General features: G+C 38.2%; 54 protein-coding genes (1 of these 54 cut by a window edge). 16 read left to right on the plus strand and 38 right to left on the minus strand.

Annotation, left to right across the window (positions count from 1 at the left end; all coding sequences use genetic code 11):
- Positions 1-85: 85 nt before the first annotated feature.
- The 3 genes from AN944_RS03925 to AN944_RS03935 all read left to right on the plus strand — a co-directional run bounded on the left by AN944_RS03925 (position 86) and on the right by AN944_RS03935 (position 2,191).
- Entirely contained in the window at positions 86-634 is a 549-nt protein-coding gene (locus tag AN944_RS03925) for an LON peptidase substrate-binding domain-containing protein (protein ID WP_055023290.1), read from the plus strand.
- 188 nt (positions 635-822) lie between these two features.
- Positions 823-1,503, plus strand: a complete 681-nt coding sequence (locus AN944_RS03930) for a sigma-70 family RNA polymerase sigma factor (protein ID WP_055023291.1) — start codon at positions 823-825, stop codon at positions 1,501-1,503.
- Positions 1,496-2,191, plus strand: coding sequence for a ChrR family anti-sigma-E factor (locus tag AN944_RS03935; RefSeq protein ID WP_055023292.1), 696 nt, complete (start codon positions 1,496-1,498; stop codon positions 2,189-2,191). The genes AN944_RS03930 and AN944_RS03935 overlap by 8 nt, the downstream gene beginning before the upstream one ends.
- 1,027 nt (positions 2,192-3,218) lie before the next feature.
- On the opposite strand, the gene AN944_RS03940 is transcribed toward AN944_RS03935, so the two are convergent.
- The gene (locus tag AN944_RS03940; protein WP_055023293.1) at positions 3,219-4,202 is read right to left on the minus strand and encodes a 1-aminocyclopropane-1-carboxylate deaminase; all 984 of its coding nucleotides are present in this window, start codon (positions 4,200-4,202) and stop codon (positions 3,219-3,221) included.
- A 279-nt stretch (positions 4,203-4,481) separates the two neighbouring features.
- Here AN944_RS03940 and AN944_RS03945 point away from each other — a divergent pair, with 279 nt between their 5' ends.
- The gene (locus AN944_RS03945; protein ID WP_055023294.1) at positions 4,482-4,895 is read left to right on the plus strand and encodes a YccF domain-containing protein; all 414 of its coding nucleotides are present in this window, start codon (positions 4,482-4,484) and stop codon (positions 4,893-4,895) included.
- Between the two features lie 118 nt (positions 4,896-5,013).
- Here the strand turns inward: AN944_RS03945 and AN944_RS03950 are convergent, their stop codons facing one another.
- The 4 genes from AN944_RS03950 to AN944_RS03965 form a co-directional block, all read right to left on the minus strand.
- Positions 5,014-5,328, minus strand: coding sequence for a hypothetical protein (locus tag AN944_RS03950; protein WP_055023295.1), 315 nt, complete (start codon positions 5,326-5,328; stop codon positions 5,014-5,016).
- Positions 5,329-5,338: 10 nt separating this feature from the next.
- Positions 5,339-5,803, minus strand: coding sequence for an EVE domain-containing protein (locus AN944_RS03955; RefSeq protein ID WP_055023296.1), 465 nt, complete (start codon positions 5,801-5,803; stop codon positions 5,339-5,341).
- Positions 5,804-5,859: 56 nt separating this feature from the next.
- Positions 5,860-6,771: a sulfurtransferase gene (locus AN944_RS03960; RefSeq protein ID WP_055023297.1), complete on the minus strand. Its 912-nt coding sequence runs from the start codon at positions 6,769-6,771 to the stop codon at positions 5,860-5,862.
- A 269-nt stretch (positions 6,772-7,040) separates the two neighbouring features.
- Positions 7,041-7,955: a LysR family transcriptional regulator gene (locus tag AN944_RS03965; protein ID WP_055023298.1), complete on the minus strand. Its 915-nt coding sequence runs from the start codon at positions 7,953-7,955 to the stop codon at positions 7,041-7,043.
- 276 nt (positions 7,956-8,231) lie between these two features.
- Between AN944_RS03965 and AN944_RS03970 the strand changes: the two genes are divergently transcribed.
- Both AN944_RS03970 and hppD read left to right on the plus strand, forming a co-directional pair.
- Positions 8,232-9,392 (plus strand): homogentisate 1,2-dioxygenase, encoded by a 1,161-nt coding sequence (locus AN944_RS03970; RefSeq protein ID WP_055023299.1) that lies wholly within the window; start codon positions 8,232-8,234, stop codon positions 9,390-9,392.
- Between the two features lie 75 nt (positions 9,393-9,467).
- The gene (hppD, locus tag AN944_RS03975) at positions 9,468-10,508 is read left to right on the plus strand and encodes a 4-hydroxyphenylpyruvate dioxygenase (protein ID WP_055023300.1); all 1,041 of its coding nucleotides are present in this window, start codon (positions 9,468-9,470) and stop codon (positions 10,506-10,508) included.
- Positions 10,509-10,618: 110 nt separating this feature from the next.
- Here the strand turns inward: hppD and AN944_RS03980 are convergent, their stop codons facing one another.
- The 20 genes from AN944_RS03980 to AN944_RS04075 form a co-directional block, all read right to left on the minus strand.
- Complete coding sequence (locus tag AN944_RS03980) at positions 10,619-11,317, minus strand: RluA family pseudouridine synthase (RefSeq protein ID WP_055023301.1); 699 nt, start codon at positions 11,315-11,317, stop codon at positions 10,619-10,621.
- Positions 11,318-11,468: 151 nt separating this feature from the next.
- On the minus strand, positions 11,469-14,378 hold the full coding sequence (locus AN944_RS03985) for an ExeM/NucH family extracellular endonuclease (protein WP_055023302.1): 2,910 nt from the start codon (positions 14,376-14,378) through the stop codon (positions 11,469-11,471).
- 304 nt (positions 14,379-14,682) lie between these two features.
- Positions 14,683-15,570, minus strand: coding sequence for a UTP--glucose-1-phosphate uridylyltransferase GalU (galU, locus tag AN944_RS03990; RefSeq protein WP_055023303.1), 888 nt, complete (start codon positions 15,568-15,570; stop codon positions 14,683-14,685).
- 20 nt (positions 15,571-15,590) lie between these two features.
- Positions 15,591-16,931: an O-antigen ligase gene (locus tag AN944_RS03995; protein WP_082419885.1), complete on the minus strand. Its 1,341-nt coding sequence runs from the start codon at positions 16,929-16,931 to the stop codon at positions 15,591-15,593.
- Positions 16,932-16,933: 2 nt separating this feature from the next.
- The gene (locus tag AN944_RS04000; protein WP_144430133.1) at positions 16,934-17,563 is read right to left on the minus strand and encodes a hypothetical protein; all 630 of its coding nucleotides are present in this window, start codon (positions 17,561-17,563) and stop codon (positions 16,934-16,936) included.
- Positions 17,564-17,652: 89 nt separating this feature from the next.
- Complete coding sequence (locus tag AN944_RS04005; protein WP_055023305.1) at positions 17,653-18,384, minus strand: tyrosine-protein phosphatase; 732 nt, start codon at positions 18,382-18,384, stop codon at positions 17,653-17,655.
- Positions 18,381-20,597 carry a polysaccharide biosynthesis tyrosine autokinase gene (locus tag AN944_RS04010; RefSeq protein WP_055023306.1) on the minus strand — a complete coding sequence of 739 codons (2,217 nt, stop codon included), beginning with the start codon at positions 20,595-20,597 and terminating at the stop codon, positions 18,381-18,383. The genes AN944_RS04005 and AN944_RS04010 overlap by 4 nt, the downstream gene beginning before the upstream one ends.
- The gene (locus AN944_RS04015) at positions 20,597-21,118 is read right to left on the minus strand and encodes a polysaccharide biosynthesis/export family protein (protein WP_055023307.1); all 522 of its coding nucleotides are present in this window, start codon (positions 21,116-21,118) and stop codon (positions 20,597-20,599) included. The genes AN944_RS04010 and AN944_RS04015 overlap by 1 nt, the downstream gene beginning before the upstream one ends.
- An 11-nt stretch (positions 21,119-21,129) precedes the next feature.
- Positions 21,130-22,329, minus strand: coding sequence for an outer membrane beta-barrel protein (locus AN944_RS04020; protein WP_055023308.1), 1,200 nt, complete (start codon positions 22,327-22,329; stop codon positions 21,130-21,132).
- Positions 22,330-22,370: 41 nt separating this feature from the next.
- The gene (locus AN944_RS04025) at positions 22,371-23,771 is read right to left on the minus strand and encodes an undecaprenyl-phosphate glucose phosphotransferase (protein WP_055023309.1); all 1,401 of its coding nucleotides are present in this window, start codon (positions 23,769-23,771) and stop codon (positions 22,371-22,373) included.
- Positions 23,772-23,781: 10 nt separating this feature from the next.
- The gene (locus tag AN944_RS04030; RefSeq protein WP_144430134.1) at positions 23,782-25,026 is read right to left on the minus strand and encodes an O-antigen ligase; all 1,245 of its coding nucleotides are present in this window, start codon (positions 25,024-25,026) and stop codon (positions 23,782-23,784) included.
- Positions 25,017-25,703, minus strand: a complete 687-nt coding sequence (locus AN944_RS04035; RefSeq protein ID WP_160319075.1) for a heparin lyase I family protein — start codon at positions 25,701-25,703, stop codon at positions 25,017-25,019. The genes AN944_RS04030 and AN944_RS04035 overlap by 10 nt, the downstream gene beginning before the upstream one ends.
- Positions 25,704-25,740: 37 nt before the next feature.
- Positions 25,741-26,472 carry a WecB/TagA/CpsF family glycosyltransferase gene (locus tag AN944_RS04040; RefSeq protein WP_055023312.1) on the minus strand — a complete coding sequence of 244 codons (732 nt, stop codon included), beginning with the start codon at positions 26,470-26,472 and terminating at the stop codon, positions 25,741-25,743.
- On the minus strand, positions 26,469-27,578 hold the full coding sequence (locus AN944_RS04045; RefSeq protein WP_055023313.1) for a glycosyltransferase: 1,110 nt from the start codon (positions 27,576-27,578) through the stop codon (positions 26,469-26,471). Before AN944_RS04045 ends, AN944_RS04040 begins: the two co-directional genes overlap by 4 nt.
- A gap of 1 nt (position 27,579) precedes the next feature.
- On the minus strand, positions 27,580-28,473 hold the full coding sequence (locus tag AN944_RS04050) for a glycosyltransferase family 2 protein (protein WP_055023314.1): 894 nt from the start codon (positions 28,471-28,473) through the stop codon (positions 27,580-27,582).
- A complete protein-coding gene (locus tag AN944_RS04055) occupies positions 28,470-29,615 on the minus strand; it encodes a glycosyltransferase (RefSeq protein ID WP_055023315.1) in 1,146 nt (381 codons plus the stop codon). The genes AN944_RS04050 and AN944_RS04055 overlap by 4 nt, the downstream gene beginning before the upstream one ends.
- Positions 29,602-31,017, minus strand: coding sequence for an oligosaccharide flippase family protein (locus AN944_RS04060; protein ID WP_144430135.1), 1,416 nt, complete (start codon positions 31,015-31,017; stop codon positions 29,602-29,604). Before AN944_RS04060 ends, AN944_RS04055 begins: the two co-directional genes overlap by 14 nt.
- A gap of 17 nt (positions 31,018-31,034) precedes the next feature.
- A complete protein-coding gene (locus AN944_RS04065) occupies positions 31,035-31,949 on the minus strand; it encodes a polysaccharide pyruvyl transferase family protein (protein WP_055023317.1) in 915 nt (304 codons plus the stop codon).
- Positions 31,946-32,911, minus strand: a complete 966-nt coding sequence (locus tag AN944_RS04070; RefSeq protein WP_055023318.1) for a glycosyltransferase family 2 protein — start codon at positions 32,909-32,911, stop codon at positions 31,946-31,948. The genes AN944_RS04065 and AN944_RS04070 overlap by 4 nt, the downstream gene beginning before the upstream one ends.
- 28 nt (positions 32,912-32,939) lie before the next feature.
- Positions 32,940-33,935, minus strand: a complete 996-nt coding sequence (locus AN944_RS04075) for an acyltransferase (protein ID WP_055023319.1) — start codon at positions 33,933-33,935, stop codon at positions 32,940-32,942.
- 1,216 nt (positions 33,936-35,151) lie between these two features.
- Between AN944_RS04075 and AN944_RS04080 the strand changes: the two genes are divergently transcribed.
- The 3 genes from AN944_RS04080 to AN944_RS04090 all read left to right on the plus strand — a co-directional run bounded on the left by AN944_RS04080 (position 35,152) and on the right by AN944_RS04090 (position 38,284).
- Positions 35,152-35,748: a transglutaminase-like cysteine peptidase gene (locus AN944_RS04080; RefSeq protein WP_055023320.1), complete on the plus strand. Its 597-nt coding sequence runs from the start codon at positions 35,152-35,154 to the stop codon at positions 35,746-35,748.
- 106 nt (positions 35,749-35,854) lie between these two features.
- Positions 35,855-37,819 carry an EAL domain-containing protein gene (locus tag AN944_RS04085; RefSeq protein ID WP_268788263.1) on the plus strand — a complete coding sequence of 655 codons (1,965 nt, stop codon included), beginning with the start codon at positions 35,855-35,857 and terminating at the stop codon, positions 37,817-37,819.
- Positions 37,820-37,840: 21 nt separating this feature from the next.
- The gene (locus AN944_RS04090; RefSeq protein ID WP_055023322.1) at positions 37,841-38,284 is read left to right on the plus strand and encodes a hypothetical protein; all 444 of its coding nucleotides are present in this window, start codon (positions 37,841-37,843) and stop codon (positions 38,282-38,284) included.
- A gap of 78 nt (positions 38,285-38,362) precedes the next feature.
- On the opposite strand, the gene AN944_RS04095 is transcribed toward AN944_RS04090, so the two are convergent.
- From AN944_RS04095 to speE, 9 genes are all read right to left on the minus strand, one after another.
- Positions 38,363-39,241: a RimK/LysX family protein gene (locus AN944_RS04095; RefSeq protein WP_055023323.1), complete on the minus strand. Its 879-nt coding sequence runs from the start codon at positions 39,239-39,241 to the stop codon at positions 38,363-38,365.
- A gap of 40 nt (positions 39,242-39,281) precedes the next feature.
- Complete coding sequence (locus tag AN944_RS04100) at positions 39,282-39,632, minus strand: DUF3802 family protein (protein ID WP_055023324.1); 351 nt, start codon at positions 39,630-39,632, stop codon at positions 39,282-39,284.
- Between the two features lie 53 nt (positions 39,633-39,685).
- Positions 39,686-40,276 (minus strand): YceI family protein, encoded by a 591-nt coding sequence (locus AN944_RS04105; protein WP_055023325.1) that lies wholly within the window; start codon positions 40,274-40,276, stop codon positions 39,686-39,688.
- Between the two features lie 90 nt (positions 40,277-40,366).
- The gene (locus AN944_RS04110) at positions 40,367-40,816 is read right to left on the minus strand and encodes a YaiI/YqxD family protein (protein WP_055023326.1); all 450 of its coding nucleotides are present in this window, start codon (positions 40,814-40,816) and stop codon (positions 40,367-40,369) included.
- A gap of 53 nt (positions 40,817-40,869) precedes the next feature.
- Positions 40,870-41,508: a pyridoxamine 5'-phosphate oxidase gene (pdxH, locus tag AN944_RS04115; protein WP_055023327.1), complete on the minus strand. Its 639-nt coding sequence runs from the start codon at positions 41,506-41,508 to the stop codon at positions 40,870-40,872.
- Between the two features lie 235 nt (positions 41,509-41,743).
- Complete coding sequence (gene speB / locus AN944_RS04120) at positions 41,744-42,676, minus strand: agmatinase (protein ID WP_055023328.1); 933 nt, start codon at positions 42,674-42,676, stop codon at positions 41,744-41,746.
- A 31-nt stretch (positions 42,677-42,707) separates the two neighbouring features.
- Complete coding sequence (locus AN944_RS04125) at positions 42,708-43,637, minus strand: adenosylmethionine decarboxylase (protein ID WP_055023329.1); 930 nt, start codon at positions 43,635-43,637, stop codon at positions 42,708-42,710.
- A gap of 51 nt (positions 43,638-43,688) precedes the next feature.
- A complete protein-coding gene (speA, locus tag AN944_RS04130) occupies positions 43,689-45,602 on the minus strand; it encodes a biosynthetic arginine decarboxylase (RefSeq protein WP_055023330.1) in 1,914 nt (637 codons plus the stop codon).
- A 27-nt stretch (positions 45,603-45,629) separates the two neighbouring features.
- The gene (speE, locus tag AN944_RS04135; RefSeq protein WP_055023331.1) at positions 45,630-46,508 is read right to left on the minus strand and encodes a polyamine aminopropyltransferase; all 879 of its coding nucleotides are present in this window, start codon (positions 46,506-46,508) and stop codon (positions 45,630-45,632) included.
- A gap of 489 nt (positions 46,509-46,997) precedes the next feature.
- On the opposite strand from speE, the gene AN944_RS04140 reads away from it, so the two are divergent.
- The 4 genes from AN944_RS04140 to AN944_RS04155 all read left to right on the plus strand — a co-directional run bounded on the left by AN944_RS04140 (position 46,998) and on the right by AN944_RS04155 (position 50,415).
- Complete coding sequence (locus tag AN944_RS04140) at positions 46,998-47,831, plus strand: S1 RNA-binding domain-containing protein (RefSeq protein ID WP_055023332.1); 834 nt, start codon at positions 46,998-47,000, stop codon at positions 47,829-47,831.
- Positions 47,832-47,909: 78 nt separating this feature from the next.
- Positions 47,910-48,569, plus strand: a complete 660-nt coding sequence (locus AN944_RS04145; protein ID WP_055023333.1) for a YceH family protein — start codon at positions 47,910-47,912, stop codon at positions 48,567-48,569.
- 113 nt (positions 48,570-48,682) lie between these two features.
- Positions 48,683-49,516, plus strand: a complete 834-nt coding sequence (locus AN944_RS04150; RefSeq protein ID WP_055023334.1) for an ABC transporter permease subunit — start codon at positions 48,683-48,685, stop codon at positions 49,514-49,516.
- On the plus strand, positions 49,513-50,415 hold the full coding sequence (locus tag AN944_RS04155) for an ABC transporter ATP-binding protein (protein WP_055023335.1): 903 nt from the start codon (positions 49,513-49,515) through the stop codon (positions 50,413-50,415). The genes AN944_RS04150 and AN944_RS04155 overlap by 4 nt, the downstream gene beginning before the upstream one ends.
- Before the next feature lie 567 nt (positions 50,416-50,982).
- Here the strand turns inward: AN944_RS04155 and AN944_RS04160 are convergent.
- The 3 genes from AN944_RS04160 to AN944_RS04170 all read right to left on the minus strand — a co-directional run bounded on the left by AN944_RS04160 (position 50,983) and on the right by AN944_RS04170 (position 53,365).
- The gene (locus tag AN944_RS04160) at positions 50,983-51,189 is read right to left on the minus strand and encodes a cold-shock protein (protein ID WP_012155714.1); all 207 of its coding nucleotides are present in this window, start codon (positions 51,187-51,189) and stop codon (positions 50,983-50,985) included.
- A gap of 278 nt (positions 51,190-51,467) precedes the next feature.
- Positions 51,468-52,286 (minus strand): 23S rRNA (guanine(745)-N(1))-methyltransferase, encoded by an 819-nt coding sequence (gene rlmA / locus AN944_RS04165; RefSeq protein ID WP_055023336.1) that lies wholly within the window; start codon positions 52,284-52,286, stop codon positions 51,468-51,470.
- 98 nt (positions 52,287-52,384) lie between these two features.
- A complete protein-coding gene (locus AN944_RS04170; protein ID WP_055023337.1) occupies positions 52,385-53,365 on the minus strand; it encodes a hypothetical protein in 981 nt (326 codons plus the stop codon).
- A 150-nt stretch (positions 53,366-53,515) separates the two neighbouring features.
- Between AN944_RS04170 and sbcB the strand changes: the two genes are divergently transcribed.
- The 3 genes from sbcB to AN944_RS04185 all read left to right on the plus strand — a co-directional run bounded on the left by sbcB (position 53,516) and on the right by AN944_RS04185 (position 56,692).
- The gene (sbcB, locus tag AN944_RS04175; RefSeq protein WP_055023338.1) at positions 53,516-54,928 is read left to right on the plus strand and encodes an exodeoxyribonuclease I; all 1,413 of its coding nucleotides are present in this window, start codon (positions 53,516-53,518) and stop codon (positions 54,926-54,928) included.
- 53 nt (positions 54,929-54,981) lie between these two features.
- Positions 54,982-55,872, plus strand: a complete 891-nt coding sequence (gene cdd / locus AN944_RS04180) for a cytidine deaminase (protein ID WP_055023339.1) — start codon at positions 54,982-54,984, stop codon at positions 55,870-55,872.
- Positions 55,873-56,068: 196 nt separating this feature from the next.
- Positions 56,069-56,692, plus strand: coding sequence for a LysE family translocator (locus AN944_RS04185; protein ID WP_055023340.1), 624 nt, complete (start codon positions 56,069-56,071; stop codon positions 56,690-56,692).
- Positions 56,693-56,760: 68 nt separating this feature from the next.
- On the opposite strand, the gene AN944_RS04190 is transcribed toward AN944_RS04185, so the two are convergent.
- Positions 56,761-57,671 carry the 3' portion of a GGDEF domain-containing protein gene (locus tag AN944_RS04190; RefSeq protein ID WP_082419887.1) on the minus strand. It continues 178 nt past the right edge of the window, so 911 of the gene's 1,089 nt are visible here — the last part of the coding sequence; the start codon falls outside the window, past its right edge — the gene reads right to left on this strand; its stop codon occupies positions 56,761-56,763.

Consider the following 57,671-nt stretch of genomic DNA (forward strand, 5'->3'; position numbering starts at 1 on the left):
ATAGTGTTATTAGTATACGTATATATAGTTGATTTAAAAATAAACCTTAGCCGACAAATAACACTTTCATCATATAGGTGCTGTTATGATACTACCTTTGTTTCCGCTTTCGATTTGCTTACTACCTCAGGGATTTACGCAACTTAGAATTTTTGAACAACGCTACAAACGTCTAGTGACTGAGTCATTGAAGTCTGGCGAAGGTTTTGGACTGTGTATGCTAAACAGCAAAAACGAACTAATGCCAATCGGTACTTGGGTACACATTATTGATTTTGAAACGTTAGATGATGGTTTACTCGGGATCAGTATCCAAGGACAGCAGCGATTCAAAATCAATGATTTCAACATCGAAGATGATGGCCTTAAACGTGGCAACGTAAGCCTGTTACCTGATTGGCCAAATTCTGATATCGTGCCCAATCAGAAGTTCTTAAGCGAAACCTTGCAGCAAATACTTGAACAATACCCAGCACAGCTGTCCCATTACAATAAACAAGATTTCGATAACATGTCCTGGGTATGCCAGCGTTGGTTAGAAATAATGCCAATTACCGCAGAAGAAAAATATCAATGCATTAATAGTCATAACCATAAAATGACCGAAGAATTACTTACAAGCATCATTAAGTAACCCAAGCTATTACCACAAACACTGACTTTATACTCTTTCTAGAAATTTTTTGATCCATTCCTGCCGTCTCACGTAATGGTAAATAACAAGTGCATGATTGATTGGTAAAACAAATGCTAATACAGCTAATACAAACCCTTTCGTCATTTATGTACATCACCAACGTCTGAATATGCGAGCGAAAATAAATGGAAAATTTTCAATCACAAACTGTTCAAAGTCGTTATGATAAAGGCATGTTATCTAAAATTAATAATGCCATGACGACAAATGATTCCAGTGACAATAACGCAATTGATAATCAAGCCAGCAACGATGAAGCCAAGTACCTTGCAGATTTGATGATGCAAGTGGCCAACCAGCGTAGTAAAGCTGCTTTCGCCAAGTTATTTGCTCATTTTTCTCCCAAAATTCGTGCCTTTGGGGTTCAGCGTTTAAGCCAACAAGGTTTAGCAATGGATCTCGTTCAAGAAACCATGACACGAGTGTGGACCAAAGCGCATTTATACAACGCCGATAAAGCCGCTGTGAGTACCTGGGTGTTTACCGTTATGCGAAATCAATGCTTCGACATGCTTCGTAAAGTACAAAATAATCGTGAAGATGCGTACGGTGATGACATTTGGCCACTATTTGAATCTGATGAGAGTGATGAAACCGATAACGACTTCAAATTATCAGCCACATTACTAAAACATGTTGATGACTTACCTCCGTTACAAAAGCAAGTGGTTCAAGGCATCTACATGCAAGAATTAACGCAGCAAGAGCTCGCTGACAAATTAAAAGTGCCCATTGGTACAGTCAAATCAAGATTACGTTTAGGTTTAGAAAAGTTAAAAGGCTTCATGGAGAAACATTATGATTAAGTACCACCCAAATCAGGAATTGTTATCGCTCCATGCGAAGGGTCAATTACCGTTATCTTTATCTATCGCGGTATCAGCACATTGTGAGCTGTGCCCCCAATGCACTGAGCAATTAATGGCGTTAACTTTAAAAGCTTCAGACGACAGCTTTTCACTCGCGCCGATGTCCTCTATCGACACTGATAGTTCTGATTTAGACGCAGACTTAGATGCCCTACTCGCTGACATGATGCAAGATGACGTACTTGAAGCAAAAGAAGTTGAAGCAAGTAATCAAACTCATGTTGCTAGCCATGTTAACGTATCGATTAAAGGACATGAATACACCTTACCTCGAGCATTTAGCCAGCAAATTAACAACAGCTGGCAAGGTATCGGTAAGGTCAACCGGATACGATTAGACACAGGTGAAAAGCAAGCGAGGGCGAGCCTGCTGCACATTGCTGAAAATGGTGAAATCCCACAGCACAGCCACAAAGGTCAAGAGCTAACCTTGTTACTCGCTGGCGAATTTAGTGACGAGTACAATACCTATACAGCCGGTGACTTTATCATGCTTGATTCTGAGCATGAACATAGTCCTAAAACCATTGATGGTTGTTTATGTTATACCGTCGTCGATGCACCTTTATACTTTACTAAAGGTATCAGTAAATTGCTTAATCCAATCGGTGAACTAATTTACTAAATAGCCTATCAAAATGTTCATAAACAGCCTGTGTTTCAGGCTGTTCTATTTTGATAATTAGCGAATTAATACTAGGTAATCAGCTTTTAAAGTAGGCTTCTTAATAACAATGCTCAAACCTTATGTTTAAACGATCGTAAACTCGATACGAAATGACATAATTGAGGGATACCATTTAACAAAATAGCGAAGTTAACCACTCATTAGCACACTGAATTAGTGTAACTTTATCAACACCCTTTCAGTTTTAGCTTGGTTTTTATACGACAAAAAGACGTATCGCTCACCTTTTAGTCTTAAACTGTTCTATTTTGTAAAATATGTATTGCTATATTAAAAATATACGCATATTATCCACAATGTTATTAAGTTAACTTGTATTTAACTGTTTACCCTTCTGTTATTCATAACTGCACTCGTAAACCCACACTACAAGTCACGCCTTTTGGTTAAACATTGTCATTTGTTTGTCATATGCCTGTGTTCAACTAGACAAAGCAAGTAAGTTGGCGATTAAAATAAATAATCAACACGACTTGTCAGTGTAATAAGCACAGTTAACTTAAGCACACACATTAGCTTCAATAAGCCCAAACTTACGCAACACAACTGCTTAAGGATATTTATTGTTATTACTTACTCACCAGATAGGTGAAAATTAAAAAAAGGAGTGTGGCATATGTCATACAACATTAATGGTCACGAAATTACAGTCAATTTCCCTGTAAATTCAATATCATCAAACAAAAACTCAATAGCTTTTACTGACAGCCAAGGTAAAACTAAAACAACTTTTTCAAAACGCACTGAAGCGTTAAAATTTATGAAATGGTTGATAACGGCTAACAAGTAACACCTTCCATAACGCTTGCGTTATTCATTTGCTCAGTTACTCAATAAACATCGCTTCTCGGTATTTCCTCTCACACTTTACCGGACGTTTATTAGAACTGAGCAACATGAAACAACCCCATTCGCTTCACTTCCAGCACTAATACTTAAACAACTTTCTTTAGCTACAGTTAACTTACTGACCATATTTGCGTATATACCTAGCTAGCATACTTGGATTACCCAATAAACCACCTTGGTGTAAATACATAACAGGCCAAGTATTATCGACAGTTTCCGCTTTATAATCTTTATTTAAAAAGTGCTCCAGCATGATAAATCCAACTGGATCATAAAGTAACTCAAACTCAATGCCAGAATCACGCACACGACGCCACATGTCATAACACTGTCGATTAAGCTTTCCAAAGTGATACTTAGTGCCATTTGATACAATATGCGGGTGAAACTCACTCTGTGATGTTAGCTGACTAAACTGATGCGTTAGGTAATTGTCTCCCCCCACGCAACTGCAGGTTATTACATTAACTGTTACAGTTGGCTGACTCGCCTGCGGAAGGTAGCGCTTAAAAAATCGTTGCAAGAATAATGCTGTTGTGCCCGTACCTGAAGGCAAAAACAGATTTAATCTAGTCATATTCTGCTGATGCATCCAACTCAAAATTTGCTGGCCTAATGCTTCAAGCCCTTCTGCAGCATACTCACATCGTCCACCTTCAGGAATATAGATCTCATTCGCAGATGCTTGCTTCGCTAAGTCAGACACATAGCTATCAAGATTGCCGCTTACATGTTTAGGTTTCTCGACAATATTGGCGCCATTATTAAGCGCTGCTAGGTAGTTCCCCTGTGGGTTTTGTTTAAGATAATCAGCGATATGATCCACATGATAATCTAACTGCCATCCGCGCAACTTAGCCAGCACTGCAAGTGAATGTAATGAATTAGCTTGAGGTGAACCGTATCCAATAACCTTATTGATATGAGGAAAGTCCTGGGTCAAGAAGAATTGAAACTTACGGGCTTTGTTTCCGCTAAAATCAGGATGAATCAAGTCATCTCGCTTAACAAAAACCTCACGATCAGCAAATCTCATTTTATCAACGGGCGTGTCGATTGAGATATCCGCAAGAGATACATTAGAGCCAGCTGCAAACATAAGTAACGTCGCTTAAATAAAGAGTTATAGTCTGTAGTGGTATTTTAACTAACTATTAGCGATTTTCGCTATCATCAATTGTCGACAGCCCAAACTAAGTCAAGTAATGTCTTCTAACCCTCTAAATAAATAAAAATAAAACCAATAATTATCAACCACTTAAAAGAAACAGAAAAGCTAATAAAAATATTGGCATAGTTTTGGCTTTCTAGTGATTATTATCACCAATGGAATATTGGTCATTTCATTAACCAGTTTTGTATGACTTAGGGAGCACCAATGTCAGTCTTGAGATTAATTTTTAATATCGCATGGTTCATCATGGGCGGATTTGTAATGGGTCTAGCATGGTGGCTAGCAGGCTTATTGTGTTTTATCAGTATTATTGGTATTCCATTTGGCCGTGCTTGCTTCGTGATTGGTGAAATGGCGTTCTGGCCATTTGGACAAGAAAACGTTAACCGTAAACATTTAAAAGGATTTGAAGATATTGGTACTGGTCCATTGGGCATGATTGGCAACGTTATTTGGTTCTTATTCTGTGGTATTTGGCTCGCGATTGGTCACTTAACCCATGCTGTAGCTTGCTTTGTTACCATTATCGGTATTCCGTTTGCAATACAACACGTAAAACTCGCACTACTGAGCTTAACACCAATTGGCCAAACCGTTGTGGCAAAAGAAAGCTACTAACAGGTCACTTATGACTGAAAGCAAAGATATTGGACAGTAGCGTTAAAACAAAAACACCTTATATTCAGCTAGCAGATTATGAGGTGTTTCTGTTCAGTTTTAAATAGAGTAAACCATTCTAAATTTCGTTATTTTTGTGGTTAAAACCAGCAATAAAAAACTCTACTTTGCCACAAGATTTACAGGCAAACATATCAAAATCTTCTTTATTAACAAACAGCTCGCCAAGTTCACCTAAAACGCCCCAGCGCGTACCTTCATGAAAACTTTTAGTACAAATAAATGTAAGGCTACTCTTGCATCGAATACAATCAATACTCGCTTTGTTAGGTGAAGCGACTGGCGCTGGTTGACCTTTTTCACAGTTACAATTCCAACAAACTTGAAAGCCATCATCAATGACGGTATTACAATTTTCGCATGTCCACGACATGCACTTTCTCCTATGACGCTAACACACTAACAATATGCTGAAATTCTGCTTCAGTCACAGGTTGAACACTCAACCTTGCCCCTTTACTCACTAATACCATATCAGCAAGTTGAGGATCAGCTTTAAGCGCTTTTAAGGTAATAATCTGCTTAAAGGTTTGCCGATAAGTTAAATCCACAGCAACCCAGCGCGGATTTTCAATATCTGATTTAGGATCATAATAACTTGACTCATTATCAAAAGCACTCTGGTCGGGATAAGGCTCAGATGATACTGTCGCCAAGCCAACAATACCCGGCACTTTGCAACTGGAATGATAAAACAATACCGTATCGCCCACTTTTACCGCATCACGTAAAAAGTTACGCGCTTGGTAATTACGGATCCCTTCCCAAGGTTCAGTTTGGTTTTCACATTGCTGTAAATCGTCAATACTGAACTCGTCTGGCTCAGACTTCATTAACCAATACGCCATTTTGCAATCCTATTGTTTAAGCTACTTTTGATGAGTGTTGTAGTATGTTTCTTTTTTTAGATCTTTGATTTTGCAATCGGCAGAGATGCATCACTGCCCCACTCACTCCACGATCCATCATATAAGGCAGCATCATATAACCTTGTATCTGTTCCACTTGATATAAGCGCTACCAAGCCAATACAAGCAGTAATTCCTGAGCCACAGCTAAATACAACCCGCTTACTATCTTCAGGTAATATACTGGAAAATAAATGGCGCAATTCAGCAGGACGCTTGTATGTATTACCATTTAGCACATTGGCAAAAGGGAGATTTATTGAGTCAGGAATATGGCCGCTTCTCACGCCTTGTCTTGGTTCATCAACCAAGCCATTAAAACGCGCAGTAGCCCGAACATCAATCACACTAAATTTTTTATCAGTGAGGTTGATTAACACTTCTTGTTTTGACACAAGCTGACGGGCATCGAAACAAGAGTCCATAAATGAGATCACATCACTGCCAACATTAACTAGGCTTTCTACGTTTTTCGTATCAATGGTTAGATATTCAGATGAAGTTGGATAGCCCTGTTTAATCCATTCAGGCAGACCGCCATCTAAAATAAACACATTACTCAAACCAAACGTATGAAATATCCACCACGCACGTGGAGACGAATATATTCCCTGATTATCATATAAAACGAGTGTTGAATGGTCTGAAATACCCAGCTTATTGATAACCTTATTCACTTGGCTTTGGCTCGGAAATGAGTGCACACCAGCACTATCGGTATCGACTAAATCTACGTTAATATCAAGAAAATGACTATTAGGTATCGTCACTAATACATCATAAATAATAGGCTCTTTGCCAATCACCTTATCCATACTGACATCAATAATCATCACAGCGTCATCATTGCATTTTTCATACAAGCTGCTAACGGACATTAACGGGTAATTAATTGGTTTTCGATTCATGTATTTTCAACCATGCTTTAATTAGCTAATTGCTACTCATTGTTTTTGATACATTAACACAATGAAAAGGTGAGGTTTAAGCTGGCTTGCAAAAGAATTTTTAATTGGGATATGCTGTTGCCTCCCTATCAATATGCTTCACAAAAGATGGCAACTAAACGCCACGACTTCGGCCTTTCAGCTCCCTAACGTCATTGGATACAAAAACACGATAAAGACGTGCAATTCACAAGCTTTTATTGAGTGAAAGTAGATACTTGAATGCTAAGTTAAACGACTGTCGATTGGTCTTGTTTACTATCAAACAATGCGAACTCTTCTAAAATGAGATCGGTAAATAATTGCCCCGCTCGCCCTAAGGGCCGCTCTAGTGTGGACACCAATTGTGGGGTAAATCGAAAGCGGTGGCCACCAACAAAATCGACAATGGCTAATTGCTGAGTTTCAATTAACTCACTGATTAAAAACTCTGGCATCCAACCAAAACCTAAACCTTTTAATAAGGCGTTTTTCTTCATGATAAAGCCAGATAGGTAAAACACTTTATCACCGCCAAATTGCAGTTCGTCTCGCTGCTTTGTTGGTGATGAATCTTCAATGGTTAATTCAACATGTTGCTGCAGCTCTGACAAGCTCACATTACTTTTATTAGCTAGCGCATGTTGGGTTGAACACACCAATAAGCTGGTGACAGTGGGCAATGTGGTGGCAGAAAAATACGGCGCTGCGATATAGTCTTTCACTAGCATTAAATCGGCTTTATCATGCTCAAATCTATGTTGCACCCCGCCTAAAAATTCCATATTAAGTTGCACTTTCGTCGGCACATTATTCTCTGACATACGTTTTAGGGCAGTCATGATTGGCTCCATTGGTAATGCGCCATCAATCACGAGCTCAAGTTTCGGCTCCCAACCTTCGCTAAAGCGGCTGGCTAAATGCTCGATATTGGATAAATGCTGCAACAAACGCTGGCCTTCGGCCAAAATCACGCGTCCTTCTGGTGTGAGCTCTGCACGATACTGATCTCGATTAAATAATTCGACGCCTAAATGCTGCTCGAGCTTTTTAACTTGATAGCTCACTGCTGATTGCGCCTTGTGTAGTTTTTCGGATGCTTTAGCAAAACTTCCTTCTTCAACAAGTACTTGCAGTACATTAAACGCTTCAACATCAATTTTCATCGTACACCCCAAGCTCAGTTGCTGTTCAGTTGCCGTGACACTATTGTAAACAAAATAATACCATCTAAAAATCTGATGGAGTTACACACTTTATTATTCTTTTTTTTGTTCATACTAGCAACTAAATTGATAACTAGATCACAAAGTGGTTGATTTAATTGCGCTAGAAAACCCATGTTGCAGATGCGTAAAGCATGTATTAGGCACATACAAATAACTAAAAAGAATGCGCCAATGACGATATCGATCGCTTATATTTGAATTTAAGGAGTCAGTATGCCGGTTTATGTTCAGCAAGGTCAGATACCTGCTAAACGCCATATCGCTTTTGAAAAAGAATCAGGCGAGCTTTACCGTGAGGAGCTTTTTTCAACTCATGGTTTTTCAAATATTTACTCCAATAAGTATCACCACAACATGCCAACCAAAGCCTTGGCTGTTGCGCCTTATGCATTAGATCACGGTGAAGCTTGGCAAGATTCGTTAATCCAAAACTACAAATTAGATTCGCGCCAAGCAGATTGTGACGGTAACTTCTTTAGTGCCCGTAACAAAATTTTTTATAACGCTGACGTGGCGATGTATACCGCTAAGGTAACCCAAGATACTCATGAGTTTTACCGTAATGCTTACGCTGACGAAATTGTATTTGTGCACAATGGCGAAGGCACACTCCTAAGTGAATACGGCGAGTTAGCCGTTAAACAATGGGACTATTTGGTCATTCCTCGTGGTACCACCTACCAGCTTAAATTTAATGATTTAACGAATGTCCGTTTGTTTGTCATTGAAGCTTACTCGATGGTGGAAGTACCGAAGCATTTTAGAAATGAATACGGTCAAATGCTTGAGTCTGCTCCTTATTGTGAGCGAGATATTCGCACTCCACTACTTAAAGATGCAATAGTTGAACAAGGTGAATTCCCATTAGTCAGTAAGTTTGGTGATAAATACCAAGTCACCACTTTAGAGTGGCACCCATTTGATTTAGTGGGCTGGGATGGCTGTGTCTACCCTTGGGCATTCAACATCACCGAATATGCACCTAAGGTTGGTAAAATTCATTTACCGCCGTCTGATCACATCGTTTTTACTGCTAATAACTTTGTCGTATGTAACTTTGTACCACGCCTGTATGACTTTCATCCGCAATCGATTCCTGCACCTTATTACCACAACAACATCGACAGCGACGAAGTGTTGTATTACGTCGACGGTGACTTTATGAGCCGCACAGGCATTGAAGCGGGTTATATGACTTTACATCAAAAAGGTGTCCCCCACGGACCGCAACCAGGTAAAACCGAAGCCTCCATAGGTAAAACTGAGACTTATGAGTACGCCGTTATGGTCGACACTTTTGCACCACTGAATTTAACCGCCCATGTAAAAAACTGCATGAGCGACGATTACAACCGTTCTTGGATTGAATCATAAACACTGATTCACCTTTACATAATCAAACGTCACCAAAGAGTGGCGCTAAAAGCAAAATAAATTAAGGAAAACACAATGGCGAGCGAAACAAACCCACTTGGTCTTTTAGGCATTGAATTTACAGAATTTGCCAGCCCTGACACTGATTTTATGCATCAAGTGTTTATTGACTTTGGTTTTTCTATGCTTAAAAAAGCAAAAGCGAACGATATTGTTTACTACAAGCAAAATGACATTAACTTTTTACTGAACAAGTCTAAGCAAGGCTTCTCGGCGGACTTTGCTAAGTCACATGGCCCTGCTATTTGTTCTATGGGTTGGCGCGTAGAAGATGCTGAATTTGCTTTTAACGAAGCTGTTGCACGTGGTGCAAAACCAGCTGACGATGCAGCTAAAGATATGGCTTACCCTGCTATTTACGGTATTGGCGACAGCTTAATTTACTTTATTGATGTGTTTGGTGAAGCGCAAAACATATACAAAAATGATTTTGAAGATTTAGCCGAGCCAATGATTGTTGAAGAAAAAGGCTTCATGGAAGTCGACCACTTAACCAACAATGTTTATAAAGGCACCATGGAAAAATGGGCAAACTTTTATAAAGACATTTTTGCTTTCACTGAAGTTCGTTACTTTGACATCAGCGGCGCACAAACGGCATTGGTGTCTTATGCTTTGCGTTCACCAGACGGTAGCTTCTGTATTCCAATCAACGAAGGTAAAGGCAACAACAATAACCAGATTGATGAATACTTAGGTGAGTACAATGGCCCAGGTGTGCAGCATTTAGCATTCAGAAGCCGTGATATTGTTGGCTCACTTGATGCGATGGAAGGCACTGCGATTAAAACGCTAGATATTATTCCAGAGTATTACGACACGATTTTTGATAAGTTGCCACAAGTGACTGAAGATCGTGATCGCATTAAACATCACCAAATTTTAGTTGATGGCGATGATGAAGGTTATTTACTGCAAATCTTCACCAAAAACTTATTTGGCCCTATCTTCATTGAGATCATTCAACGTAAGAACAATCTAGGCTTTGGTGAAGGTAACTTTAAAGCTTTGTTTGAATCTATCGAGCGAGATCAAATGAAACGTGGTGTGCTTTAACCTATTTGTCATGCGAATTAAGGCTTAATCCTCTCCCCGAATTACGCCCTTAAGCGCATGTTAAGGCTAAAGCAAAAGCCCGCTGTTATTAACAGCGGGCTTTTACCAAATTAAAACGGCACTTCACATTCAATATTCATCAATTGTTTGGTTACTGGATGGGTAAAGCTTAAATAGCTAGCATGCAATAGTAACCTTGACGCAAGAGCGTGTGACTCACTATTGCAATATAAGTCACACCCTAAAATGGGATGGCGTATATATTGGCTATGAATTCTTAATTGATGAGTACGCCCTGTTATTGGAGTGAACTTCACTTTTGTAATTGGTATTTGTTGAGTGCTAGCGCTATCTACTATTGTCAGCATAGTTCGCTCAAGTACTTCAAACTCAGATTTCGCTTGTTTGCCAGAATCAGGGCAAATCTTCATGTAAGGAAAGTTTTCAGTATCTTTCGCAATTGCGGCATTAATCTCTCCATATTGAGCAAGCGCACTCGATACGTGACCATGCAAGGTTGCATGGTATGTTTTATCAATGGTTTTATCTTGAAACTGTTTCGTCAGTAGTCCATTGATGGATTTATTTAATGCCACCAGCATAATGCCAGATGTACCAAAATCTAACCTATGCACTAAGGTTGCACTTGGAAAATCTTGCACAAGCCGATAATGAACCGAGTCTTTATTCAATGGGTTCTTGCCAGATAAGCTCAATAAACCACTGGGCTTATTGATTAGCAGTAAATGCTCGTCTTGATACAGAATTGAGATTTGCTCAGCGCAAGGTGGGGCAATAAATTCAGTCATGGTTACCTAAACCGTCAATCAAGGTTGCATAGTAATAAAAAGGTGGCCAATAGGCCACCTTTTGTACTTAACTTGCATTAAGCCAACCGTGAAATTACAACATAAAACCCACTCTTATTGAGAGTCAGCTAACTTAAATCGAATCAACTCACTAAAAAGCAGTTGATTGACTGTCAGTAGCACCTTGGTTATCAGTTACCGTTAGCTGCACACTATTCGCTGTTCCTGCACGCTTTAACACCAAGCGACGATTAACCACATGGCCATCATTAAATAGCCACTGCTGAGATGTGATATAGCCATCCTCGTCGGTACTAAATGAAATGAACAGATCAACGAACCAAAGGTCGATATGACGAATATTCGCAACTGGTGGAATATTCTCGATAAGATCTACCACCTCGACAACTTGGCTTTTGCTGCTAAGTAACCCTTGAGAATCTGTCACTGTCAACGTGATGGTATACGTGCCATTACTGCTGTACTCATAACCAGCCACATTACCTGTAGATGTCGCTCCATCCCCCCATGACCATTCATGCGTTAGTTGCTCATCATTATCGTCAGTTGATGTAGAAACAACATTGACAACACCACCTGCCAGAGCCCAAGTAAAATCAGCTATTGGCGCTTGATTGCTGGGTAAAAACTGTAACTCAACAATCATAGGATCATGATCCGAAGAGCGATATGCATCAGCTTGATAATAATCACTTAGTTGCGCTTGCGATTTGTTCTCTTCATTGTAATCAATCACAACAGGTTCATCGGCATTTATATGCCACTCAGACACATTTAGCACATGTTCAATCAATGCACTATTTGCTAATGCATGATCTAATTGCCCTGCTTTACCATTATATAGATACGAATAAGCGTTTGATTGGCCAGTGTGTTCAAACAACTCAATATAACCAGCTTGCTTCAATGCCGTAATAGGATCTTCTTTAGCGTAAGCATTTAAATCGCCTATCACTAATGCCTTTAACTCTTCACCATTGTCCGTAAACTCTTGTGCTAACCAAATAGCTAAACCTTGAGCTGCACGAGTACGAGTTACATTGCAATTGCCTTGACCGTCATTCATATCTGGATCGCCAATACTACTGCAGCTGCCCCCTTTAGATTTTAAATGATTCACCGCAACCACAAACGCTTCGCCAGATGCATCATCAACAAATACTTGCGCTAACATTGGGCGGTTTTTGCTACTATCAAAAAATACAGCGCCATTTTCATCTAATGGCGAATTAGCACTTGAAAGGATTTTCGCCTCACCAACAGGGCTTACCTTATCCGCTTGATACAACAGCCCTACTGCAATTTGATCAGTACCAATAATAGAGTTAGTTGCGCTAATGAATTGATATTTTGCTTCCCCCACTGCAGCATTAAGCTCAGCGACTAAGGTAGAGATAGCTGAGTTTGCGCCAAAGCCATCATTTTCAATTTCCATTAAACCAACAATATCTGCATCAATCTTTAATAACGCACTGACAATTTTAGCTTGCTGACGCTCAAACTCGCTGACGCTATCAGCGCCACGGCTGGTTGGAAATCCTTGCCCTGCGCCATCACCATTAAAATAATTCAATACGTTGTAACTGGCTATCGTGACATCCGCTGCTAAAGAGCGCTCAGGCGATACTGTACGAGGGTTGGTCGACACGACATTGACCATTTCAGTCGGCATCACTCGGTATTCATTAAAACCAAAATGAAGTACACCCGTTAAGCTCGATACAGAATCACCTGCACGCAATGTATTTGTAGCGGATAATTGCGGTGCAGGATAAGGGACAACATCAGGGTTTGAAGCCGTTGTTCCATCGTCAAGTATCACCCGGTCATATTGGTAGCTAGCTTCTAGTGCAAGTGCATCAGCGCCAGGACTCATTATTTGTGTCCCAATAAAATGCCTGCTGCTACCTAATTGAGCTTCACCATATTTACCTAAATTACTGACTGAATTAACCACTAAGCTCTGCTCAAAACGCACTCGCATACCTTCGTACGGTTCCAGTCCCACACCTTCTAATGTGGGTAATGTCACCATTGCTGGCGTCGGTAAGTTTTGTTGGGTTTGACAAATTGTCAATGCTGAGACATTCGCGAGCTCAGTTAGGTTATTATACTCTTTCACTTCTGCCTGAAGGCGGACACGATCACCTGCATTCACCGCAATCGATGCATTTTCGGTATAAACAAATATGCCTTCTGACGTCATCGGATCGGCATCAGATTCAGCATCTGCCATTTGTAAGTAAAAGCCTTTTAAACCAGCTTGCATATCAGCCGTAACAATTGCCTCAATCACGACAGTCTCACCCAGTAGTGGGCTAATATCGGTTGCACCTTGAATCGCATGAATAGCTGTTGCTGTCTCGCCGCAAATGAGCTCCACGGGATCAACAGGGTCTGTTGGATCTGTTGGGTCAGTAACTGAGCCATTAAAGCTCCCTAGATCTGAAAAGTCATTTTGAGCAAAACCGAACCAGTTAGCTAACGTCACCTCGTCGTCTACAACAACATCAGCAACTACACCATCATGATCACGTCTTAACGTATTGTCTTTAGTTGATAACTCACCTTCTCCCCATTGCGAACCGGGATCAACCCCAACTTGACCGAGCGAGTCAATAATCTCTGATTGATTAAGTAAAACAATGGCATCATCGCCATTAAAAAAACTACTCGTTGACGTTTGCTGTGCCTTGTCTAGTATTTCGCTGCTAGCGTCATTATCAGCAAGAACAAACGTCGCCCCAGCTTGCACTTGGCCGACTAAGTCGATACTAGTGCCACTGGTTGTATTTCCATTAAAGTAAAACTGTAACTGATAACCCGTTAAATCAATGTCGCTTTCTGTCGGGTTATAAAGCTCAATTGCTTTATTGTTACTGCTACCTTCAATATATTCAGAAATAATAAGATCATCTGCAAAGGATGCTGAAGTTATCGCCGTACAAGATAATAGCCCCAGCGATAATGCGACTTGGCTTGGCTTAATGTACTGCTTAATGTATTGCTTAACGTCATTTGGTTTAGCACTTAAAAACATGTCGAGACCCCTAGATTTTTTCTTTCGTTATGTATTCGCCTTTTTGGCGTTTTGGTAAATCTAAAAACCAATCGACTATAATGAGCGCCGGTTGCAAAAATGTTAAATCCAGATTTCAATTATCTGAATTCATTGAAAATAACACTTTCGACTTATAAAACTTGATAGGTAGTTTGCCAGTCTTAAAAACCTTCTTTAGGTTAAATGCCAGACACAAAAAAACCGCTCATAGAGCGGCTTTTTTAGCTTGATGTACGCCTAACAACTAAAATATTACACGACGTTTAAGCGCTAAAGTTTTAGGTTAAAATTCTGACAGCGTCTTTTTAATTTCTTTTAAGAAGTCTGCGCCAAGTTTTGGATCTCTTAAACCGTACTCAACAAACGCCTTCATATAGCCCAACTTATCACCACAATCATGAGATTTACCCGACATATTAAAGGCTTCAACCGTGTCTGACTCAATCAACATATCAATAGCATCTGTTAATTGAATTTCATCGCCTGCACCTGGTGGTGTTTTAGCCAGTAAATCCCAAATTTTTTCAGAAAGTACGTAACGACCTACAACAGCTAAGTTAGATGGCGCTTCTTCTACTTTCGGTTTTTCAACCATTTTAACGATCGGAGATGACTGGCCCGGTAAAATTGCTTCGCCATTACAATCAGCAATACCGTATTTGTTAACTTCTTTCTCATCAACTGGCGCTACCATAATCTGACTAGCCGTTGTTTCGTTATAGCGACTGATCATCGTAGACAAGTTTTCAGTTCGTTGATCAGCACTGTAACCATCAAGAATCACATCAGGAAGCACAACGGCAAATGGGTTTTCGCCAATACACGGTTTCGCACATAAAATCGCATGGCCTAGTCCCTTAGCTTCACCTTGACGAACATGCATAATCGTCACGTTTTTAGGGCAAATAGATTGAACTTCGTGTAATAATTGACGCTTAACACGCTTCTCTAACGTAGATTCAAGCTCGTAAGATTTATCAAAGTGGTTCTCGATAGCGTTTTTACTTGCATGTGTCACTAAAACAATTTCAGTGACACCAGCGCTAACACATTCATCAACAATGTATTGAATCAATGGTTTATCGACAATAGGTAGCATTTCTTTTGGGATCGCTTTGGTAGCGGGCAACATACGTGTTCCAAGCCCTGCGACTGGTATTACAACTTTCATATCAATGTCCTTGTTAAAGATTAAGATTTTTGTCGATGAGATTTTTTGTCTGATGGCAGATAACGAACTTGCCAACACAACGTAATAATGGTGAGAAATAGCAATGTATTTGCAGGTGACTGTAAGTTAAAGTCGACCGAAATATGAATCAGCATAAACACGATGGCCATTGCACAACCAAAGGCGATTCCCTTATATAGTTTATTGTTTCTTAGATACATAGTTCGGCACGCTAACCACAGTGCATACAATACCCAAAGCCCTAAAAAGCCCGTGACAATGACACCATACTCGATTGAGAACTGAATATACTCATTATGAGCATGGTCATAAAAACCACTGTAAAACTGGGGCTGATAAGCCGGAAAAACCGTATAAAAGCTCCCCCCACCTGTGCCTGTTAAAAGGTGTTCTTTAATGATAGGTAAACTGTCTATAACAACTTGGTCTCGAGTCTCAGAAGCAAAGCTTGTATCTTGAATTCGTTGTTTAACTTTATCGACACCAAACATCGAACCTATGATAATTAAATCAAGGATAAAGATACTCATCACCAAAGGTTTAAAGAACCTAGGCTGGCGTTTATAAATAAAAATCGCGATTAATGACGTCAAACCTAAGGCAGTAAAAAAACCTGCATTACCCATTCTAGAGCGGCTTAGCACTAAGCCTATCACCATGATGACTATGGATAAGCGCAATATTAACTTGCGGCTAAATAAAGTGGATAAGACAGAAACAACAAACTCTCTAACATCAAATTTAGCACTTGATGTTTTTAACTCAGACACTAACCAACCAAATGCTATACATAGGCACAGACCAAGATAATTAGCGAAATGATTTTGATATACAAATGATCCTCTTGCTTGTGAGCCATCATTAAAACCAAATACCGGTGAAGCCTCTAAGTTTACCAAGCTTAAACCTGTACCATAAGTTGCCTGAAAACATCCTGAAATAACAATAGCAATCAACAATAACTTGAGTGTTTTTGGGGTTTGAAAATACTCCGATAACAGCACAATATAAATGACAAAACAGCACGTTTTTATCAGTTGTTGAATTGATTGATAACTGTCAACTGTTGATATACTAGGTATCCATCCCACAATTTGAAGGCATTGATAGGCAACAAAAAACCCAACAGGTAATAGCAGTTTTTTTTGCCACTTAAACGTCAGAAATAATCGATCATGCTTAACACAGTTAAGTAAGTGGATTAACCCTAATATGACAATAAATATTTCAAGTAAGGACAGTGCCCAAATACGATTACTACCTAGAGGAATGGGTGCCCAGATCACTAGAGCGCAAAGGCACCAAGTCATCAGCATCGAAAAGAAAGTGGTTTTCGCCATTATTAATGCACTTCTTTAATCAGGTTTTCAGAACAAAGCGCACGATTTAGCCAATCAATATTTTCTTCTGATAAAGGTTTTTGTTGATAACGAAAAAAAGAACAAAGTGTGTTCTGTCTGTTATATTTTATTGATAAGTATTCTAATTTTTTGCGTAAACGCCAATTTGAATTAACCGCTAAAAGTGATAAATCAAAAATACGACTCTTTTGCGTTGCAGATAGATTTGGCCAATAAGCCAGTCCAATCGCCAAGGCTTGTTCAATATTTTCAGTAATATAAGGTCCGTATTCAAAACTTTGCTCACTGTATTGCCAAGCTTTTGGAAAGTCATGCTGAATAAAGGCTAAGTTGTAGGCGTAATCAGCATAAGCATTTGGCCAGGTGGGGCGGATATCTATTGCACGCATGTATAAATGATTGAACAACTCATTATTGGCAACGGAGTAACCTTCAAACACTCCCCACTCCATCACTTTGGCAAATGTTAGCAAATAATGAGGGTTGGCAGGTTCAATATTAGCGGCAAACTCAGCAGCAAGATAAGCATTGGAATATTGTTCTTGATTAATGGGCTCATTTTGCCATTTATCAACATAAAACGATGACTTAAAATGATATGCACTCGCCAATATTTTTTGCCCTAAAAGCGGCAATGAAACCAGCATTGATATAATTAAAATGCAATATATGCCATTTCTGATAGTTAGATTAAATTTCATCATGATTTTAAAAATAATGACTCAGAAATGGCTCTAGGATTATCAAGCACCAATGCATCAGCGCGATGTTGACCTACGAGTTTTTCAGTGACTTGATATGCCTGTTTTAATTTAGGCGGACGACGGTTTATCGAATGAGAGTCAGAAGCAATAATAGTATAAAGATTTTGTTCTAAAAATAACTGACTTAATTGCAGCGGCTTATCTCCCATATCACCAAGAAGTGAAGATGCAGTTAATTGAAATAAACACCCCAACCTTTGAAACATTTGAATTCGTTCAGGGTGAGTTTGAAGTTCCCGATTTCTTTCAGGATGAGCAATCATAGGAATAATATTGCGAGCAACTAACCAGCGAACTAATTTATCAGCACCAGGCGGTATATGACTACTTGGAAGCTCTAACAATAACACGTCTTTATCTTGGTATTTTCCGAGAAAAGGAATTTGACTGTTTTCAATAAATGGGATTATTTCTGGGCAAATTCTCACTTCTGCAGCTGTATTAAGGGCAAGGTTTAACTGGCTAAACCGAGTGTCATTCACCAGCAATTCGTATGCTGCATTGATGGACGCCAACGTATTATCGAAAATTCCCAAATGGATATGTGGCGTAGCAACAACATGGGTTATACCTTGCTCTGCTGCAAGCTGCAGCAGAGCAATCGATTCATCTAGTGACTTAGCCCCATCATCAATACCAGGCAAAATGTGACAATGCAGATCTATCATGATGCTTTTTCGTTATCTTGTTTAATGGCATAGTCTTGGCCATATGCTTGATAATAACCATAATCTCCGTTGTAATGCTTCGCTTCTTTAGTATTAAACTGATTAAGCACAACACCCACCACTTTTCCACGTGCTTGATTGATTTTCGCTAAGGTCATTTTTATAGCATCAATCCGTGTATTAGCAGATTTTACAACGACAACTACCGCATCACATTTCGAAGATATAACCAATGCGTCACTGACGGCATGCACAGGTGGTGTATCGATGATGATTTTTGTATAAGACTTTTTCAGCTCAGCTAATAGATCAGCAAACGTTTCAGAAGATAAAAGTTCTTGTGGATTTAGCGGAATAGCACCAGCTGGCATGATGTCTACATTTGGCTTAATATCACTAATAATACAATTTTCAACTGTGTCCGTTTTAGCCAGTAAATTAGCCAAACCCGGTTGATATGTTGGTAAACCAAATCGCACACCCAAACTTGATTTACGTAAATCCGCATCTATAAGCAGAACCTTCTCCATCGTCGAATAAGCAAATGCTAAATTCATTGAGACATTTGTCTTGCCTTCGTTGGGCACAGAAGAAGTGACTTCAATGGTATTTAAATCACTACCAATGCTCATCAAAGAGATAGAAGTTCTAATTGTACGTACAGCTTCTGAATGTAACGGGAGGTTCTTGTCATAGAATGCAAAATTAATATCTTCGAAAGAGGCTTTTTTATTTGCTTTCGGAATGTAACCTAATGCACGTTGAGCCAATAGCTTTTCTACATCTTCATTACTCTTTACCGTGTCATTTAAGGCCTCAAGTAAAAGCACCACAACGCCACCAAAAACTAAACTTGCAAAGAAGGTTAATAAAACCAGCACTTTCTTCTTAGGTTTAACCGGTAATAACGGGACAACAGCTCTATCGGTAAACCTTGCAATCGGCGAGTCAAAATCCCCTGTCACTTCGGTTTCTTTTTGACGAGCAAGAAAGCTTTCAAACAATTGCTGATTTGTATCAATTTCACGGACCAAACGGCGATAGTCAGTATCAATACTACTCAAGTTTTGATAAGAGCCTTTTGAATCATTGAACTGTGCTTGTAGATCTTGTAGCTTTTGCGCGGCAGTTTTTGCTTCATCCTCAATGCCTTGAACAAGGCGTGTAATTTGTCGATGTAGGTTTTTCTCAACGGTAGCGAGTTCTGCATAAGCTGCAATCATTTTAGGGTGTTTAGGGCCGTAAACTTGCTCTAATTCAGACACTTTTCTTTCGACTAAAACGACTTCCCGTTTCACATTTTGAATTGATTGATGTGACGTCACTTCTGGTAAGCTTTCGAGCCTACTGATATCAGTTGCACCATATCGTTGTACCACAGACATGAAACTATCAGCTTGGGCTTTTCGTGACCGTGCTAGCGTTATTTCGTCACGCAGGCTTTCGAGTTCTTTAGCATCTAGTGCTGTAACACCTTCAACGTCAATAAGTCCATTATTGATTTTAAACTCTTCAAGGCGATTTTCAGATTCATCGAGCTTAAGCCTCAACTCTTCTAAACGACCACCTAACCAGACGTTCGCTTTATGAGTCATGCCAGATTTAGCTTCGAGTTGACTTAATATATAGGTATCACCAATGGCATTCGAAACCAGTGCAGCAAGATTAGCATCAGGGCTTTCGTAACTGATTTTAACTAATTGTGTATTTCTGACAGGTGAAACTGAAATATTCTTTGAAAAGCCTTCAATCAAACGTTGTTTTACCGCATTTTCATCGACATTAAACTCCCCAGCTTGTTCTTTGGGGACAAACTTTAAGTTCGATTTTAGCTGAGAAAGTAAACTAGGCGGTTGATTAAAAGTGGGATGATTAATTAAATCTAAATCATTAAAAACTCTTTCTGCGATAGTGCGAGATTTTATTATTTCAAATTGGGTTAAATAATACTCTTGTTGACCAGAGTTTATACCATACACTTCGTCAATTTTAATCGCTTTCGCTTGCTCTGATTCTATTAATAACGTTGAAGTCGCACTGAAAATCGGTGTCATACTTAATAGAAAAAACGAAACTAATACAGATACCAAAACTGAGAACGTCAGTATTCGCCATTTATATCGAAAAAGTGGCTTAAACATTTTCTTAAAATCAACAATCTGATCCATAGGTTGCTGAAGAAAAGAAGTTGCTTGATTATCGTTTTGAATCATTAAAAGAATCTCTGTTCAATTGTAATAGTATCGCCAGCATTTATTTTGCTGTTAATTGACCCTTTTTCAGAGTCGATTTTACTGTTTTCTCGAGATATGAATATTTTATCTCTCGATGCTCTTTCCGTTAATCCACCAGCTAACGCAATAGCTTGGTTAATTGTCATTCCAGGATTGTAAGGATAACCACCAGGTTTATTAACTTCACCATGAATATAAAATGGACGATACTCAATCATGCCAACATATACATTTGGTTTAACGAAATAGTCGCCTTTAAGGCCGTTGTAAACTAAGTGTTCAACTTCTTTAATCGTTAACCCTTTGACATTTAAAGAACCTAAAAAAGGGTAATTAATTTTACCGCTATTTGTTATTTGTGTTTCTAACGTTAATGCTTCTTCACCGTAAACTTGAATAATAATGGTATCGCCAGATCCTAAACGATAACTTTCATTGGCATAAACATTTCCAGTTATGGCAAATAAAAAAATAACAAGTGAACAAATTATAGTTTTCAACGACCTCTCCTTTACATTGTCATTTCAGCACGGATGAAATAAACATTGCGATCATAATCGAATCTATCTTCAGTTGAAGAATTTTGATTAAAGTCGACTCCTGGTTTTATCAATAACCAACGAGTAACTGCGTACTCTAATGCAACTCTTACTGAGCTAGTGTCATCTTCTCGAGCAACCCCTGTGTATTCTTCATTTGTGAATGTATACGCAACTGTACTTGCTAAAAAGTCAGACCATTCATGTTTCCATTTTACCCCATAGTTGGTTTCTTTAACGTAGTCACCAAAGCTATTAGGATCTTTACTATCGCGACCTGTTGTGAAATCAAATTGGCTGTATGTTAATGGTTTCCAGGTTAATTTCGCATCCCATGCAATACCACTAAAATCTTCTCTGTCACTATTATCAAACGATTTATTTTGATAACCAACCTTAACGTGACCTTCTGTCGTTGATGTGGCTTCCCAGCTCATACCAAGTTTGGCATTTTGAGTTTGACTATCGCGATCCCCAGTAGGGTCAAGTTCATCATAACTCGTGTCGATGTTCTTCAATTCAAGGAAAAAGCTACTTGATGATTGAGTATCATAAAAAAATGTCGCCCCTAAAATGACATCATTATAATTACGGTACTGTGTCACTGACTTAAAGTTGGTATATTGTTTCTCAAAATACTTAGCGTTAAGTTGAACTCGTGCTGGCGTCCCACGAGCACCATATTCGTAGTAACCCCCTACCGAATACAATTCATATGTATTAGGCTCATCTTGTACACCACCAGCACCAGCAAAAATCCCCGTACCTCGATCGTCATGACCATTAATATACATAGCATTAAGGTTAAATTTATTAGATTGATTTATCTCAACATCGCCATTAGCTTTTAATAAGAAATCAAGATAATTATCATCTGAACTATCAAAATATTCAGCATACTCTAGACCCGCTTCTACTGAATAAGCATTATTACCATCAAGTAATTCGGCTTTAACAGCAGGGGTAACAGTTAGTATCCAACTGTCTTGTTTATTATCATTTGAACTAGCAATGTTATCATCGTATTTCAGAGCCGTATTTAAACCTGGTGTGATATCAACGCCAGATTCCGTTCTAATAACACTCGCATTTTCATTCGCAGAAAAAGCAGAATGACTCATAAAACTTGTAACAACCAATGCTAATGCTTTTACTTTAAACTTAGGATTCATTTCCTTTGACCTTAATAATTAATCATTAATTAAATAAACTGTTAGTAAGCGTTTTTTCCAACAAAACCTTTAAAAATAGTCATAAATACAATTTTGAAGTCCCACATTAAGGACCAATTTCGTATGTACGCTAAATCGAACTCAACTCTTTTTTCCATCTTATCTAGGGTATCGGTTTCACCACGCCAACCATTGATTTGAGCCCATCCTGTAATACCTGGCACGACTTTATGGCGGAGCATATAATACGAAACAAGGCTTCTATATTCTTCATTGTGGGCTACAGCATGCGGACGAGGACCAACAACTGACATATCACCAAATAACACATTAAAAAACTGAGGTAATTCATCCAAAGATGTTCTTCTTAAAAACCTGCCAACACTGGTGATACGAGCGTCGCCTTTTGTTGCTTGCGTGACCACTGATGCGTTTTCCACCACAGTCATGGAACGAAACTTCCACACTTTAATCTTGCGACCATCTAAGCCGTATCTGTCTTGTTTAAATATCACAGCCCCTTTCGAATTCAGCATAATAGCGATACTAATCGCGATTAATAATGGAGAAAGCGCAGTAATAGCAACAGCACTGAAAATAATGTCAAACGTACGTTTATAAAAATGTTTCATTCCATTTAGCGGCGACTCAAATACACTAATAGTATCGATTGAACCCACACTGCCAATCCTTGCTTGCATCAAGTTTTTAAGCATGAAGTCAGGGATAATGAAAACGTCCACTGTGGTATCACCAGTTTTTTTGATGATTTCGGCAATTCTTTTTTCAGCCACCATAGGTAAGCAAATATACAACTTTTGAATCCGACCAGCTTTGGCTAGATCAATCGCTTTATCGATATTTCCTTCTAACAAATTAATTGGCAGACCAGTCATTCTATCCGGCTGTCTGTCATCGTAAAAACCTGCAAAACGAAAACCTAATTCAAAGTGCTGCTCGATTTCATCGTAAAGTTGATACCCACTTTTTGTTAAGCCAATGATGGCAATATCTTGATTGTTCCGACCACTTTTACGTCTGTTACTTTTAATAACTTTCGTAACGACTCGCCAACTGATTAATAAAATAAATGCAGAGAAAAACCAACCAACAATAACAACCCTAGAAAATGAATCACCAAGTTTAAAAATAAAAAGAATTGCCGATAAGCACATAAAAGTAAGCGACACAATACAGCTTAATAATAAAATCATTTTCGAGAACTTACCTACTCGCCAAGAGCGATATAATTGCATTGACTCTGACAAGTAAGCGTAAATTAATAGTGTACTTATGATTAAAGTAAAATAGTCCTGCGAAAATTCAATACCATATGATAATGCTGCTATAACAAATGTTGTAATAATTATAAATATATCTACCAAACGATATAGAAAACTATATCCATCAGTTTCTAATGAGAAAGAGTTATTAGCTAACATTATAAAAACCTTAATGTTGATTTAGTTGATTACGACTAAATGAGGTATTCGAACTTAAAAATAAAAATATAATGAAAGTAAGCCAAATAAAGCCAACTCCCATAAATGCACCACTTTCAGAAAATCCAAAACACAAAATAGTGACAATTCCTGAAGCGGAAAGCACTCTATTTGCTGATGCATAATGACTAAATGGAAACTTGAATATGTTAGTTAAAACAAGCGATAGAAAGGCAAATAAACCGACAAATCCTATCCCTAGAAAAACATCTAAAAACGAATTATGTGCAGACTTTGCTTCCCAACCAAAGTCCAGTGAAAACTGATGCATAATCTCTGGTCTTGAAAATAGGCCTAGGCCATGACCAAATAAAGGTTTATCCATACCGACATAAAACAGTATTTCCCACAACTCCGTTCTGCCAGTTAACGTAGGGTCTTTACCTAAAGCATAGGTAATTTGCTCAAAGTACACTGAAAAAGTGAACGTACTAACAAACACAATGACGAGAAATAAATAGTAAAGAATGACTCTGACTTTAGGGTTGGACAAACTTAGAATAAATGTAAAAAAGACAAAACAAATCAATCCTAAACCAAATAAAACTAAAGACGTTGTAGATTGTGACTTTGCAACACCGATAAAGCTTAAAAAATAAATAAATGCATATAATTTATTATTACTCGCATTTTTTGAAATTATATAATACAAACAAAATAGTGAGGTTAATACGCAAAAGAAGCCAAATACATTTTTATGTAAAAAAAGCCCTCTTAACGCCCCAGCATGATTTGCAGCCATAATGCCATATTGTGGAAGAAGCAAAGCATAAATAAAGCTGCAGATTAATACCAAAAAAACAAAAACGGAGAAATTATGTACCATTGCATTTATACCAAATCGTGCACGGTAAAAACATAACGGCAAAATCACCACAACAAAAGACAATAAATATCTTACCGAAAGCCCTTTGTAATGCGACAGCACAATAGATAAGACTATAGCTAGACCAAGCAGCATTAATGAAACTGAGTTAAAACGCAGAGCCTGCAAACATTTAGGGTAAATATAAACATATACAATGATTAGCCCCAAAATTAACGCCTGAGCAAGTTTTTGAGGTAGATAACTTGCTGACCCCAATTGAGACTCAACATTTGGATAACCAATGCCGATTCCTGAAGTTCTAAAAAATACCAGGAAAAGCATCGTACTAAGCAAAATGTATTCTAATCTATCCCTAGTTAATCCCAAGATACTGCCTCAAATGTGTAATCCGAATATGAATAGTTAAATCGATCACCTAAGCGCCATGAAGTAGGTTTATAGATACCTAATTTAATAAATGGGCCTTTGTTGTCATTAAACGTATTCGGCCCCTTCAAAGAAGCAATTTGCTCACCATTAATGTTAACTGCTAGCCATGCTGAATCGGATATTGATAATATTCCTTTTAATTCGAACTCATAGATTTTGTCAGGTTCAATGTCGTAATCAGCAAAAAATAACCGAGAAGAAATAGTATTTCCAGAGTTTGAACAATGACCAGAGTCAGTTATTGATAGCTGACTTTTATCCCAACGATTAAACATACGTAATTGACCGTTTAACACTTCTAATGCCATGACAGGGCAACGCCAGTCCTCACCCATTTTTTTATCTGGAAATGAATGTATTTGGAAAATACTGTGCCACTGACTATCTGTTTTATTTACGCTGCTCGTTGAGAAACTGAATGAAAGACTAAAAGGTTTATCTAGCACTAAATCTGCCTGATTAGTTATTTCACAACGTTTCTTACTTCTTTCTCGGTAACCTAAAGACGAGTAAAAATTATCGGTATTTATTTGATGCTCGCTTGAACTGCATTCGCGTCCCCACTCGTTAAAACTCTGCGATGTTTGCGATTGTGCAGCGCTCGTTAAAGTCATTAACAGGCAGCAAGCGAAAAATAGGGCTAGGTATATATTACGCATGTAAAGTTGAGTATAAAAATTTAACATTACCAATTACATAGCGCTTGAACATCCGCTTTGGCTCTATTAGAAGTCTGTAAAGCCACTCAAGCCCCATATTTCTGATAAATGAAGGGGCGCGTTTCACTTTACCACCAAGAAAATCAACTATTGCCCCACCACATATAATTAATCCTTTATCTAACTCTGTGGTTAACTGCATTGCCACCATTTCTTGTTTTGGCATTCCCATCGCAAGCAAATAAATATCAGCTTGCACAGATTTCGACAGTGAAACGTAATCTTCGGCGCTTGCAAAACCATTCTTTACAGCAACAACTTCTAGGCCTAGTTTTTCAAAAGCGGGTTTAGCAGATTGAAGGATTTCATCGCTAGTACCAAAGATTGCAAGTTTCAGCGGTGTGGAGCTTTGCGATGATTTGTTAGCCAAATGGCTTAATAATTGAGGAATGAAATCAGTGCCATTTAAATTAAAACCAAAATCCATGTTTAAATTTTTAAATAACAATTTGACCCCTATTCCATCTCGAAAGACAAAATCACTATTCAAAAGGTGCTGATAAAAATCTTTATTTTGTTTTGCTAAGTTGAAACCGTGAGCATTAGCAAACGCAACAGTCACCGTTTTTTTGGCTTCTAATGCATTTTGAATGGATTGAATAGCTTGTTCTGGTTGAGAATAAATAGTTAATTTCTCAGCTAAAGTTTTAAAAGTTGAACTCACGTAAAAGCCTTTAGTTTTTGAATGACGAAATCAGCGCGGTTATCCCAGCAATTATTTTTCGCAAAATTGATGCGAAAGTGTTTTTTCGCTACTGTGTTTGTCGTTAATTCATATGAAATTTTTTGAATAAATTCATCTACCGAAGAAGTAACAGACAGGTAACCCTTTGTATTCTCATCTACATCGCAATTGGTACAAACGACAGGTAGACCATACGAGAAAAACTCATAAACCTTTAACGGGTTGCGATATGTGTTAAATGTGTCGAAAGAATATGGACAAATGCCAATATCAAAAGTAGAGATTAACTCGCTTAATTCCTCATAAGGCACATAACCTTTCTCGATAATATTTGAATGGCTATCAATAACCTCTTGCGCCTTAGCATTCGATACCGGACCAACAAGCACTATCTGATATTGAGGGTACTGTGTGGCAATTGATTCAAGTATTTCACTGCTAAAACTGTTATCAATTTGACCAATAAATCCAATAGTGACGCTATCTTTAACCACTATATTATTAGGTACATTCTGGTTAATTAAGCTTCGAGATATTGCATTTGGATAGTAGAAAGAATGACTGCGTTTAACATTTTCCTGTTGAAGTAACCTATTACTGGTAAATAAGCTTACTAAGCTGGTATTTATACATTGTTCGACAGTCTCATCAAATCGGTCATTCCGGCCATAAAAATATCCTTTATCATCTTTATAGTTATCGTATTGTAAATACACTAAATTGTCGGTTGGAAGGTACAAAAATTGATCTGGTTTATATATCCAGTGAAATAATGAGGATTGTGAAATATCATTCTTCATTCGATATAGCGTTAGCTGGCATAAGATTGGCAACTTAACAAATAAAAACAGCAAAAGACTATGCTTAAAAGCGATAGACAGAGGCAATAATGTATATAACTCTTGTTCAGTTACCTTAGATGAGCTTTTAGCGAGCACGTTTTTATTGTTACGAGAGCTTAAAAAAAACCTTGGTCGATTAAAGAACGTACAACCACCATCCAACTTTTCTGAAATTGCCTCGACTTCGCGTTTTCTATGATAACTTGAGAAATCTTCAGAAGTTGAAAAGAAAAATATGTGCATTTTATCGCCCTGAAGCTATTCCATCATTCACAATCAAGCCGCGATAGAATCCGAGCATCCAATAAACACCGCAAACATACATAAATGGGCTGTAAATAAGTAAGTTCGGAACACTAAAGGCATACTTTAATTGACGAACGTTAATACGAGTCACTTTAGCTAACATCAATAATGGCAAGATCATCGCCATCAAAATTTTCCATAACACTTTTTCTGAGTGATTACCGTAACGAATGAAATATAGGTTATTACCCGTTATTGAAATCTTTTTAAGTACTTTTTTTAATGGAGAGTCTTGAATTTGATAACCAATAACATCAGGGGCTAGATATAACGTTTCACCATTAGAAACTAAACGTTCTGTTAACTCAGTGTCTTGCATTCTAGGTATATCTTTAAATCCACCGTAATTAAGAAACACTGACTTATCGAAGATCATAAATGCTGAGCTTAAATTACTGCGCTTTTTAACTTTTCGTGTAGATTGAGATTCATGATTAAAATAGAAGTGCTCTACGTTAGCTGAAAAGTCATTATTGATATCACGATTTAACTCTAAAGCACCGCCAAAATTATTGAATCCGTTAGTAATATTTCGGCGTATGTTAGCAATGGCATTTTGCTCCAAAACAACATCAGCATCAATAAATATTAAATGACTGCCTTTACTTGCTTTAGCACCGATATTGCGGCCTTCACCAGGGTTAAACCGAACCTCTGACTTGATAAAGGTAACAAACTGATATTTTTCACAAATACTTTTAACTTCATCGTGTGGAGAGCAATCAACCACGATGACTTCTACATTTTCATCCTTTTGACTATCTATTGATTGCAAGCAAGGATCTAGGTTCTTTTCTGCACAATAAGAAGGAATGACAACTGACAACATCATGTTTTTTGTACTCCAATGACTTCGTTATAAATTTTTTCTAACTTTATTATTTGTTTATTAAAGCAATGCCTTGTCTTAACTTGCTCAATCGCTGCAGTACTAAATGCCTCTCTAATTGATGGGTTATCAATTAAATAAATCAGTTTTTCGGCAAGTAATTGCGTATTTTTGGGTTCGACCACATATCCTGATTGATTATTGATAATGGCTTCGGGCATTCCGCCAGAGTCAAAAACAACTGCAGGGATCCCCATAGATTGTGCTTCTACAATGGTGAGAGCCAAGGCTTCTTCATGACCATTTTCAAGTTGGATACTAGGTTGACAATAAAGACTTGCTGTACTTAATTCTTGTTTCACCTCATAGCTTGAAAGACGTCCTTTCAATTTAATTTGAGGAGAAATGGCATTTGCTTGTTTTTTTAATGAATCATGTAAAATACCATCGCCGATAATGACCAATTCCCAATCAGGGTGATACTTTAATATGATTGCCATAGCATCAATCAAATACGATAAACCTTTGTATTCAACATTCCTTGCTACACATAATATTTTTTTCTCTTTATCAGCATTATTATTTGAAAAGTATGCTGTATCTATTCCAATATAATTGGTGATAATTTTATGTTCCGGAAATCCCTTTTTGATTAATTTCTTTTTTATAAAATTTGATACTGCAATAAATACATCACCATTATCAGCAAGTTTACTCATATCCTTATGAAATTTATTTAACAGTTTTCCATGTTTTTGTGAATTAACGTGATCAAGGGAAATATCCAATCCATGAAAAGTCGTAATATGCGGAATACTATTTTTTTTTGTTATGCCAATTGAAGCATAACCGTTTTGCCCGAAATGACTATGAACAAGTCTTACATTATTATCTTTAAAAAAGCGACTAATCGATGGAAGCTTGATACCAAGCTTATAAATAATATCTTTTATTTTTCCGAATAAATTAGTATTTAAAACTAGCTCATTATCACACCTTACCGATAATCCATCTGATAATTTTTCACTGACCAATACAACAGCGTTAAATTGCTGTAGGCCCTCGATGTGATTTTTTATAAATGTTTCAGAGTAAGGCAGGTACTTATTAGTATTAATAGCCACTGTTAACTTATTTGCTTTCATTAGAACGCCTTAAAAACGTGGTTAAGAAGCTCTTTTCAAGCAACATAATGAACGAACTATAAATCAATACACCTATAGCAATTGATGCCATTAACATGTAGAAATTATTTAGCACAAAGTTATCTTGTGCCACTAACACCAGTAATGACATAAAAAACAATGAAATAAACGTTTTAGTATGTATAGTGAACTGTTTTAAAACAGGTATATTTAATCGAACACTCATCTGATAAGTCGTAAATGGTAAATTAAACAAAGACCTAAACAAAATTGACATTACAACAGCATATAAACCTAAATATGGAATTAATAAGTAGCACAGTAATAGCGAAATAACGCTTGATAAAATATCAACTTTTAGCGTTGTTTTTGGTGTTAACAGCGCAGTCAAGACTGTTGGAATATACATCGTCGTTAATGACACAACAGTACAAATAGCTAATCCTATGATGATAGGAACTGCATCAATCCATTTTTCGCCAAATATCGTTAAAATTAAAGGTTCAGCAACCAACGCTAAGCCGACAAATAATGGGGCAAAAATTAACATCGACACTTTTGAAAACTTTATAAAATCAGCAAGTAGACAAGTCGATGTTTTATGTGCAGAAAAAGTTGGTAGTGCATAAGAAATTGCACCACTCATTAATGCAGTCCTTGGCATGTCCACAATTCGCCATGCAAAAGCAAATACACCAACGGCTCCTGCTCCGAGGGTTGCACCAATTAGTAATGGTAACCCTTTGATATACCCTTCCCAGCTTAATTTACGCAGTGCTACAGAGACACCTAGATGAGTAATGTTAATAAGCTCTTTGAAGTCAATCCGACCTGACAAAGTAATCTTTTGAGCATTAATTAAAAAGATAAGCCCGAAAAACTCTATTAAAATAGCTTGGATTACCATGGACATGGCGCCAAACCCTAACGTCACCCCTATTATACCTAAAGACGCTCCCAGTAATTTACCAATCAATAAGCGCTGAGATAATGACTTAAATGCATGTCTTCTGCGTAACAGCGCTGTATAAATAGCATTAAGAAACAATATTGGAATAAGCACAGATGAAGTAAGGGCTAATTGCTGATAATCAACACTCTCTGTCACCCAAAAACTAACAAGAACGAGAAGCAAAGCAGTCAATAAGGATAACGTTAGTCCTCCGATAAAAACGGTATTAATTGCTTGCTTTTCAAGTTTCTTAACACACACCATTGGATCTTGAAATAAAGTACCAACAACCTGCCCCAAGCCCATAGATGCGGCTAAGACCATAGTTGCGATACCAATTTCAGTTGGCGTTAGAAAATATGCGTAAATAAAAAACGAGGTCATTGAAATAAATGACGCGCCGAGTTTTTCCGATATTATCCAAATGATAGAATAGAAACTTTTAGACAACTTAATCTCCAACTATATTAAGCGTACCAACGCTTAATATATCGCTCTAATTTTTTATATTTATTATCTAAAGCTTCACAATTCATTTGTAGCAACTGGCTTAAAATCAACCCATGTAATCTATCCGTTTTGATTGTTTTAAATCCAATAAAATAGCTATAGGCTTTATGTACCAATTTTGTATGTAAATTATTTACAAGAAATCCAGTTAAACCGCGAATATTAAGTCTATTGTTTTTCTTAATGATAAACTTGCTTATTTCAAATAACCTATTGAGATGCTTTGGAATAATGTCTATCCAGTCAACAGATATTGCAGTTTCTGTATTGGGTGCCGCTTCAACATCTTTTCTTAGAAAATACAGCTTAGAATCTATAGCGGCTTCTGATGGGTTAAACGTTCCAAAAAGAACAGTCGCGATATCAGGACAAAGTGTTACTTGACTGACATTTTCAGACACAAACTGTTCAAAAGAGTGTTCATCTCTGACAAAAATGCTGAAGTTTCTACATGTTCTGTAAAAGTCACAATCATCTTTAAACGTATTTAAGTTACTATAATGTATAGACTGCGGCATCAAAACAAATTGATTGTTAGGGAATTTAGACAAAGCTAAATGCCTAAAATTTTGATGTAAGGAGTAAATATCTCCGAAATTACCTCCACCTTGCAATACGCAAACAACATCTTCCTCAATTTGTAATTTATCTAATCTCGCTGGTTCATAAGCTGAAATAGAATCAATGATTGTCACATTTAATAGTTTGAATAGTTCCAGTGTTCCCAGATACAGCAGGCTATCACCAACATTTAAATTTACAGGAACATCAAGAAACAAGACTTTTTTATTTTCAAGAAGTGGCTTAAAAACCTTCAGTAACTCTTCTTTTTGCTCTAGCAGCTTACTAACGCTGCAACTCACTTCAATCACTTTATAATTCCCTTAATCCGTCTTAAAATCCTTGTTGGTACACTGCCATCTGCACCAGGGGTATACTTCCTGTAATACTCTTCTGAATCAGGGTTAAATGCACATTCAGCAAGATTAAAATAAAACTTATTTTTTTGATACATTTTAAAACCAGCATACGTTGCCTTTAATGTATCGATAGGCATCCCTTTTTTTAAGCCATCTATTTGCAACAGAAAGGAATGAAACACGACGCTCAGCAATGGAGATTTCAGCTTTAAAGATAAATATGTTTTATTTCTAGCATGATAAGTCCAACGACCCGCATTCCATGCAACCCTGTGCTCAGCAGAGACCTTGTGACCAACGCCAATATTATGTAAATACTCTATTTCATAACCTAAATTGATGAACCGTCTCGATAAGTCAACTTCTTCATGGAGGAAAAATAATGAATTATCATAGCCATTAACTTGTTCAAAAGCAGATCTTCTGATTGCGTGACCAGCACCAACAAAACGCGTAGTAAAGAAATCCCTATTGGACCAATCAACGCTTGATAAACCATAAGACCAACTTGACTCATCATTACTTTCTGTACCAAACCTTTTTATATTAAAGGCAATAACAGCAGTTTTTGGCCTAGTATCATACGCTTTTACTACTTTTTCTAATTCAAAAGGCGTTAGAAATTCAGCATCATTATCAAGTGATACAATATAATCCCCGTTACCTAATTCCGAAGCTTGATTGCGCCCTTCTGGTACCCCTGTATTCGTTATATTCTTTTGTAAATGAACATTTGGATATTCATTTACAAGCGTCTCAATATCTTGAACACATTCAATCTTGGAACCTTGATCGACTACATAAACATTTAAATCTATATTTTGTTGTTCTACTGCACTAATAATGGCTTTCTTAGTATCTTCTGCACGATCCCAGGAAAGAATAATCACATCAACTTTTTTATCAATTGTCATTTAAGGGTCCAGCTTATCCAAGTAGAAACTAATTTGAACTTAATTTATTCCCGAAGAAAATAAAGTCAGAATACTTATTTTTATTAAAAACAAACTCAATAATTATTGGTCCAAGAATACCGGTAAATAAGCTTGTAAAAATGATGAGTGATGTATTTTCTATACCAAGTTTATGGCTAACGATTCTCGTAGCAGCTGTAAAAAAAACATGAAACAGGAAAATGCTATATGAAAAGCGACCTATGGCACTAAATGTTTTTGATTTAAAATTAAACACATACAATAGAATACAAACAAGTAGGCTTATAAACACTCTATTCGCTCTTTCTAGCATGTCTGCAAACTCGCTAAGAAAAAGATGAGTAACTATCAGCGAACAAAAACAAGTCAGCGTAATTTTGATTAACAAACTGAAATCAATACGAAAGCGAGAGAATAAACTACCTATTAAAAAAAATGGCAATAAATAGAAAGCCCCCTCTATCGAAAAATATTTTATGTTTACGCCTAAAATGTATATAGAAGTCATGATGACTAATAATATAATCCAGTAGGGTTTCGCATTATTACTGATAGAAAAGAATAGCTTTTCAATTAACGCTACAAACAAAAAAATGAGGAATAACGACTCAATGAACCAGTAATGCCCTACTGGTAATATATGGATAAGAAACAAATTTTCTTCACTATTGCTTCCAGGAACCAACCATTGAGTGATCGCAAATAACGTACCGACCGACAACATGGGCAGCAAAAGCCTTCTTGCCTTTTTAGTGACAAAGTTATGATAATTTGCCGATACAGGCCTTAATCCATAAACAAAACCAGCCAACAAACCAAAAAGTGGCATTCTTACATAGATAAAAATATCATTCAGTTCTCTTAAGAAACCGTTTTCAATTTTTAAACCATACTCTGGTGTTGATCCAATGACGTGATACAAGACCAACATAAAACATGCTAACCCTCTTAGACAGTCAATGTTACTTTGAAATCTAGAATTGATTGTAATGGCCGCCGTCACTTTACACACCTTGCAGGGTTATTTTGCCACGCTACCGCCCCTGAATTTATAGCTTCCAGTGCGCTAGGAGTTCCAAATTTTGGTTATGCTACTTAAGAACAATCTTCTTGATATCGAAAATTCCACTTAGTTAGTCGTTACTTAGCATGGCGATAAACTCTGAAAACCAACGCTAAATCACAACAAAATAACAACAAAGGAACACGAAAAAAGATCTCAATGTAACACTTTGTCGCATACCGTTATATTTTAACGACTTAGCTATTATTTACTTTCTTGGCTTCAAAAAAACGCTCATTATAGTCAAGTTTTTGACGCAGGTGAAAGGTTATTTTTATTTTTTTGCCAATTAATCCTGTTTAGCTCAAAACGATTATATTTTTTGTTTATTACGACTAGATTAAATTGCACTACAATGAAGCACCAAAGCACCAACATTTTCAGCACCTGTTTCAAAAAAAATAAAATGCATTCCTTTTCAATAAGATAAGTAAGATCAAAAAACGTTCTATTTACTCAAAATCCTGTAAACGTTTATGCAATCAATACTTATGCCAACTCGCGAAATTATGGGGTTAAACATAAAAATTATTATTATTGCTTATTAAATCCCAAAAGTTGGTATCATGCCCGATGACTTTTGCACACAATTCCGTCAATTTTTCGCCAAACACAAGCCACAACAAAGCGCAACATCAGTTAATTTTATGTGAACAAAAATTTCTTTTACGTTATTTAATTACATAAAAGCGGCTACTAAAGAGTGGTTTAATTTAACATTCAGATGATAAATCCACCTCGATCAGAGGAAAAAGCGACAGAGAGCGCGGGGCTAATGTAGCTGACTGACTTAACAACAAGGTAAGCACCTTGTTGTTAATTCTATGAATTCTGATGGGTTATTTTGATGAGATAGCAATAAAACAGAAATATTTGTAACCAATACTTAAGTTTAAAATAACGAGAACTAGCTCAATAAAACAACCAGACACACTTGGCATGGCTGTGTAATATATTGATTCAATTACTATAAGTATGGTTTTTATTCTAATGCCGTTACGTTATGATTGTTTAGACATTCACTCAGTTAAGCCATCAATGATAAAAGTGGACAATCGAAAATTTGCTAATTAGTCGCAATATAAATCAACTTAGGCATTTTATTCAGTTGAAAATCAAAGCGCTTAGTGTTGTAAGTCTTATTAGTTTGACTTGCATGGCTACGGTTGCCGATTACTTTTTTACCAACAATTTTTATCAAGACATTGAAAACCGTTATGGCATTAACAGTGTTCAAGATTTTAAAGACTGGCAACAATTGATTGAAGATGGTGAGAATTTAGATGACTTTAGCCGTCTCAATCTGGTAAATCAATTTGCTAATAGAAAGATAAGGTATCGCTTAGATATTGATCACTGGGGTAAAAGTGATTACTGGGCAACACCTATCGAGTCTTTAGGTACCCGCGGTGGGGACTGTGAAGATTATGCCATTTTTAAATTTTTTACTTTAAAGGCAATGGGGGTTGATGAGTCCAAACTGCGTTTAATGTACGTTAGAGCATTAACGATAAACGAGCCCCATATGGTTTTAGTCTATTTCGAAAACTTGAGAGACATGCCATTAGTATTAGATAACCTTAAAACTAAAATTTTACCAGCCAATAAAAGAACTGATCTGAAGCCGATATATTCATTTAATGGCCAAGGGCTATGGCTAGCAAAGGCTCAAGGTCTTGGTAATGCTAAACCGACTAGTACCGGTAATAAAAATTGGACCGAGTTACTCAAACGAATAGAACAAGGCGATTAAGAGGTATAACTTGAATTTTTCAAATGGACTTTCACTCAGAGCACAACTTTATATCTTGGTTTCAAGTTTATGTATTTTTACCTTGAGCGCGTCTTTATATAATAATGTGTCAAACATGCAAGATTATCTGAATGATCAGCTGGCCTCTCACGCACAAGGGGCTGCGCATAATCTAGGATTATCTATTTCACCATACATGGATGAAGAAGGCTTAGTGACAGCAGAGATAATGACTAATGCCATTTTCGATTCAGGTTACTATCAATTTATCCGATTCACTGATTTTGATGACAATATTCTATTTGAGCGAACTAACCCAACGTTAGCTCACCGAGTACCACAATGGTTTATGAACTGGTTCACATTACAACCTCCTATCATGCAAAGTGAAGTGAGTGACGGTTGGCGATTGGCTGGGATATTAAAAGTACAATCTAATGCAGGGACATCCTACACAGCACTTTATGATCATAGTATCAGCGCATTAAAATCGACACTTTTACAGTTATTCATTGCCCTAATCTTTTCATACTTCATCTTAAAATCGGTGCTTATCCCGCTGTTTTCTATTGAAAAGCAAGCAAAAGAAGTGACTCAAAAACAATTTAATTTTAACCCTTCGAAGCCTTTCACAACTGAGTTACGTACTGTTGTCAATGCTATGAATACCATGGTTGCCAATATTCAGCGTTCCTTTTCTGAACAAACAGCACTTGCAGAACAGCTATCACAAGAAGTATATGTTGATTCGTTAACTCATCTTCCTAATCGCCGAGCACTGCTAAAAAGATTTGATTCGTTACAAGCTGAAGCCCAGATACAAGGGGATCGTTTTTTTGTCAGTTTAGTATCAATGCCCTCACTCCAATCAATTAATAGTAATGAGGGCTATGGCAGCGGTGATAGCTATATTAGTGAAGGATCGGAGCTGCTTTTATCTCTAAGTCATAATATAGAAGGTATCGATGTATACCGAATTTCAGGTTCTGAATTTGCAATTCTAGCTTATGTCACTGAAGAGATAGCAAATGAATTTAGCCAAAATATGCTAGATGCCTTCAACATAGCCAATTCCTCTCGTTTCGAAGAGGGTTTTGCTAACCAAGTTATTACTAAAGTGTCGTTAACCGATTCTTTTACCGACGTTACAAAGCGTTTAGATACATTACTCACACACGACAATTATTTAGCTTCTCCGATGACGACCAATATTGCGACTCCCAACGAGGCACGTTCGCGCTCCGAATGGGTCAATATTATTTCTGAGTTCACTGACTATTATCAAAATGAAATAGCAGATGCGAGTAGTGCTGATTTCAGTATTAAATGCATCCCATTGGAAAAATTATTTGATCTCACTATGCAACCTGTAGTCGATAAAGATAATAATATTTTATATGTTGAGTCTTTTGTTCGCTTTAAGCATAACGGTAAAGAGCTTCCCACTGTTGATGTTTTTGCCATGGCAGAACGCCTTGGATTACTCGATAACTTAGAGCGTGCTGTTGTAAGCTTTATTTTTCTCAAACTACAACAAATTAAGCAAACTACTGTTGCCATCAACATCAGTAATACAGCCCTCCATGATGCTAACTTTCATCAATGGTTATTTACTTTATATCGCCAATTGCAACACCGCTTACCGCCAATTTTATTTGAATTTAATGAAACAGCAGCTATGGTATCGCTAAATTCCACGAAGCAATTTATCTCTCAGGCGAAAAGTGCAGGTATTGGGATTACGATCGAAAGATTTGGCTCTAGTTTGACCTCTTTCCAATATATAAAGAATATGGACATCGATTTTGTCAAATTAGATGGCAGCTATATCCGAGACATAGAGCAGGCTGATACGCAATTTTTCATTCAAACGGTGACACAGATTTGTCACGGCATTGGAATCGATGTTATTGCACCACAAATCGAAACAGAACAAGTATCACAGCACTGTTTACACATGAATATTGATGGCCTTCAAGGCAACGGTTTATTCGCTGTGAAGAATTTTAATCATATTGATGGACTAACAATCAATACTGCAACCATGCTAGACTTAGCAGACTTTAATTAATCTATTTATCGAGGAACGATAATGTTAAAGCAAAAATTATTAGCATTAGCTATATCTTCACTATGTATATCTGGAGCATATGCAGAAGTGAACCAAGAAGAATTCACTGCTGGTTTGGTCACTGCCTCTGCTGAAGGGAATTCCCCTGCGCAGTACGCTCTGGCTCAAATGCAAAATAATCCTGCTGATAGTGCCGACATACTTGGTTTTGCTTTAATTGCTGCTGATAGCGATATGGCAATCGTTAAAAGTGTCCTAGCTGCAGCCCTTGAAAGTGGAATGGATCCAGATGAAATTCTAGCTATCGCGCTAGCCAATGGCATTGACCCTTCTATCGTTTCTGAGGTTATCGAAGAAACTCAAACTGCTGCGGGTGCATTTGCACTGGGCGCAGCCCCAACTCCAGGTGCACTAGGACTAGGTGGCGGTTCTGGCGGTGGTGGCGGAACAATTTCGGGTAACTAATCGCCTTACACAAAAAAACCTGCATTATGCAGGTTTTTTTGTACCATTTTTAATATATAACTATCAAAACTGAATTAACTACATGTCCACATCGACAATGTAATGCCCCTGAAGCCAATTGCGACCAATAAGTAATTTATAGGTCATTTTGCTTCGGTCCCTTAAGTTAACATCAACTTTGAATTCTTGACCTGGTTCACCAATGGTTAACGTCACCATATATCTAATTTCACTACCCTGAGCATTACGAATAAGTGACGTGCTATGAATTCTTGCAGTAACGTCTACTGTTTCATTTTTCTCATTCATGGTTGTAAATGTCACATCTTTACCGACATTGTTTTCCATGTTTTCTTTATCTTCATCTTTAATTCTTAAGTTTGTTGCATGAAGTGAATTCTCGACCGCACCAGTATCAATACGAGTATCAAACATCAAACCAGACTCAACAATGCTAATGCCCGCTGTTGGACCGATAAATTTCTTTTCTGAAACATCAACCACATACTTTCCTTTAAGCCAATTACGACCAATAAGTAGTTTGTAATCCATGGTTGTTCTATCTCGTAAATTAACCTTAACTTTACGAGTGTTATCACCAAACTTAATCGGTAACTTTACTGCATAACGTGTTTCTGTACCTTGAGAGTTACTTACCGTAGATGTACCAACAATTTCAGCAGTAACAACTTGCTTCTCGCCTTTTTCATTAAACGTAGTGAAAGTAACGTCTTTACCCACATTATCTTTCATTTTTGTTGCGCTGCCACCAGCAACAGAAATATCTAATGCATGTAATGATGAGTTCACTGCACCGGTATCCATTCTTGCCTCAAACACGATGCCATCAGCACTAACTGACATCATCTCAGTTTGTCCTAAGACTTGTTTGTCTACAGCAAAACTTGAAAAAGAAACTCCACCTATTAATAGTGCGGCAATGACAGATTTAAGCATTTGGATTCCTAATTATGACTTTTAAAAACAAGGTGCGGGTTTATCGTAAAATTTGTTCGATTTCTTTATCAAAAAGGTTTTTGATTAAACCAGAAAACTCTGTAATAAAAACTGATTGCTCTGGCGTGGCATTATGGCTAGCTACACTTGCTAAAATTTCTTCAAGATCATAGACAATAGCGTCGATTTCTCGAATCACTTTATTACGTTGCGCGAAGGATAAATTAGGGTTTTGACCACAAACCATGATGATTTGTGCAGAGAGTTGATCTTCAAATAATTCCATCACCGTTTGATTATTGATGCTGGTATCTTCTGAAGCTTCAAATAAACCAAGGTGTTCTGTTAAATATTGAATTAAGTGAATATAGCCGTCTTTATCAGTGACCATTAAATGCCCTATTAACGTGGCTTAAGCTGTTAACTATAAGCCACATTGTATAATTATTGAGACAGAGTGAGTACAAACGATACGGGAACAGCTAAGCTTATACTGCTTAATCCAGCTATTTCACGTAATTTGTTAACCCCTTCTACTAAATCGAAATCATTCGCCTGTACAATTACTGGCGCTAAACTGCTTACTACCATTTTGGTATCAGAAAGCTTTGCCACCAATACATCAAACGACATTTGGCGGGTTTTACCATGCAAATCAATAGTGCCATCAATTTGTGTCATTAACGTTGAGCCGACACTCAAATCTGTCAGCAATTTCGGGTTAATCACTGAATTTAATTTCACTTGTGGGTATTTAGCCACTTCGAATAACATGGTTTGCATTCTTTCATCACGTATTTCAATCCCTGTATCTACACTGACTAATTCAATCGTTAAATTGAATGCTCCTTCAGGGGTTAAGCTGCCACTGACCTGTTTAAAGTCATGTACTTCTGCAATGTCACCTTTTTTAACAGAAATAAAACTGACCTTTGAATGCCCTTGCTTGACCTGCCAGTCAGCGGCGAACGCCGATGCAGATAATAGCGCTGTTGACACTAATGCCACTGGTAACGCTGTTAGCCATTTTTTCATCATTAATCCCTTTTGTGAATAAAAACAGTTAAATTATAGATTAAAATTTATTAACTCGACTGGAATCAGCCAAGCTATTATTTTCTGAACTTATAAACGGCTCAGCCATTTATCTAACGCCTGTGCAAATGCATGTTTATCTGCCTGAGAAAAGCTATTTGGCCCCGTTGTATGGACACCACTGCTGCGAAGCTCTTCCATAAAATCTCGCATAGTTAATCTTTGTTTTATATTGTCAACAGTGTATATATCACCTCTCGGATTAAACACGACTGCTCCTTTGTCTATCGCATCAGCAGCTAAAGGAATATCACCAGTGATCACCAAATCACCCGCGTTAAGCTGCTCAACAATGTAGTTGTCTGCTTCATCAAATCCAGAGCTCACTCTAACAACAGAAATATTAGGTGAAGCAGGTACTCGAATTAACTGATTAGCAACAAGTACGAGAGGAATCGTTTTACGGTCTGCCGCTCTAAATAACATGTCTTTTACTGGGTTTGGGCATGCATCTGCATCAACCCATATTTTATGGCTCATTTTTTCTTCTTTAAAGTAAAGTCTGGCTCATTAATCTGGCTTCCCTAAGAAAATTAAGGCGCTAATCTATCGATATTCCAACCGGATGGTAACTTTTGATATATAAATCGATCATGTAATCGTTTTTCACCGCCTTGCCAAAACTCGATACTTTGCGGCTTAACTCTATAGCCTCCCCAAAACTTGGGAAGTGGCACATCGCCTTTTGTAAACTTGGCTTTCATTTCGTTAAATTTGGTTTCTAATGCTTGGCGTGCACTAATTTTACTTGATTGATTTGATACCCATGCAGCAACTTGGCTATCTTTTGGCCTTGTCATAAAGTACTTAGTCACTTCCATCATCGATAATGGCTCGGCTTCTCCGGTAATAGCCACTTGGCGCTCTAGAGGATGCCATGGGAACAATAAGCTGGTTTTTGCATTATTCGCTAAATGGGTAGCTTTTCGGCTTTCAAGGTTGGTGAAAAATACAAAACCATCATTATCAAATTTTTTTAATAACACAATGCGCTGAAAGGGTTGACCATCAGCATCCACTGTCGCAACACACATCGCAGTGGGATCAGTTAACTCAGCATGTTTAGCCTGCTCAATCCACTTTTCAAATAACACAAGTGGGTTTTCAGGTAAGTCTTTGCGGCGTAATCCACCTTGAGTATACTCTCGGCGGATATCAGTTAAATCATTCATTAATATCCCTCTTTTATTCTCATCATTATACTCAAAGATACTGATATATGATCATTACATACTGGATAAATTCAGGGAAACATTAAGCTCGACAATTCAAGTCATTTCAAAAGGCTTCACTCTGAATATAGCCATAACACGGCGTCTGCATAACGACGCTAAATAAGGTTCAACCTCTTAAATATAAAAAAGCCAGCAATAATCGCTGGCTTTAATTTAGCTATAAACCTTGGTGCTACTTTTTCACCAAACCTTTACCTTCTGCCCATACGTGCAGCATTTCTAGTCCCAGTGTTGCGCCTGCTAGTGCGGTAATATCAGCAGAATCATATGCTGGAGCAACTTCGACTACGTCCATTCCGACTATGTTCATGCCACGTAATCCACGAATGATTTTCATTGCTTTATCACTTGTTAGGCCACCACACACTGGTGTACCAGTACCTGGCGCATAAGCAGGGTCTAAACAGTCAATATCAAATGTGACATACAAAGGCATATCACCTACCCGCTGTTTAATTTGCGTGACGATTTGATCTGCAGTTAACTCATTCGCTTGTGCTGCATCAATAACATCAAACAAGTGCTCCGCTTTGTTGTACTCTGTTCTGATCCCCACTTGAATTGAGTTTTCAGGCGCAATCAAGCCTTCATTAGGCGCATGATAAAACATTGTGCCATGATCATACTTACTACCTTGGCTATATGTATCGGTATGAGCATCAAAATGCAGCAATGCCATTTTTCCGTACTTTTTGTGATGAGCACGTAGCAAAGGCAATGTCACAAAATGGTCACCACCAAAACTTAGTAAGGCTTTGTCACTCTCTAAAATGCGCGTTGCAAATGCTTCTAGACGAGTCGTGAAATCTTCTTGATCGCCACAATCAAAAACTAAATCACCCGCATCAACGACATTAATGGTTTCACAAATAGAAAAATCCCAAGGCCAGCGAGTCTCCTCCCAAGCAAGGTTAACAGATGCACGGCGAATGGCTTCAGGTCCCATTCTGCCACCAGAGCGGCCTGTCGTTGCCATATCAAAAGGTAAACCGATGACAACAACATCAGCATTGGTTTCTGTTGGTTTAAAATTTAATGGCTGACGTAAATATCCAAATGCATTGGAATACAGTGAATAATCTGCTTTTTCAGCAAAAGTGCTCATAAAACTCTCCGTAAAGGCAATAAGCCAATAACTACAAATATTCTGGGATCAGTACTTCATGACAAAGTTGCTGATAATGACTGAAATCAATGTTGTAACCTTGTTCGGTTGCCAAAGAGCAACTGCCTAAACAAAGGTGAGCAGGAAATCCTTGGGTATTCTTAGGTGAATTAAACCCAATCACATCCCAACTGCCAGGGTTCAAAATTGACAGTAAACGAGCATAAATATCGACACTGTGATTGGCTAAATTAACATTGGTTTCAAGGCTCACATAAGAGCTTTTCTCTTGAGGTGTGATATGAATAGTAAAATATTCATTGCCTTTAATGCCGTTAATTGAATAACCAAATGGCTCAAATAAAAAGTCATCAACAGCGAAATCAGGAAACAGCTCAGATAACGCTAATAAATCCCGTATACCTTGTTTACTCTGATTTACACCACGTAAATAATCCGCAGCCTTACCGTTAATGTGGTACATCAGTAATTCATTGGTTACGTCTGAATCAGGTGCAATAAATGGCCGCTTAGTACTGAACATATAGTGGTGATGCGAATCTAAGTGGCCAATTCGGTATGCATTTCCTGCAATTGTTTTGCGTATTTTTTTCAAGTCATCTTGAAAAGAGCTTGATTGTAAGTGAGACAAATATTCATTTTTACGTTGGTAACTGGCAAATGCAATAGACTCTTCACCAACATGTTCGATGAATGACATCACAGCATCAGCCAATGTTGTAGTGCCGCAGGTTAACATCACAAAACGGTCTTGCCAGACAAATAAACTAGACTCACTGAGTAAATAGGCATCGCAGTCTTCATTACTGATCGATGACAGAATTTCTGCATTAGCGCAGGCGACAATATCAGCCCAGAATGCTTGTCCAAATTCACGTATATTCAAAGATGAGTCAGCAATAATGACTTCAATCTTTTTCTCTGAACCTTCAAAAAACATATTAAAACCTACAAAAGCAGAGCCGTTTTATCGGCTCTGCGGGTACTCGTATTACGAAAAATCTTCTAAATAGGTATAACCTTTAAGACCTAACTGTAACTCTTCTAGTATTGATGTTCTTTCATCCTCAGCAATATGCTGATTGACCAATTCTTCATAAGTTCGCATAAACGCAACGGCGTCTAAATTCACATAGCGAAGTACATCAGCAACTGTATCACCAGCAAGAACAGACTCAATATTTGGAATACCGCTTTCTTCAACCCTAACGACAGCAGAGTTGGTATCACCAAATAAATTGTGCATATCACCTAAAATCTCTTGGTAAGCACCAACCATGAAAAAGCCGATCAAATAAGGGCTTTCAGGTGTCCAAGCAGGAACAGGTAACGTAGTCTCAATACCTTGACCGTCTACATATTGATCAACAATACCATCCGAGTCACAGGTAATATCTAACATCACAGCCCGTCTTTCTGGTGGCTTATCAAGTCCGCTCAATGGCAGAACAGGGAATACTTGATCAATCCCCCATGCATCGGGAATAGATTGAAATAAAGAGAAGTTAACAAAGAACTTATCCGCTAACTTTTCATTCAACTCATCAATAATGGGTCTGTGATAACGGTTATTATTACTCAACAAACTCTTAAGAGCATGACAAACACGCAAGTTAGTTTGCTCAGCCCAAGCGCGTTGCATTAATGTCAGTTGCCCGACAGAAAATAACGAGTGCGCTTCAGCAATATCGCTTTGAGTATCATGATAAATCTCAATAATAGCCCGATTATCAGGACGCTCACTCATATCAGTCCAAGACATCCACATATTATGAAGTAGCTGCGGCGCATCTTCCTCGGGCGGTTGAATGTCCTCAGGCTTGTATGATTCAGTGCCAATAACGTCAGTGATTAACACCGCGTGATGCGCTGTTAAGTGACGACCTGACTCAGAAATAATACGTGGCATTGGCTGCTCATATTCATTACAAATATCAGTTAACACATTGACGATATTATTGGCGTATTCAGTCAAACCATAATTCATCGAGTTATTACTTTGACTTCGAGTACCGTCATAATCTACAGCTAAGCCGCCGCCCACATCAAAGGTATCGATAAGTGCGCCCATTTTACGCAACTCACAGTAAAAGCGGCCAGCTTCACTTACACCTTGGCGAATATCTCGAATATTGGCGATTTGCGAACCCAAGTGGAAATGAATTAATTGCAGCGAACTCATCATATTGAGCTCTTCTAATTCATTAAGCACCTTAAGCACTTGCGCTGCAGATAAACCAAACTTTGATTTTTCTCCACCGCTGGCTTGCCACTTACCTTTGCCTTGAAAAGCAAGTCTAGTGCGGATACCCAGTCTTGGCGTCACTCCCAAATTTTTAGACTCTTCAAGAATCAACTTAAGCTCAGAGATTTTCTCGATGACGATGTAAACTTTATGGCCAAGCTTTTCACCGATGAGTGCTAAACGCACATACTCTTTATCTTTGTAACCGTTACAAACGATAACTGAGCTGGCTTTTTGCGCCATAGCAAGTACGGCCATTAACTCAGGCTTACTACCTGCTTCCAGCCCTAGTTGTGGCACTTCCTTTGACTTTTGGCTAGCCAAAATCTCTTCAACAACGGTTTGCTGTTGGTTTACTTTAATCGGATACACTAACAAGTAATCATTTTGATACTCGTATTTTTGAATCGCCGCATTAAAGGCATCACATAAGTTTTCAACTCTGCGATGTAAAATTTGTGGGAAACGCACTAAAACCGGTAAAGCAACCCCTGCTTTAACCATATCTTTAGCCAGCTCATTTAATCCGATAGTGCATTCTGGTTTATTCGGATCAGGGGTTACTGTCACCTCGCCACTATCATCAATACCAAAATACTGTTGACTCCAATGTGTCACGTTATAACTTGCACGAGCATTTTCGATAGACCAATCTTTCATATTATCCATTCCGTCTATTCAAGCAGATTATGCAGTTACCGACTGTGCGGACTTCACTGCAGTTTCAACAAAAGCGGGCAAAGCAAAGCTCGCCATGTGTAGAGCTGGCGTATAATACTGAGTGCTAATATTCGCCATTTCAAAACGTTGCTTGAGGCTAGTCAAGTCAAGTTCTCTGGCCGATACATCATCAGTTGCCCAAGCAAACGCCATTGTGCCACCAATATAAGTAGGTACGGCAGCATTGTAAAACCAGCAATCATTTACATAAGGACTTAACCGCCTTACTGTGTCTTGTAATTCTTCTGGTTGCATAAATGCAACCCCATTTTGAGCAACAAAAATCCCTTTTTCAGTGAGGCATCTTTTACAGTTTTCATAAAATGCAGAGCTAAATAATACTTCGCCAGGGCCAATAGGATCGGTGCAATCTGAAATAATTACATCAAATTGCTGCTGACATTGCTCGATAAAATGCATTCCATCATCAATCACTAACGATACTCGATCGTCATCAAATGCGCCCTGAGAATGTTGTGGGAAATAGGTTTTACACATTTCGACTACGTTAGCATCGATTTCTACCATAGTAACCTGCTCAACGTGTTTATGCTTCAGTACTTGGCGCAGCATACCACCATCGCCGCCACCAATAATCAACACCTTTTTAGCATCACCATGAGCAATAATAGGCACATGAGTCATCATTTCATGGTAAACAAATTCGTCTTTTTCGGTAGTCTGAATTGCACCGTTTAACGCCATTACACGGCCAAAGTGTTTATTTTCAAAAATACTTAAATGCCACTGTTCCGTTTTCTGTTCAAAAAGAACGTGTTCAACTTCAAAGTATTGGCCATAAGCCGGATGTAATGTTTCGTAATAAATATTTGATTTGTTTAGCATGTATATTGTCCAACGTTGTCGCTAATATCCAGACATTAACAACGTAGATTTAAGTAAAAATAACAATGTCGACTCAATTCAGCCACGGTGGTGATTGAGTCTCTATCCATGAGGTTCGATTCTTTGGTAGCCATAACAGTTAATCCGTCAAGCTAAACCCGACTTTTTCAAACTCTAAAACACTCATTGAGCTCAAACAAAAAAGCGGCGCAATTAAACCCTGCAAACCAGTATAATGCAAGTAAGAAAAACCTATTTTAGTATAAATTTAATTCAATATTTCTATCATCGCTTTGACATATGTTTTTTTTGTTAAAAACCAGTCATTTCGCAATCTTTTTTCTTTATGAACAACTGCATTTATTTAACGAATTGCACGCCTGTTACTGATTATATTTGTTTAGTTGGCTAACCCAAGTTACATGCCTTGCATATTGAGTATATAATTAGCGTGTTTTTACATTATCTTTAAGTCAAATAGAGTCAACAATGATACAAATCGGAAAGCGTTATTCTTTAGAAGTCGTTAAGCAAGTTAGTTTTGGTGTATATGTAAATGCCCAAGAGTTAGGACAAGTATTACTACCAAACAAATTTGTGCCTAAAGACTGTCAAGTCGGCGACATGGTAGATGTCTTTCTGTATCTAGATTCTGAAGACATTGTTATTGCAACAACCCAGAAACCTTATGCTCAAGTAGGCGAATTTGCTTACCTAGAAGCAATTGCAACAGGACCTTATGGTGCCTTTTTGGATTGGGGACTAGAAAAAGATTTACTTCTGCCTTTTGGTGAACAGCACCGTAGCATAGAAGAAGGTAAATCTTATTTAGTGTATGTCCATGCCAATCATGTTGATGAACGTATTATGGCGTCGTCTAAAGTGGATAAGTTTTTAGATAAAACCCCGGCTGAATACACGGTAGGTCAACAAGTCGACCTTATTATTGGTGGCACCACCGATTTAGGTTTCAAAGCCATCATTAATAACGCTCATTGGGGCGTGTTATTTCAAAATGAAGTATTCCAACGTCTAAGTTTTGGTCAATCTATCAAAGGTTATATCAAACAAGTACGTGCTGATGGCAAAGTTGATTTAATTTTACAGAAAGCTGATAAGCAAAACCTTGATAGAAATGCTGAAACGCTTATTAATAAATTGCATCGCGCAGGTGGCTTTTTACCGCTCAATGACAAAACCGATTCAGCGATAATTTATGATCAGATGGCAATGAGTAAAAAAGCATTCAAGCGCAGTATCGGCGGTTTATTTAAAGCGGGCCAAATCAGTATCGAGGATGATGGCATCAGATTGCTCAAATAGTCTGCAACACTGCTGAATTATTTGATAAAAAGCATGGTTCTGTTATAACAAACCATGCTTTTTTATTTGGAGTAATTTATGGAACTTAGCAATCAAGAAGCCCGAGTCATCGGCTGTTTATTAGAAAAAGAAATTACTACCCCAGAACAGTACCCGCTTTCAATCAATAGTTTGACCATGGCATGCAATCAAAAAAGTAGCCGTGAACCTGTAATGAGCTTGTCAGAGCAAGAAACTCAAGACATCATCGATAGCCTCACTAAAAAACGTCTTATCAGTGAACAAACAGGCTTTGGCAGTAGAGTCGTTAAATATAAGCATCGCTTTTGTAATACTGAATTTAGTGACTTACAGTTTTCTGCAGAACAATTAGCTGTCATCATCGTGTTATTGCTACGTGGCCCACAAACGCCAGGGGAGCTCAAAACACGTTGTAATCGACTATTTGATTTTGAGAGCCCACAACAAGTTGAAAGCGCCCTTCACTCTTTAGCCTCACGAGATGAGCCTTTAGTTGTGCAACTTCCTCGTGAAGCCAATCGCCGAGATAGCCGCTATGCTCAACTCTTCTCTGATAAGCATTATCTAGAGCAAGGGACAACGCAATTTGAAGTCAACACAGCGCCAGCAGCAAAAACGTCTACGAACCAAATACTGCAAGAGCGAGTAACCACTTTAGAAGAACAGGTCGCCGATTTGACAAAGCGCTTATCCGAACTTGAACAACTACTTGATTAAGCTAATGAGTAAAAAGTACAAAGTAACATTGGCTTAACAATAATTAATCTCTAAAGCATGAGCCATAGCGTATGATGGCTTTTCTTTTATCTCTTTCTCAAGGAAATGTGTAAATGGACTCAACACCCAGTTCATCGTCTTTGCGTCAAACCTGGCTAATTGCCAGTTATGAAGTTAGCAAACGATTTACCAATACCAAAGGTATTGCAGCGCTTATCGCTTTTTCATTACTTTGGACGATAATATTATTATATCCAGTTCAAAGCGCCTCAGTTTATATGCTAGAGCCTGGTTTTAAAGAACTGGTGCAACATATTTATGGCCCAGATGCACTTAATCAATTATTTAGTTGGAAAGTCGCTGAGTTTGCTGTGTTTTGGTGTATTGCTTTATATGTCTTTCCAATGTTCAGTATTTTCATTAGTGCCGATCAATTCACCTCAGATAAGCAGCGTGGCTCATTCCGTTTTTTAAGTTTACGTGTCAGTCGTGACAGTATCTTCTTTGGCCGATTTCTTGGACAAATGCTAATCCAAAGCTGTTTGCTATTACTTACCATCCTAGCGACGATAGTTTTGGTTCTCAGCCGTGATACAGGCTTATTTATGGACGCTTTAGTCAGCGCAGTGTCGGTATTTATCAATGTCTTTATTGCTCTGCTACCCTATACAGCCGTTATGGCCGTTTTGTCTTGGTATGCCAGTAGCGCAAGACAAGCTAGTATCTACGCTATTATTTTAGGCCTTGTCAGCTTTATTCTGATCGCAATTATTAATAGCCAATTACCAGCCTTGTCTTTCTTAAGCTGGGCACTCCCTGGCTCTCAGCTATCTCTCATGATTGATACTCAAGGTTTGCAGTCATTAATGTATGCACCAATTCCTCTTATTCAAGCTGTCGCAATTCTTATTGCTGGGCGTATTTACATGCAACGGAGTGCATTATGAAGCTAATTACATGTGAAGGTGTCAGCAAACAATACGGCACAAAAACGGCGCTAAACAAGATTAACTTGTCCTTAGACACCGGAGCACCAATTGCGCTAGTCGGCCCGAATGGAGCAGGTAAAACAACGCTATTTAGCTTACTTTGTGGTTACATTCACCCATCTGAAGGCAAGATAACGATTTTAGGTGAAAAACCGGGTAGCCCGCAGTTACAAAACCTGGTATCGGCCTTGCCACAAGATGCCGCATTAGACCCGAATTTTACCGTCGTATCGCAGCTCACCTTTTTCGCAAAGTTACAGGGATTTAGTCGTCAAGACGCCAAGCATGAAGCGCTAAGAGTATTAGAGCTTGTTGATTTGTCATCTGCCGCTTTAATGCTACCAAAAAGCTTAAGCCATGGTATGAGTAAGCGTGTGTCAATCGCCCAAGCATTAATTGGTTCCCCGAAGTTAGTTTTACTGGATGAGCCTACTGCTGGTTTAGATCCCGCTAATGCCAAAAAAATCCGCCAAATCGTTAAGGATTTATCACCTAAAACAACCTTTGTCATCAGTTCTCATAACCTTGAAGAACTTGAAAAATTATGTGATCAAGTGTTGTACCTCGAACAAGGAGAGCTTCAACAATCGGTTTCTATGAAAGCGGATGCAGAAACCGCCTTCTTAACCCTTACGATGCTAAACGCTGACATTGAGCAACTGGCTGATAAGATCAGAGCGTTACCCAATATTCTTAATGTCAAAATGAATAATGATGAGCAACTTATCATTGAGCATCATATTGATACGAGTTTAGGCCTTGAAATGTCACTTTTGGCTCTATTTGTTGACAACAACTGGCAATATAAGGCCATGATGAAAGGAAGAAGCTTAGAGGAAACCTTATTCTCAAGTTAAATTAACTAGTCAGCTTGTTGTTTTTAGAGCCAATAAGCACAATTACTGTTTATGACCATTCATATTTAAAAAGCCTGGTAATCACTACTGGGCTTTTTTGTGTCACCTACACGGCCACACTGGCTAAACACTAATAACGGCCGAACGCTAATTCTGAAACGCGACTAATAACTGAACTGACAATGATTACAGTACAACAATCAGCAACAAAACTCGCATCATAAGCTCAGCTTTTGGCGGTGTTAGCCAAGTAACATGACCAAAGGCGTTAGCTAACTTAAATACTGGCCATACAAGGCCACATAGACTCATAAACAATGATGAACGGCGTATTATAGAATGCGATAGCCTGTGTGTTCTATCAATGCTGCTAAAGACGGATAGGAAGAGTATTAAGGAGTTTATAACAATGCTTTTAAAGTCATCGATAAAGCCATCGATAAATTAATAAAAGGTCTAGCGACAAAAAGCCTGATGAAGATGACCCATTATATTTTTTCAGGCAAAAAAAAACTGCAGTCATAGACTACAGTTTTATTTAATTATACTAGCCGAAGCTAGGAATAATTAAACTACAGTTACGTTCTCAGCTTGTGGGCCTTTTTGACCTTGAGTAACAGTGAACTGAACTTTTTGACCTTCGTCAAGAGTTTTGAAACCGTCTGAGTTGATAGCACGGAAGTGAACGAATACGTCTGGGCCAGACTCTTGCTCGATAAATCCGAAACCTTTGTCAGAGTTGAACCACTTAACAACACCAGTAACTTGAGACATGATATAAATCCTGTATATATAAATTAAAGCCTTAACGGCGGTAGAGCTGAAAATGCCGGTTTTACTTATGTTCACAGGACGAAACTGGTCGTATTGAAACACATAAACTAAGCCCAACCTTCAAGCCCGATAGATTATGAACCTTTTTGCGGGTATGTCAACTAACATCAGCATTTTAATTCAATTAGTTATTACCATGCCCAAAATTCATGAATTCGATAGCTGTTTCCAACTAAATATCAGATTCAAAAAGTAAAATAGCAAATTTAAATGACAAATCAATTACGTTGATGAATTTCAATACTAAAGTCTAACTCACAGCTAAGTCCTTGATCTGCAATTTGGGTCTTTTGTTCTTGCGTCAACTTCCAAGCATAAGGGGTCATGTTTAAAAAATGTTCAATATCAACAGGGTCAGATAAATCCAATTGATAGCAAAGCCTTTCGTTATGCAGACAAGTAAAACCTTCAAGCTCTGCCTTTGAGGCTTCATGTGGTTTAGGCTCACTATAAATGATTTTTTTCATCGCGAAATGGTGCATAGGACCAGGAGATACAGTAATTAGTACGCCATCTTGTTTGATCGCCCTTTGTAACTCATCCAGTTTAGAAGGCGCATAAATTCTCATCGCTAAATCAAATAACCCGTCTTCAAAAGGCATTTCATAGGCACTGGCTACACAAAAATGTAAATCAGGGTAGCGTTTGGCGGCATACTTAATTGCAGACTTAGAAATATCCAGCCCTTGCAGTACACAATCTACTTCCCTTGTATGCGCCATGGCTTCAAATAGTCGATGACTGTAGTACCCTTCTCCACAACCTATATCTAATATATTTTCAGCATTAGCTGCGTATTCAATCGCAAGCTCATTTACCCTATCACTTAGTTTTTGGTAGTAGCCTTTATTTAAAAACTCACGACGGGCAAACATCATCGTTTTATTGTCGCCAGGGTCTTTTGAGTTCTTTTTCTGCACAGGCAATAAATTAACATAACCTTCTTTTGCACAATCAAATTGATGACGGTTTTCACAAGACCATGATTTGGCATTTAGGGTAAGCACCGTGCGGCACAAAGGACAAATATATTGCATTTTTTACTCAACAAGGAATTGAAATAACGGTGACTCAACAAGAGCAACGTTTAACATGACACTAAAAATGACAATGGTACGCAATGAACACCCAAATGTCAGTTATCTTCGGTTAACTTATCAACCATCAAACTCACATCTGCAGGAGCAAGTAACGCAAAGCACTCTAATTTACGTTGTAAATCTTCAACATCTTTGGACAATTCATTTGCTGCTGATGCGTAATTAGTTCGCTGCTGTGATTGACTATACGTTCGTAACAGCCATTGTTGTTTATGATTAAGTAGATTATCAAGCTTTAACAATTGCGCTGCGATAATGGCGTGAACTTTATTTCTTTCTTCAGATAAATAGTGGCTAATATCAGCGCGTACTTGTTCAATTTCACTTATATTCAAAGCGATAGTTGCTGGAGGTTCTTCATAATCAAAGTTTCTCGCTAAAATCGCTTTAGCCATGATCAATTCTTTGGGTTCTTGATTAAGGCGTAAATCTTTCTCTAGTGTAATCGCTTCACACACCGATTGTTCATATTCAATGACGACTCCTTCATCAGAGTGAATAAAAGAAAACGTTAATCTAACGCCTTTTCTTAGCATGGCGGCAGATATTCGTGGCGCAATACCGACTCTGGCATACAAGCGGCAACCTTGACCTAATGCTCTTGTTACTTTACCGAGATGTTTACTGACATCACATTGATGAGAAATAGTGTCAGATTTGGGGCTTGTATCAGGAACAGAATTTAGCGAATAACCTGCTGACGCTGTTGCCTCACTCGCTTTATTAACTTTCCCTTGATCAAGTTGCTCTTTATCAAGTATCTCTTGGTCATGAGTATCTTTGTCATTCAAGCTTTCAACATGACTGACAGTAAAAAAAGGCTGGCAAGTGAGAATGATGCTAGCTCCCTGCTCATTTGTATGAGAGGGTAACTCACTAATAATAATTTCTGCCAAAGGCTGACTCAGCGCAGGAAGCAACACAAAATCACTGACATCATCAGCCAAAGAGACCAAAAGAGATTGATTTGGCTTTATTTCATATTGTATTGGTTGGCTGAATAGATGGTTGTACATAGAGACTCCGATGACGTTATATAAATTGTAACCATCAAACGGACTTACGTCACCTACTTAAAAAGCGTTCAATCACTAACGCCCCCTGTAAACATTAGTAATTAACAGTGTTAATATATTTGTAATCGAAAAATAGGATAACTCTATATTATGGCAAGCGCTTTTCAACCTACCCTTTTTTGGCACGATTATGAAACATTTGGGGTGAGTCCAGCAAAAGACCGTCCTTCGCAATTTGCAGGCATTCGAACTGATTTAGATCTTAATATCATTGGTGAGCCAGAAAACTTTTATTGCAAGCAATCAACAGACTACCTGCCCTCACCTGAAGCGATTCTTGTCACAGGGATAACGCCACAGCTTGCGAATCAAAAAGGCATGGTTGAAACTGAGTTTATGGGGCGCATTAATGCCATTTTCACTCAACCAAATACCTGTGTTGTTGGGTATAACTCATTACGATTTGATGATGAAGTCAGCCGTTATGGTTTTTATCGCAATTTTATAGACCCTTATGCACGTGAGTGGCAAAACGGTAACTCACGCTGGGACATTATCGATTTAGTTAGAGCCTGTTATGCATTCCGTCCAGAAGGGATTAATTGGCCGCTTAAAGAAGATGGTTCACCTAGTTTTAAATTGGAGCATTTAACCCAAGCTAATGGATTGAGCCATGAACAAGCTCATGATGCTATGAGCGATGTCTATGCAACGATTGCAATTGCGAAACTCATCAAAGAAAAGCAGCCTAAATTATACGATTACTATTTTGAACTTCGAAATAAGAAAAAAGTCGCAGAATTAATCCAAGGCGACTTCATGCAGCCGCTAGTTCATGTGAGTTCAAAGATTAGCGCTGCCAATGGTTGCGTCACTTTAATTGCGCCTGTAGCACCTCATCCAACGAACAAAAACGCGATGATTTGCATTAATTTAGCAATGGATTTAAGCCCGCTCATTGACTTAACTGTGGCAGAAATCGTCGAACGTATGTATACACCTCGAAGTGAATTAGCCCCTGATGAGCTGCCAATTCCACTAAAGCAAATACATTTAAACAAATGTCCGTTTATTGGTACTCCTAAACTACTATCAGAAGCCGTAGCACAAAGGCATCAATTTGATATGGATTTTGCCCGCAGCCAATATAAATTATTCAAACAACACCCTGAGCTTCGCGATAAAATGCAAGCTGTGTTTGATGTAAATGATCACCCAGCTGTTACAGATCCTGATTTAATGCTCTATAGCGGAGGCTTTTTTAGTCACGCCGATAAAGCCAAAATGGAAATGATCCGCAATACCAAAGCCGAAAACCTCGCCGCTCTTAATCTCGACTTTGACGATCCTAGGCTCAGTCAAATGTTGTTTCGTTATCGAGCCCGTAATTACCCTGAAACATTGAGCCATGATGAATCAATGCAATGGCGAGAGTTCTGTCAGCAACGCCTTTCTGATGCTGATTATGTGATAAACCTCGAAAACTTATTAGAAGAAACCAGCGAGAATGAACACAAACAAAAGTTATTAAAAGCCCTATGTTTATATCTGCAATCTCTTTAAGCTTTTATCATTAACTTACTTTGTACTTATTGTATTAATAAAAGGAATTGGTCATGCAAAATCGTTTCATTGATAGCATCACCCAACTGCCCAAACCACTGGCAACAGCGCTTATCCCATTACTTAATGATGATTTTTGTGGGCACATCGATGCGAATCAACTGACGGAACTTGTCAACATCAGTCAAATGACAGAAGAAGAACTTCTATTAAGTTTACTGCCAATCGCTGCAGCACTTGCCAAACCAAGCATCAGCGAGTTTTATGTTGGTGCAATCGCTAAAGCTGAAAGCGGCGACATATACATGGGGGCTAATTTTGAATTATCTTCTGAAGCGCTATTTCACACGGTACATGCCGAACAAAGTGCAATCAGCCACGCCTGGCTAAACGGCGAACAAAAAATTATTGATATCGTCGTCAACTTCAGTCCTTGTGGCCATTGTCGTCAGTTCATCAATGAATTAGTCAGCGGTATCGATATTAACATCCACTTACCAGGTCAGCAGCCACAGCAATTAGCACACTACCTACCATATGCATTTGGGCCAAAAGACCTACAAGTCACTAAGCCATTGTTATCAAAAAGTCATATCGAATTTAGTTTACAGTCAGACGACCCAATGATCATCGAAGCTGTCGACCAAGCTGGTTTAAGTTATGCCCCCTATACGCAAAACTACGCAGCGGTGGTTATTGAAACAAAAGACGGTAAAACATACTGCGGCCGGTACGCAGAAAACGCCGCATTTAATCCATCAATGATGCCAATGCAAATGGCGTTATCAAACTTAATTCGCCACAACAGAGACTACAGCGATATTAATCGAGTGGTATTGATAGAATCATCTGCCGGTAAAATCAGTTTAGCTAATGCCACTATGGATACACTGCAAGCTGTTGCCGCAATTGAGCTTGAGCATATCGTTGTAGACCCAAGCTAGCCAGCTCATTTTGCTGCACGTTAATTGAAATTACACTGAATTAGCCTTTCTTAGTTTTGATATTAAGAAAGGCTTTTTGTTACCAATCATTATTTAGTACCTCGAAGGCACGTATTAACTTTTTGTTTGCACAAAACCTGTAAAGCCTTACACTCTTGCTCTTCTCATATAAGAATTGATTTAAGAACTCTAGCCCATGCCTGATTTAGCAATACTTGCTGTATTTATTCCAACATTCTTTTTTGTTTCTATTACGCCAGGAATGTGTATGACATTAGCAATGACACTCGGCATGAGTATTGGTGTTAGAAGAACCCTGTGGATGATGGCAGGTGAATTAGTGGGTGTTGCTTTAGTTGCTATTGCTGCGGTTATGGGCGTTGCCAGCGTCATGCTCAATTACCCAGATGCCTTTGCCATTTTAAAATGGCTTGGCGGCGCTTATCTTGCGTATATTGGCGTTAATATGTGGCGTTCGAAAGGCAAAATGGCCATCATTGAGGGGCAGCAAACAGACAAATCGATTAGTAATATTGCGCTAATTTCCCAAGGGTTTGTCACAGCAATAGCCAATCCCAAAGGTTGGGCATTTATGATTTCACTTTTACCTCCCTTCATCAGTGTTGATAAAGCTGTCGCACCTCAGTTGTTTTGGCTACTTGCGATTATTATGCTGACAGAAAGCGTATCAATGCTCGCTTATGCCAGTGGCGGTAAGAGTTTAAGAATGTTTTTATCTCGGGGCGATAACATTAAACTGATGAACCGTATTGCCGGCAGTTTAATGATTGGCGTCGGTTTTTGGCTAGCGCTTGGCTAAACGTTAAATACACTGAATATCGCTAAACGAAAGAAGTATAGATAAAAATAAGCCGATAATGTAATTGATTACGCCGCTTTGTCGTAATACGGTTTAACACAGTTTCTGCCGTTTTCTTTCGCCATATACAGGGCTTTATCCGCTCTCATCAGTAAGTCTTTAAGCTCTTTCGCAGATGCTGTTTTTTCAGCGATACCAAAGCTCGCTGTGCACTGGAGGTTTTGGGAATCGGTTAACGGAATTTTACACTCAGCAATGTGTCCACGCATTCGCTCGGCCACTTTATTAGCATCATGCAAATGAGTATTTGGCATAGCAATAACAAATTCTTCCCCGCCAATCCGCGCACATAAATCTTGTTCACGGCACAAAGCTTTAATCGTTTTAGTCACTTCAATTAAACACTTATCGCCAACGAGATGACCGTGTTTATCGTTAATCGTCTTAAACAAGTCTAAGTCGATTAGCACCAAAGTGAATGGGAGTTGATGCGCCACAGCTTTATCGAGCAATGATTTACCCTCGGTAAAAAAGGAGTGTCGATTTGCCAATCGTGTCAAAGAGTCAGTACTTGCTTGCAATGTCAGTTGCTTTTCGTTTTTATCAATCTGTTTAGCAAAAATATATAAGACAACAATCACTTCCAGCATCGTAAAAAATACCACAGATTGATAAAGCATATGGTTAACTTGAGCAGACAGTTCAATTAATGGCGCTTCGTTTACGGTATTTTCGCAATAGAAAAATAACACCATTGCCAGTGCACTTAATGTCACCTGCTCAAGTCGCTCTCTTAATTCAAATAACAAAAAAGCCCCAGTTGGCACAAGGAAGTAATAGAGGTGAAAACCACTCGCATTAGTTACATAAACATTGGTACACACAAGTAGATGCAGCATCAACACGCTAAAAAACCAAATTTTAGCGATTTTAGGCTGCTGTTTGGCGGTAAGTACATTAGTGACGAAATACGCAAACG

This window comes from Shewanella sp. P1-14-1 (assembly GCF_001401775.1).
Lineage (GTDB): Bacteria > Pseudomonadota > Gammaproteobacteria > Enterobacterales > Shewanellaceae > Shewanella > Shewanella japonica.

Excerpts from the sequence above, each read along its gene's own strand:
- pdxH (WP_055023327.1), bottom strand. The coding sequence starts at position 41,508 with ATGAATGATTTAACTGATATCCGCCGAGAGTATACTCAAGGTGGATTA.
- AN944_RS04170 (WP_055023337.1), bottom strand. The coding sequence starts at position 53,365 with ATGTACAACCATCTATTCAGCCAACCAATACAATATGAAATAAAGCCA.
- AN944_RS04140 (WP_055023332.1), top strand. The coding sequence starts at position 46,998 with ATGATACAAATCGGAAAGCGTTATTCTTTAGAAGTCGTTAAGCAAGTT.
- AN944_RS04150 (WP_055023334.1), top strand. The coding sequence starts at position 48,683 with ATGGACTCAACACCCAGTTCATCGTCTTTGCGTCAAACCTGGCTAATT.
- AN944_RS04005 (WP_055023305.1), bottom strand. The coding sequence starts at position 18,384 with ATGATAGATCTGCATTGTCACATTTTGCCTGGTATTGATGATGGGGCT.
- AN944_RS03955 (WP_055023296.1), bottom strand. The coding sequence starts at position 5,803 with ATGGCGTATTGGTTAATGAAGTCTGAGCCAGACGAGTTCAGTATTGAC.
- AN944_RS03980 (WP_055023301.1), bottom strand. The coding sequence starts at position 11,317 with ATGACTGAATTTATTGCCCCACCTTGCGCTGAGCAAATCTCAATTCTG.
- speB (WP_055023328.1), bottom strand. The coding sequence starts at position 42,676 with ATGAGCACTTTTGCTGAAAAAGCAGATTATTCACTGTATTCCAATGCA.
- AN944_RS04080 (WP_055023320.1), top strand. The coding sequence starts at position 35,152 with ATGGCTACGGTTGCCGATTACTTTTTTACCAACAATTTTTATCAAGAC.
- galU (WP_055023303.1), bottom strand. The coding sequence starts at position 15,570 with ATGAAAGTTGTAATACCAGTCGCAGGGCTTGGAACACGTATGTTGCCC.
- speA (WP_055023330.1), bottom strand. The coding sequence starts at position 45,602 with ATGAAAGATTGGTCTATCGAAAATGCTCGTGCAAGTTATAACGTGACA.
- AN944_RS03935 (WP_055023292.1), top strand. The coding sequence starts at position 1,496 with ATGATTAAGTACCACCCAAATCAGGAATTGTTATCGCTCCATGCGAAG.
- AN944_RS03950 (WP_055023295.1), bottom strand. The coding sequence starts at position 5,328 with ATGTCGTGGACATGCGAAAATTGTAATACCGTCATTGATGATGGCTTT.
- AN944_RS04095 (WP_055023323.1), bottom strand. The coding sequence starts at position 39,241 with ATGCTTAAATCTGTCATTGCCGCACTATTAATAGGTGGAGTTTCTTTT.
- AN944_RS04025 (WP_055023309.1), bottom strand. The coding sequence starts at position 23,771 with ATGTTAGCTAATAACTCTTTCTCATTAGAAACTGATGGATATAGTTTT.
- AN944_RS03930 (WP_055023291.1), top strand. The coding sequence starts at position 823 with ATGGAAAATTTTCAATCACAAACTGTTCAAAGTCGTTATGATAAAGGC.
- AN944_RS03985 (WP_055023302.1), bottom strand. The coding sequence starts at position 14,378 with ATGTTTTTAAGTGCTAAACCAAATGACGTTAAGCAATACATTAAGCAG.
- AN944_RS04070 (WP_055023318.1), bottom strand. The coding sequence starts at position 32,911 with ATGACAATTGATAAAAAAGTTGATGTGATTATTCTTTCCTGGGATCGT.
- speE (WP_055023331.1), bottom strand. The coding sequence starts at position 46,508 with ATGCTAAACAAATCAAATATTTATTACGAAACATTACATCCGGCTTAT.
- AN944_RS04010 (WP_055023306.1), bottom strand. The coding sequence starts at position 20,597 with ATGATTCAAAACGATAATCAAGCAACTTCTTTTCTTCAGCAACCTATG.
- AN944_RS03940 (WP_055023293.1), bottom strand. The coding sequence starts at position 4,202 with ATGTTTGCAGCTGGCTCTAATGTATCTCTTGCGGATATCTCAATCGAC.
- AN944_RS03965 (WP_055023298.1), bottom strand. The coding sequence starts at position 7,955 with ATGAAAATTGATGTTGAAGCGTTTAATGTACTGCAAGTACTTGTTGAA.
- AN944_RS04125 (WP_055023329.1), bottom strand. The coding sequence starts at position 43,637 with ATGTTTTTTGAAGGTTCAGAGAAAAAGATTGAAGTCATTATTGCTGAC.
- hppD (WP_055023300.1), top strand. The coding sequence starts at position 9,468 with ATGGCGAGCGAAACAAACCCACTTGGTCTTTTAGGCATTGAATTTACA.
- AN944_RS04105 (WP_055023325.1), bottom strand. The coding sequence starts at position 40,276 with ATGAAAAAATGGCTAACAGCGTTACCAGTGGCATTAGTGTCAACAGCG.
- AN944_RS04160 (WP_012155714.1), bottom strand. The coding sequence starts at position 51,189 with ATGTCTCAAGTTACTGGTGTTGTTAAGTGGTTCAACTCTGACAAAGGT.
- AN944_RS03925 (WP_055023290.1), top strand. The coding sequence starts at position 86 with ATGATACTACCTTTGTTTCCGCTTTCGATTTGCTTACTACCTCAGGGA.
- AN944_RS04020 (WP_055023308.1), bottom strand. The coding sequence starts at position 22,329 with ATGAATCCTAAGTTTAAAGTAAAAGCATTAGCATTGGTTGTTACAAGT.
- AN944_RS04100 (WP_055023324.1), bottom strand. The coding sequence starts at position 39,632 with ATGGTCACTGATAAAGACGGCTATATTCACTTAATTCAATATTTAACA.
- AN944_RS03995 (WP_082419885.1), bottom strand. The coding sequence starts at position 16,931 with ATGGCGAAAACCACTTTCTTTTCGATGCTGATGACTTGGTGCCTTTGC.
- AN944_RS04090 (WP_055023322.1), top strand. The coding sequence starts at position 37,841 with ATGTTAAAGCAAAAATTATTAGCATTAGCTATATCTTCACTATGTATA.
- AN944_RS03960 (WP_055023297.1), bottom strand. The coding sequence starts at position 6,771 with ATGAATCGAAAACCAATTAATTACCCGTTAATGTCCGTTAGCAGCTTG.
- AN944_RS04055 (WP_055023315.1), bottom strand. The coding sequence starts at position 29,615 with ATGAAAGCAAATAAGTTAACAGTGGCTATTAATACTAATAAGTACCTG.
- rlmA (WP_055023336.1), bottom strand. The coding sequence starts at position 52,286 with ATGCAATATATTTGTCCTTTGTGCCGCACGGTGCTTACCCTAAATGCC.
- AN944_RS04155 (WP_055023335.1), top strand. The coding sequence starts at position 49,513 with ATGAAGCTAATTACATGTGAAGGTGTCAGCAAACAATACGGCACAAAA.
- AN944_RS03945 (WP_055023294.1), top strand. The coding sequence starts at position 4,482 with ATGTCAGTCTTGAGATTAATTTTTAATATCGCATGGTTCATCATGGGC.
- AN944_RS04045 (WP_055023313.1), bottom strand. The coding sequence starts at position 27,578 with ATGCACATATTTTTCTTTTCAACTTCTGAAGATTTCTCAAGTTATCAT.
- AN944_RS04185 (WP_055023340.1), top strand. The coding sequence starts at position 56,069 with ATGCCTGATTTAGCAATACTTGCTGTATTTATTCCAACATTCTTTTTT.
- sbcB (WP_055023338.1), top strand. The coding sequence starts at position 53,516 with ATGGCAAGCGCTTTTCAACCTACCCTTTTTTGGCACGATTATGAAACA.
- AN944_RS04145 (WP_055023333.1), top strand. The coding sequence starts at position 47,910 with ATGGAACTTAGCAATCAAGAAGCCCGAGTCATCGGCTGTTTATTAGAA.
- AN944_RS04110 (WP_055023326.1), bottom strand. The coding sequence starts at position 40,816 with ATGAGCCATAAAATATGGGTTGATGCAGATGCATGCCCAAACCCAGTA.
- AN944_RS04050 (WP_055023314.1), bottom strand. The coding sequence starts at position 28,473 with ATGATGTTGTCAGTTGTCATTCCTTCTTATTGTGCAGAAAAGAACCTA.
- AN944_RS03970 (WP_055023299.1), top strand. The coding sequence starts at position 8,232 with ATGCCGGTTTATGTTCAGCAAGGTCAGATACCTGCTAAACGCCATATC.
- cdd (WP_055023339.1), top strand. The coding sequence starts at position 54,982 with ATGCAAAATCGTTTCATTGATAGCATCACCCAACTGCCCAAACCACTG.
- AN944_RS04035 (WP_160319075.1), bottom strand. The coding sequence starts at position 25,703 with ATGACTTTAACGAGCGCTGCACAATCGCAAACATCGCAGAGTTTTAAC.